52 protein-coding genes and 1 tRNA gene (1 of these 53 running past the window's edge) are annotated in these 57671 nt (G+C 66.1%); 15 read left to right on the top strand and 38 right to left on the bottom strand.

Features of this window, described 5'->3' with window-relative positions; translation table 11 throughout:
- Window positions 1–196 precede the first annotated feature (196 nt).
- From nuoN to QMZ25_RS15720, 18 genes are all read right to left on the bottom strand, one after another.
- Window positions 197–1657, bottom strand: a complete 1461-nt coding sequence (gene nuoN / locus QMZ25_RS15635) for an NADH-quinone oxidoreductase subunit NuoN (RefSeq protein ID WP_053519920.1) — start codon at window positions 1655–1657, stop codon at window positions 197–199.
- 15 nt (window positions 1658–1672) lie between these two features.
- Window positions 1673–3181 (bottom strand): NADH-quinone oxidoreductase subunit M, encoded by a 1509-nt coding sequence (locus tag QMZ25_RS15640; RefSeq protein WP_053519919.1) that lies wholly within the window; start codon window positions 3179–3181, stop codon window positions 1673–1675.
- 23 nt (window positions 3182–3204) lie between these two features.
- Window positions 3205–5367: an NADH-quinone oxidoreductase subunit L gene (gene nuoL, locus QMZ25_RS15645; protein ID WP_053519918.1), complete on the bottom strand. Its 2163-nt coding sequence runs from the start codon at window positions 5365–5367 to the stop codon at window positions 3205–3207.
- Between the two features lie 7 nt (window positions 5368–5374).
- Window positions 5375–5680 carry an NADH-quinone oxidoreductase subunit NuoK gene (nuoK, locus tag QMZ25_RS15650; protein WP_053519917.1) on the bottom strand — a complete coding sequence of 102 codons (306 nt, stop codon included), beginning with the start codon at window positions 5678–5680 and terminating at the stop codon, window positions 5375–5377.
- Window positions 5677–6336, bottom strand: coding sequence for an NADH-quinone oxidoreductase subunit J (locus tag QMZ25_RS15655; protein ID WP_053519916.1), 660 nt, complete (start codon window positions 6334–6336; stop codon window positions 5677–5679). Before QMZ25_RS15655 ends, nuoK begins: the two co-directional genes overlap by 4 nt.
- A gap of 9 nt (window positions 6337–6345) precedes the next feature.
- Window positions 6346–6834 (bottom strand): NADH-quinone oxidoreductase subunit NuoI, encoded by a 489-nt coding sequence (gene nuoI / locus QMZ25_RS15660; RefSeq protein WP_053519915.1) that lies wholly within the window; start codon window positions 6832–6834, stop codon window positions 6346–6348.
- A 4-nt stretch (window positions 6835–6838) separates the two neighbouring features.
- The gene (gene nuoH / locus QMZ25_RS15665) at window positions 6839–7933 is read right to left on the bottom strand and encodes an NADH-quinone oxidoreductase subunit NuoH (protein WP_053519914.1); all 1095 of its coding nucleotides are present in this window, start codon (window positions 7931–7933) and stop codon (window positions 6839–6841) included.
- Window positions 7930–10164: an NADH-quinone oxidoreductase subunit NuoG gene (gene nuoG, locus QMZ25_RS15670; RefSeq protein WP_262100388.1), complete on the bottom strand. Its 2235-nt coding sequence runs from the start codon at window positions 10162–10164 to the stop codon at window positions 7930–7932. The genes nuoH and nuoG overlap by 4 nt, the downstream gene beginning before the upstream one ends.
- Window positions 10161–11501 carry an NADH-quinone oxidoreductase subunit NuoF gene (nuoF, locus tag QMZ25_RS15675; RefSeq protein ID WP_283219916.1) on the bottom strand — a complete coding sequence of 447 codons (1341 nt, stop codon included), beginning with the start codon at window positions 11499–11501 and terminating at the stop codon, window positions 10161–10163. Before nuoF ends, nuoG begins: the two co-directional genes overlap by 4 nt.
- A 4-nt stretch (window positions 11502–11505) precedes the next feature.
- Window positions 11506–12033, bottom strand: a complete 528-nt coding sequence (gene nuoE / locus QMZ25_RS15680) for an NADH-quinone oxidoreductase subunit NuoE (protein ID WP_006381132.1) — start codon at window positions 12031–12033, stop codon at window positions 11506–11508.
- Between the two features lie 97 nt (window positions 12034–12130).
- Entirely contained in the window at window positions 12131–13438 is a 1308-nt protein-coding gene (locus QMZ25_RS15685) for an NADH-quinone oxidoreductase subunit D (protein WP_053519911.1), read from the bottom strand.
- Window positions 13435–14181 carry an NADH-quinone oxidoreductase subunit C gene (locus QMZ25_RS15690; protein ID WP_065181852.1) on the bottom strand — a complete coding sequence of 249 codons (747 nt, stop codon included), beginning with the start codon at window positions 14179–14181 and terminating at the stop codon, window positions 13435–13437. Before QMZ25_RS15690 ends, QMZ25_RS15685 begins: the two co-directional genes overlap by 4 nt.
- Window positions 14182–14214: 33 nt before the next feature.
- Entirely contained in the window at window positions 14215–14769 is a 555-nt protein-coding gene (locus tag QMZ25_RS15695) for an NADH-quinone oxidoreductase subunit B (protein WP_005410463.1), read from the bottom strand.
- Window positions 14760–15116, bottom strand: a complete 357-nt coding sequence (locus tag QMZ25_RS15700; protein WP_053519909.1) for an NADH-quinone oxidoreductase subunit A — start codon at window positions 15114–15116, stop codon at window positions 14760–14762. Before QMZ25_RS15700 ends, QMZ25_RS15695 begins: the two co-directional genes overlap by 10 nt.
- Before the next feature lie 111 nt (window positions 15117–15227).
- Window positions 15228–15312 (bottom strand) — tRNA-Leu (locus tag QMZ25_RS15705).
- Window positions 15313–15363: 51 nt separating this feature from the next.
- Complete coding sequence (gene secG / locus QMZ25_RS15710; RefSeq protein WP_065175541.1) at window positions 15364–15801, bottom strand: preprotein translocase subunit SecG; 438 nt, start codon at window positions 15799–15801, stop codon at window positions 15364–15366.
- 33 nt (window positions 15802–15834) lie between these two features.
- Window positions 15835–16590, bottom strand: coding sequence for a triose-phosphate isomerase (gene tpiA / locus QMZ25_RS15715; protein ID WP_053519907.1), 756 nt, complete (start codon window positions 16588–16590; stop codon window positions 15835–15837).
- Between the two features lie 621 nt (window positions 16591–17211).
- A complete protein-coding gene (locus tag QMZ25_RS15720) occupies window positions 17212–18189 on the bottom strand; it encodes a 2-oxoglutarate and iron-dependent oxygenase domain-containing protein (RefSeq protein ID WP_053520081.1) in 978 nt (325 codons plus the stop codon).
- Between the two features lie 149 nt (window positions 18190–18338).
- On the opposite strand from QMZ25_RS15720, the gene QMZ25_RS15725 reads away from it, so the two are divergent.
- From QMZ25_RS15725 to QMZ25_RS15735, 3 genes are read left to right on the top strand one after another with little or no spacing between them, the layout of a single operon-like run.
- Complete coding sequence (locus tag QMZ25_RS15725; protein WP_283219917.1) at window positions 18339–20222, top strand: DUF3413 domain-containing protein; 1884 nt, start codon at window positions 18339–18341, stop codon at window positions 20220–20222.
- A gap of 19 nt (window positions 20223–20241) precedes the next feature.
- Window positions 20242–21387: a glycosyltransferase family 4 protein gene (locus QMZ25_RS15730; protein WP_283219918.1), complete on the top strand. Its 1146-nt coding sequence runs from the start codon at window positions 20242–20244 to the stop codon at window positions 21385–21387.
- A complete protein-coding gene (locus QMZ25_RS15735) occupies window positions 21380–22237 on the top strand; it encodes a polysaccharide deacetylase family protein (RefSeq protein WP_283219919.1) in 858 nt (285 codons plus the stop codon). Before QMZ25_RS15730 ends, QMZ25_RS15735 begins: the two co-directional genes overlap by 8 nt.
- Before the next feature lie 85 nt (window positions 22238–22322).
- Here QMZ25_RS15735 and glmM read toward each other — a convergent pair whose 3' ends face one another.
- The 5 genes from glmM to trpB all read right to left on the bottom strand — a co-directional run bounded on the left by glmM (window position 22323) and on the right by trpB (window position 27480).
- The gene (glmM, locus tag QMZ25_RS15740; RefSeq protein ID WP_053520077.1) at window positions 22323–23687 is read right to left on the bottom strand and encodes a phosphoglucosamine mutase; all 1365 of its coding nucleotides are present in this window, start codon (window positions 23685–23687) and stop codon (window positions 22323–22325) included.
- Complete coding sequence (gene accD, locus QMZ25_RS15745; protein ID WP_053520076.1) at window positions 23687–24562, bottom strand: acetyl-CoA carboxylase, carboxyltransferase subunit beta; 876 nt, start codon at window positions 24560–24562, stop codon at window positions 23687–23689. Before accD ends, glmM begins: the two co-directional genes overlap by 1 nt.
- Window positions 24563–24765: 203 nt before the next feature.
- On the bottom strand, window positions 24766–25575 hold the full coding sequence (gene trpA / locus QMZ25_RS15750) for a tryptophan synthase subunit alpha (protein WP_065174902.1): 810 nt from the start codon (window positions 25573–25575) through the stop codon (window positions 24766–24768).
- Window position 25576: 1 nt separating this feature from the next.
- Window positions 25577–26266: a hypothetical protein gene (locus QMZ25_RS15755; protein WP_065181848.1), complete on the bottom strand. Its 690-nt coding sequence runs from the start codon at window positions 26264–26266 to the stop codon at window positions 25577–25579.
- The gene (trpB, locus tag QMZ25_RS15760) at window positions 26263–27480 is read right to left on the bottom strand and encodes a tryptophan synthase subunit beta (RefSeq protein WP_053520073.1); all 1218 of its coding nucleotides are present in this window, start codon (window positions 27478–27480) and stop codon (window positions 26263–26265) included. Before trpB ends, QMZ25_RS15755 begins: the two co-directional genes overlap by 4 nt.
- A gap of 96 nt (window positions 27481–27576) precedes the next feature.
- Here trpB and QMZ25_RS15765 point away from each other — a divergent pair, with 96 nt between their 5' ends.
- Window positions 27577–28464: a LysR family transcriptional regulator gene (locus QMZ25_RS15765; RefSeq protein WP_053520072.1), complete on the top strand. Its 888-nt coding sequence runs from the start codon at window positions 27577–27579 to the stop codon at window positions 28462–28464.
- A 23-nt stretch (window positions 28465–28487) separates the two neighbouring features.
- On the opposite strand, the gene QMZ25_RS15770 is transcribed toward QMZ25_RS15765, so the two are convergent.
- The 8 genes from QMZ25_RS15770 to prmB form a co-directional block, all read right to left on the bottom strand.
- Window positions 28488–29144 (bottom strand): phosphoribosylanthranilate isomerase, encoded by a 657-nt coding sequence (locus QMZ25_RS15770; protein WP_053520071.1) that lies wholly within the window; start codon window positions 29142–29144, stop codon window positions 28488–28490.
- Entirely contained in the window at window positions 29141–29911 is a 771-nt protein-coding gene (gene truA, locus QMZ25_RS15775; protein ID WP_283219920.1) for a tRNA pseudouridine(38-40) synthase TruA, read from the bottom strand. The genes QMZ25_RS15770 and truA overlap by 4 nt, the downstream gene beginning before the upstream one ends.
- A gap of 32 nt (window positions 29912–29943) precedes the next feature.
- Window positions 29944–30303, bottom strand: coding sequence for a VOC family protein (locus tag QMZ25_RS15780; protein WP_074900255.1), 360 nt, complete (start codon window positions 30301–30303; stop codon window positions 29944–29946).
- A gap of 26 nt (window positions 30304–30329) precedes the next feature.
- Window positions 30330–32246, bottom strand: a complete 1917-nt coding sequence (locus QMZ25_RS15785; RefSeq protein WP_283219921.1) for a FimV/HubP family polar landmark protein — start codon at window positions 32244–32246, stop codon at window positions 30330–30332.
- 70 nt (window positions 32247–32316) lie between these two features.
- A complete protein-coding gene (locus QMZ25_RS15790) occupies window positions 32317–33345 on the bottom strand; it encodes an aspartate-semialdehyde dehydrogenase (protein ID WP_053516858.1) in 1029 nt (342 codons plus the stop codon).
- Between the two features lie 89 nt (window positions 33346–33434).
- The gene (locus QMZ25_RS15795) at window positions 33435–34472 is read right to left on the bottom strand and encodes a D-glycerate dehydrogenase (RefSeq protein WP_283219922.1); all 1038 of its coding nucleotides are present in this window, start codon (window positions 34470–34472) and stop codon (window positions 33435–33437) included.
- Window positions 34465–35568 (bottom strand): chorismate synthase, encoded by a 1104-nt coding sequence (gene aroC / locus QMZ25_RS15800; protein WP_279942568.1) that lies wholly within the window; start codon window positions 35566–35568, stop codon window positions 34465–34467. The genes QMZ25_RS15795 and aroC overlap by 8 nt, the downstream gene beginning before the upstream one ends.
- Window positions 35565–36494 carry a 50S ribosomal protein L3 N(5)-glutamine methyltransferase gene (gene prmB / locus QMZ25_RS15805; protein ID WP_053516852.1) on the bottom strand — a complete coding sequence of 310 codons (930 nt, stop codon included), beginning with the start codon at window positions 36492–36494 and terminating at the stop codon, window positions 35565–35567. Before prmB ends, aroC begins: the two co-directional genes overlap by 4 nt.
- 122 nt (window positions 36495–36616) lie before the next feature.
- Between prmB and QMZ25_RS15810 the strand changes: the two genes are divergently transcribed.
- Both QMZ25_RS15810 and asd read left to right on the top strand, forming a co-directional pair.
- A complete protein-coding gene (locus QMZ25_RS15810; protein WP_065174897.1) occupies window positions 36617–37267 on the top strand; it encodes an SCO family protein in 651 nt (216 codons plus the stop codon).
- A complete protein-coding gene (gene asd, locus QMZ25_RS15815; protein WP_053516850.1) occupies window positions 37264–38106 on the top strand; it encodes an archaetidylserine decarboxylase in 843 nt (280 codons plus the stop codon). The genes QMZ25_RS15810 and asd overlap by 4 nt, the downstream gene beginning before the upstream one ends.
- A gap of 61 nt (window positions 38107–38167) precedes the next feature.
- Here the strand turns inward: asd and QMZ25_RS15820 are convergent, their stop codons facing one another.
- On the bottom strand, window positions 38168–38515 hold the full coding sequence (locus QMZ25_RS15820) for a ribonuclease E inhibitor RraB (protein ID WP_053516848.1): 348 nt from the start codon (window positions 38513–38515) through the stop codon (window positions 38168–38170).
- Between the two features lie 23 nt (window positions 38516–38538).
- Window positions 38539–40149 (bottom strand): transglycosylase SLT domain-containing protein, encoded by a 1611-nt coding sequence (locus tag QMZ25_RS15825; protein ID WP_065174896.1) that lies wholly within the window; start codon window positions 40147–40149, stop codon window positions 38539–38541.
- 123 nt (window positions 40150–40272) lie between these two features.
- On the opposite strand from QMZ25_RS15825, the gene QMZ25_RS15830 reads away from it, so the two are divergent.
- Both QMZ25_RS15830 and greB read left to right on the top strand, forming a co-directional pair.
- Window positions 40273–41778, top strand: coding sequence for a helicase HerA-like domain-containing protein (locus QMZ25_RS15830; RefSeq protein WP_345782741.1), 1506 nt, complete (start codon window positions 40273–40275; stop codon window positions 41776–41778).
- A gap of 35 nt (window positions 41779–41813) precedes the next feature.
- Window positions 41814–42320: a transcription elongation factor GreB gene (gene greB, locus QMZ25_RS15835; protein WP_053516845.1), complete on the top strand. Its 507-nt coding sequence runs from the start codon at window positions 41814–41816 to the stop codon at window positions 42318–42320.
- A gap of 52 nt (window positions 42321–42372) precedes the next feature.
- On the opposite strand, the gene QMZ25_RS15840 is transcribed toward greB, so the two are convergent.
- The 3 genes from QMZ25_RS15840 to QMZ25_RS15850 all read right to left on the bottom strand — a co-directional run bounded on the left by QMZ25_RS15840 (window position 42373) and on the right by QMZ25_RS15850 (window position 45591).
- Window positions 42373–43200 (bottom strand): DUF3025 domain-containing protein, encoded by an 828-nt coding sequence (locus QMZ25_RS15840; RefSeq protein ID WP_262100408.1) that lies wholly within the window; start codon window positions 43198–43200, stop codon window positions 42373–42375.
- A 2-nt stretch (window positions 43201–43202) separates the two neighbouring features.
- Window positions 43203–44564: a 30S ribosomal protein S12 methylthiotransferase RimO gene (gene rimO / locus QMZ25_RS15845; RefSeq protein ID WP_053516842.1), complete on the bottom strand. Its 1362-nt coding sequence runs from the start codon at window positions 44562–44564 to the stop codon at window positions 43203–43205.
- A gap of 325 nt (window positions 44565–44889) precedes the next feature.
- A complete protein-coding gene (locus QMZ25_RS15850) occupies window positions 44890–45591 on the bottom strand; it encodes a hypothetical protein (protein ID WP_283219923.1) in 702 nt (233 codons plus the stop codon).
- A gap of 345 nt (window positions 45592–45936) precedes the next feature.
- Between QMZ25_RS15850 and QMZ25_RS15855 the strand changes: the two genes are divergently transcribed.
- The 3 genes from QMZ25_RS15855 to QMZ25_RS15865 are packed head-to-tail and all read left to right on the top strand — an operon-like array spanning window position 45937 to window position 47210.
- Complete coding sequence (locus QMZ25_RS15855) at window positions 45937–46608, top strand: dienelactone hydrolase family protein (protein ID WP_283219924.1); 672 nt, start codon at window positions 45937–45939, stop codon at window positions 46606–46608.
- Complete coding sequence (locus QMZ25_RS15860) at window positions 46605–47027, top strand: HIT family protein (RefSeq protein WP_283219925.1); 423 nt, start codon at window positions 46605–46607, stop codon at window positions 47025–47027. The genes QMZ25_RS15855 and QMZ25_RS15860 overlap by 4 nt, the downstream gene beginning before the upstream one ends.
- Before the next feature lie 15 nt (window positions 47028–47042).
- A complete protein-coding gene (locus QMZ25_RS15865) occupies window positions 47043–47210 on the top strand; it encodes a DUF5668 domain-containing protein (protein WP_005410498.1) in 168 nt (55 codons plus the stop codon).
- Between the two features lie 66 nt (window positions 47211–47276).
- Here QMZ25_RS15865 and dcd read toward each other — a convergent pair whose 3' ends face one another.
- Window positions 47277–47849, bottom strand: a complete 573-nt coding sequence (dcd, locus tag QMZ25_RS15870) for a dCTP deaminase (RefSeq protein WP_065174891.1) — start codon at window positions 47847–47849, stop codon at window positions 47277–47279.
- Window positions 47850–47923: 74 nt separating this feature from the next.
- The gene (apbC, locus tag QMZ25_RS15875) at window positions 47924–48778 is read right to left on the bottom strand and encodes an iron-sulfur cluster carrier protein ApbC (protein WP_053516830.1); all 855 of its coding nucleotides are present in this window, start codon (window positions 48776–48778) and stop codon (window positions 47924–47926) included.
- A 241-nt stretch (window positions 48779–49019) separates the two neighbouring features.
- Here apbC and QMZ25_RS15880 point away from each other — a divergent pair, with 241 nt between their 5' ends.
- The 4 genes from QMZ25_RS15880 to QMZ25_RS15895 all read left to right on the top strand — a co-directional run.
- A complete protein-coding gene (locus QMZ25_RS15880) occupies window positions 49020–51056 on the top strand; it encodes a prolyl oligopeptidase family serine peptidase (protein ID WP_283219926.1) in 2037 nt (678 codons plus the stop codon).
- A gap of 186 nt (window positions 51057–51242) precedes the next feature.
- Window positions 51243–54104 carry a TonB-dependent receptor gene (locus QMZ25_RS15885; RefSeq protein WP_283219927.1) on the top strand — a complete coding sequence of 954 codons (2862 nt, stop codon included), beginning with the start codon at window positions 51243–51245 and terminating at the stop codon, window positions 54102–54104.
- Between the two features lie 194 nt (window positions 54105–54298).
- Window positions 54299–56401 (top strand): M13-type metalloendopeptidase, encoded by a 2103-nt coding sequence (locus QMZ25_RS15890; protein ID WP_180876129.1) that lies wholly within the window; start codon window positions 54299–54301, stop codon window positions 56399–56401.
- Window positions 56402–56567: 166 nt separating this feature from the next.
- Window positions 56568–57671 carry the 5' portion of a M13 family metallopeptidase gene (locus tag QMZ25_RS15895; RefSeq protein ID WP_053516862.1) on the top strand. It continues 903 nt past the right edge of the window, so 1104 of the gene's 2007 nt are visible here — the first part of the coding sequence; the start codon lies at window positions 56568–56570; the stop codon falls past the right edge of the window.

The raw sequence follows: 57671 nt of genomic DNA on the forward strand, positions 1-57671 counted from the left end.
GGGGGCAGGATTTGAACCTGCGACCTTCGGGTTATGAGCCCGACGAGCTGCCAGACTGCTCCACCCCGCACCGGAAGTGTTTGAACTGCTGCCCCACCCTGACGACGGGGCCATTGCAACGATGTTCTGGCTGAACCGCTGCAGTGACAACTCAGGCTGCGCATATTACACGAATCGCGCAGCTTTGTGTCAACTTTTATGCAAGATGCGCAAAAGCCTGCTGGCACCAGACCATGATCGGGTTCCAGGCCAGGCCCAGGGCCAGCAGCGCCAGCGCATTCACGCCCAGCACCAGGCCCAGCACGCGGTCGTTGCTGCGCGGAATGGCCTCGCCCACCGGCTCATCGAAGTACATGACCTTGATGACCCGCAGGTAGTAGAAGCAGCCGACCACTGCGCACAGCACGCCGAGGATCGCCAGCCACAGCAGGCCGCCGTTGACGGCCGCACCCAGCACCGCCAGCTTGGTCCAGAAGCCGAGGAACGGCGGAATGCCCGCCAGCGACGCCATGATGCACAGCACCAGGCCGGCCATCCACGGGTTGCGGGCGTTCAGGCCCTTGAAGTCCTCGATGTTCTCGGCCTCGAAGCCGGCACGCGACAGCGCGATGATCGCGCCGAAGGCAGCGGTGGACATGATGGCGTAGGCCAGCGCATAGAACAGCGCGGCAGCGTAGCCCTGCGAGCCACCACCGGCGATGCCCATCAGCAGGAAGCCGATGTGCGAGACGGTGGAGAACGCCAGCATGCGCTTGAGATTGCTCTGCGCGATCGCCATCAGGTTGCCGATCACCAGCGATACGGCGGCCAGGCCGGCGATCAGCAGCTGCAGCTCGGTCGACAGCGGACCCACGCCCATTTCCAGCAGGCGGTAGGCCATGCCGAACGCAGCCAGCTTCGGTGCCGAGCTGATGAACAGCGCGATCGGCGCCGGCGCACCCTGGTAGACGTCCGGCAGCCACATGTGGAACGGTGCCGCACCCAGCTTGAAGGCCACGCCCGCGATCATGAACACCGCGCCGGTGATCAGCAGCACGCGCTCTTCGGAATGCGGGATGGCATCGCGGATCACGTCCAGGTGCAGGCTGCCGGTGGCGCCGTAGATCAGCGACATGCCATACAGCAGCAGGCCGGAGGCAAGCGAACCGAGCACGATGTACTTCATCGCCGCTTCCGAGGCCAGGCCGCTGTCGCGGTTGCTGGCCACCAGCGCATACGAGCACAGCGCCAGCAGTTCCAGGCCCAGGTAGACCATCAGCAGGCTGCCGGCCGAGACCAGGATCATCATGCCGGCCGTGCCGAACAGGATCAGCACCGGGATCTCACCCTGGAACAGGTTGCGGTCGCGCAGGTAGCGCCAGCCGTACACAAGGGTCAGGCCGCTGAGCAGCACGATCCCGGTCTTCATCACGTCCGCGGCGGTATCGCGCACGAACATGCCATGGAAGACCTCTCCCTGCCCGCCCACGCCGGTCGCCAGCATGAACAGCACGACGGCCAGTGCAGCAACCGAGAACAGGTGGGTGACGATCTTGTTCCGCTCGCTGACGAACAGGTCGAGGATCATCAGGGCGAAGGCGCTGCCGATCAGCACCAGCTCGGGGGCGAGCGGAGGCAGGTCAGCAGCGGTCAATGGCAGCAGCGGCGAGGTGGTCATCATCAAATCCTGGAATTACAGCAGCTTGCTGGATGCGATCTGCATCGCCAGCTTCGCGATCGAGGGCTCCATCAGGTCGGTCAGCGGCTTGGGGTAGATGCCCAGGGCAAGCACGCCGATGGCGAACACGCCCAGCACCAGCCATTCGCGGCCGTTGATGTCCTTCAGTTCGGCGACATGGCTGTTGGCCACTTCGCCGAAGAAGATGCGCTTGTACAGCCACAGGGTGTAGGCCGCACCGATGATCAGGGTGGTGGCCGCGCCCAGGGCGATCCACGGGTTACGCTGGAAGGCGGACAGGATGACCATGAACTCGCCGACGAAACCGCTGGTGCCCGGCAGGCCCGCATTGGCCATGAAGAACAGCATGGCGAAGGTGGCGAACCAGGGCATCACATTGACCACGCCGCCGTAATCGGCGATGCGGCGGCTGTGCATGCGGTCGTACAGCACGCCGACACAGGAGAACATCGCACCCGACACGAAGCCGTGCGAGATCATCTGCACCATCGCGCCCTGCAGGCCCAGGCGGGCCGCATCGACGTTGCCGGCTTCACGCACCAGCCACAGGGCAATGAAGGTACCCAGGGTGACGAAACCCATGTGCGCGATCGACGAGTACGCGATCAGCTTCTTCATGTCGTCCTGGACCAGGGCGACCAGGCCAACGTAGATCACCGCGATCAGCGACAGCGCGATCACCAGCCAGGCCCACTCCAGCGAAGCATCCGGCACGATCGGCAGGTTGAAGCGCAGGAAGCCGTAACCACCGATCTTCAGCGCGATGGCGGCCAGGATCACCGAACCGGCGGTCGGCGCTTCCACGTGCGCATCCGGCAGCCAGGTGTGCACCGGGAACATCGGCACCTTGACCGCGAAGGCGATCAGGAAGGCGAAGAAGATCCAGGTCTGCTCCTTGGCCGTCAACGGCAGCGCGTACAGATCGGCCAGCTGGAAGCTGCCGCCCTTCATGTACAGGTAGATCAGCGCCACCAGCATCAGCACGGAGCCGAGGAAGGTGTAGAGGAAGAACTTCAGTGCGGCGTAGATGCGACGCGGGCCACCCCAGACACCGATGATGAGGAACATCGGGATCAGCATCGCTTCGAAGAACACGTAGAACAGCATCGCGTCCGTCGCAGCGAAGATGCCGACGGTGACGCCTTCCAGGATCAGGAAGGCCGCCACGTACTGGTTGACGCGCTTGTCGATCGCGCTCCAGGCACCGATCAGGGCAAGCACGCTGACCAGGGTGGTCAGCAGGATCAGCGCCACGGCGATGCCGTCCACGCCCAGGTTGTAGCCGATCTTGTACGCCGGGATCCACGCATGGGTCTCGACGAACTGCAGGCCATCGATGCCCGGGTTGTAGCCGCCCAGCAGCGAGAGGCTCGCCACGAAGGTCAGCACCGCCACGCCCAGCGACGCCCAGCGGGCGGTCTGCGCATCACGGATCGCAAGGATCAGGGCACCACCGATGATCGGCAGCCAGATGAGGACACTGAGTAGAGGCCAGTTCGACACGTCTTCTTATTCCGTACAGGTCATCAACGCAGGTAATGCATCAGCACGCCCAGCAGGGCAATCAGGCCGATGATCATCGCGAAGGCGTAGTGATAGAGGAAACCGGATTGGGTACGACGCAGCACGCCGGCTGCGACGTCCACAACACGTGCCGAGAGATTGACCACGCCGTCGACGATGTTGCTGTCGATCCAGCGCGAGACCCTGCCGAGCTTGACGCTGCCACCGGCAAAGCCATCGATCCACAGCTTGTCGAAGCCGTACTTGTTTTCCAGCACCGACACCAGCGGGGCAAAGGCCTTGCGTGCCTTGCCCGACAGGTCAGGCTTCCACAGGTAGAACAACGCGGCCAGCAGGAAGCCCGCCAGGGTCAGCCAGAACGGCGGCAGCATCATGCCGTGCAGCGCGAACGCCACCGGGCCATGGAATTCCTCGCCGAGGAAGGCCACGGTGTTCTTGGCCGGATCGTAGAAGTCGACGATGCCGGTGAAGAACGTGGTCGCCTGGCCCTTGATCGCCTCATGGGCGTGGTGGCCGGCCCAGTCGGTGCCGTGCAGCATCGGACCGATGCTGAAGAAGCCGATGGCGATCGACGGGATGGCCAGCAGGATCAGCGGCAGGGTCACCACCCACGGGGTCTCGTGCGGCTCGTGCGCGCCGTGGCCATGACCGTGGTCGTCATGGTGGGCGTCGGCATGGTGCGCATCGGCGGCATGGTGATCGTCATGGCCGTGGCCATGATCGTCATGCGCGTCGCGGAAGCGCTCCTTGCCATGGAAGGTCATGAACAGCAGGCGGAAGCTGTAGAAGCTGGTCACCAGCACGCCGCCCAGCACCGCCCAGTAGCCATAGGTGGCCACCCAGCTGCCCTGGATATGGGCATGGATCTCCGCGGCCTCGATGATGGTGTCCTTCGAGTAGAAGCCGGAGAAGAACGGCGTACCGACCAGGGCCAGGGTACCGATCCACATGGTGATGAAGGTGATCGGCATGTACCTGCGCAGGCCGCCCATCTTGCGCATGTCCTGCTCGTGGTGCATGGCGATGATGACCGAACCGGCGCCGAGGAACAGCAGCGCCTTGAAGAAGGCGTGGGTCATCAAGTGGAACACGGCAGCCGAATAGGCCGAAACACCCAGCGCCACGGTCATGTAGCCCAGCTGCGACAGCGTCGAGTACGCGACCACGCGCTTGATGTCGTTCTGCACGATACCGATCAGGCCGGTGAAGAAGGCCGTGGTGGCACCGATGAACAGGATGAAGTCCAGCGCGGTCTGCGACAGCTCGAACAGCGGCGACATGCGGGTGACCATGAAGATACCGGCGGTCACCATGGTCGCGGCGTGGATCAGCGCCGAGATCGGCGTCGGGCCTTCCATCGAATCCGGCAGCCACACGTGCAGCGGGACCTGGGCCGACTTGCCCATGGCGCCGATGAACAGGCAGATGCAGATCAGGGTGGCGATCGACCAGATCACCGGCTCGTTCAGCAGCTGCATCCCGAACAGGGTGCCGTCCCAGATCTGCAGCTGGGCGCGCGGGTCGGCCAGCATGCTGGCCTGCGAGAACACCTCGGAGTAGTCCAGGGTGCCGAACACCCACAGCACGCCGGCGATACCCAGCAGGAAGCCGAAGTCACCGACGCGGTTGACCAGGAACGCCTTCATGTTGGCGAAGATCGCGGTCGGGCGCTTGAACCAGAAGCCGATCAGCAGGTACGACACCAGGCCCACCGCTTCCCAGCCGAAGAACAGCTGCAGGAAGTTGTTGCTCATCACCAGGGTGAGCATCGAGAAGGTGAACAGCGAGATGTAGCTGAAGAAGCGCTGGTAGCCCGGATCGTCCTGCATGTAGCCGATCGTGTAGATGTGGACCAGCAGCGACACGAAGGTCACCACCACCATCATCATCGCGGTCAGCTTGTCGACCATGAAACCGACGTGGGCCGAGTACTGGCCGACTTCGAAGAAGGTGTAGACGTTCTGGTTGAACGGCTGCGCCCCGCCCCACAGCAGCTGGTAGAGCGTGTACATCGACAGGCCGCACGCAACCGCAACGCCGAGGATGGTGATGGTCTGCGCGCCGAAGCGCTTGACCTGGCGACCGAACAGGCCGGCGATGATGCTGCCGAACAGCGGTGCAAGCACCACTGCGATCAACAGACTCTTGGAGAGAGTGATTTCCATCTGTGGATCAGCCCTTCAGCGAATCGACTTCGCCGACATTGATCGTGCGGCGGGTACGGAACAGGGTCACCAGGATCGCCAGGCCGATGGCGGCCTCGGCAGCGGCGACGGTCAGGATGAAGAACACGAACAGCTGGCCGGATGGATCGCCCAGCTGGCGCGAGAATCCGACGAAGTTGATGTTCACCGACAGCAGCATCAACTCGATGGACATCAGCAGCACGATGATGTTCTTGCGGTTGAGGAAGATGCCGGCAAGGCTGATGCAGAACAGCACCGCGCCCAGCGCCAGGATATGGCCCAGAGTGATCATGCCTTGGTCTCCTCTTCGCCCGCCGCAGGCGTGCTGTTGCTGTGCACCACCGGCTGCTCGGCACTCATCTTGACCACGCGCAGGCGATCATGCGCCTTGACCATGGTCTGCTGCGTCGGGTTCTGGGTCTTCAGGCCTTCGCGGCGACGCAGGGTCAGCATCACCGCGGCCACCACGGCCACGGTCAGGATGACGGCGGCGAACTCGAACGGCAGCAGGTACTCGGTGAACAGGCTGCGGGCCAGCCAGGTGACGTTGGACGTGTCAGCGGCCAGAGCGGCGGCATTGTCGGCCGGGAACGGGTTGACCGCCCTGCCCTTGACGCCGATCAGCATCAGCATCTGCACCAGCATCGCCACGGCCACGACCAGGCCGACCGGCAGGTAACGCACCCAGCCCTCACGCAGGTTCGACGGATCGATGTCGAGCATCATCACCACGAACAGGAACAGCACCATCACCGCGCCGACGTAGACCAGCACCAGCGCCACACCGAGGAACTCGGCGCCCACCAGCAGCCACACGCAGGCAACGGAGAAGAAGGTCAGCACCAGGCACAGAACGGCGTGCACGGGGTTGCGCACGCTGATCACCGCCGCGGCGGAGATGCCGGCCACGATGGCGAAGACCCAGAAAGCGATATTTACCCAATCCATCTCTCGACCTCAGCGGTAAGCGGCATCGGCGGCGCGACGCTCGGCGATCTCGGACTCGAGACGGTCGCCCAGGGCCAGCAGCTGCGGCTTGGTAACGATGTTTTCGCCACGATTCTCGAAGTGGTACTCGAGGATGTGGGTTTCGACGATCGAGTCCACCGGGCAGCTTTCCTCACAGAAGCCGCAGAAGATGCACTTGAAGAGGTCGATGTCGTAGCGGGTGGTGCGGCGGGTGCCGTCCTCGCGCTTGGCCGAATCGATGGTGATGGCCAGCGCCGGGCAGACCGCCTCGCACAGCTTGCAGGCGATGCAGCGCTCTTCACCGTTGGGATAGCGGCGCAGCGCATGCAGGCCACGGAAGCGCGGCGACTGCGGGAACTTCTCCATCGGGTACATCATCGTGTACTTCGGCCTGACGCTGTACTTCAGCGTCAGCCAAAGGCCGGCCAGCAGTTCGAGCAGCAGCAGGCTCTTGAAGTAATGGGTAATCCTGTTCATCACTTTAGACGCCCTTTTGAATCACGCCGAAGAACACCATGACGGCGGTGACCGCGATCCAGAAAATGGTCAGCGGAATGAAGACCTTCCAGCCCAGGCGCATGATCTGGTCGTAGCGGAAGCGCGGGAAGCTGGCACGGAACCAGATGTAGGCACTGGCGAAGAAGAACACCTTGACGAACAGCCACGGCGCGCCACCCTTCCAGATCCAGTCGACCAGCGGCGACACAGTGCCCGGATCGACCCAGCCCTGGATCGGGCTCAGCCAGCCACCGAGGAAGAAGATCGAGATCAGGAAACTGATCAGTATCATGTTCGCGTACTCGGCCAGGAAGAACAGCGCGAACGCGCCGCCCGAGTACTCGACCATGTGGCCAGCGACGATTTCCGACTCGCCTTCCACCACGTCGAACGGCGCACGGTTGGTCTCGGCCACGCCGGACACCCAGTACACGACGAACAGCGGGAACAGCGGAATCAGGAACCAGTCGAAGAAGCCGGAACTGCCGGCCTGGGCCATCACGATGTTGCTCAGGTTCAGGCTGCCCGAAGCGATCATGACGCCGACCAGGGCGAAGCCCATCGCGATTTCGTAGCTGATCATCTGCGCCGAGGCACGCATCGCACCCAGGAACGCATACTTCGAGTTGGACGCCCAGCCGGCCAGGATGATGCCGTAGATGCCCAGCGAGGTCATCGCCAGCAGGTACAGCAGGCCGGCATTGGCGTTGGACAGCACGATCTGCGAATCGAACGGAATCACCGCCCAGGCCGCGAACGCCGGGGCCAGGGTGATCAGCGGTGCCAGCAGGTAGATCGCCTTGTTGGCGTTGCTCGGCTGGACCACTTCCTTGAACAGCAGCTTGAAGACGTCGGCGAAGGCCTGGAAGATGCCCATGCCCACGTACATCGGGCCATGGCGGACGTGCATCCAGCCGATCAGCTTGCGTTCCCAGACCACGTAGAAGGCCACCGAGACGATCACCGGTACGGTGATCACCAGGATCTTCAGGATGATCCAGAGCAGCGCGCCGATGTCACCGAGGCCGAGCAGCCACTGGTGCAGCGGATCGACCGCGTTCAACAGCAATTCGTTCATGCAGCCACCACCGTTACGCGAGCGGCACCCAGCGGCGCGGTCGCGCCGTGGCCCGATTCAATCCAGACCGAACCCGCAGCGACGCGGGCGTCGACCACCACCGGCAGGGTGGCGCGACCGGCATCGGTGCCGACCTTGGCCATCTGCCCTTCCTGCAGCTGCAGGCGTGCGGCATCTTCCGTGTTGAGGACGATGCGCGGGGCGTTGTTCAGCGGATGCGACTGCAGCGCCGGAGCGCGGCGGACCACGGCATCGGTGCGGTAGATCGCCGCCGTCGAGGCCACTTCCAGGCCTTCGCCTGCAACGGCCGGCTGGGCCGACGCAGCCACGGTGACCGATACCGGTGCCAGGCTGGCACGCAGGCCCGCCAGATCGATGAAGTCGAAACCGGCCACCGCCAGCTCACCGCCCAGCGCACGCAGGACGCGCCAGCCTTCACGGGCCTCGCCCGGCAGCTTGCCGCCGGCACGGGCCGACTGTTCGCGGCCATCGAGGTTGGTCAGGGTGGCGTCGATTTCCGGCAGCGCACCGATCGGCAGGATCACATCGGCGACGTCGCGGGTCGAGGCGCAGGCGAAGTGGCTGAACGCCACGACCTGGGCACCGGCCAGTGCCTTGCGCGCGGCAGGCGCATCGGCGAAGTCCAGGCCCGGCTCCAGGCCGTACACCACGTAAGCCTGGCGCGGCTGCGCCAGCATCGCGGCGACGTCCCTGCCGGCCGGCAGCACGCCCGCACGGGTCAGGCCGACGGCGTTGGCGCCCTGCGGAATGCGGCACAGGCGGGCACCGGTGGCGGTGGCGAAATCACGCGCGGCGGCGCGGATCGCGGCAGCCTGCGGGTGGTTCTCGGCGATGGCACCGACGATCAGCACGGTGTTGCTGCCACCCTGCACCGCCGAACGCAGCTCGGCGTTGGCCAGGGCATCGACGAACTGCGACGGTGCGACGATCTGCTTGCCGGCGATGCTGAAGGCGAAGTCGAAGTCGACCGGGTTGACGACGTGGATCTTCGCGCCGTTCTGGGTCTGCGCCTTGCGCAGGCGGGCATGCAGCAGCGGCAGTTCATGGCGGATGTTGCTGCCCAGAACCACGATGCGGTCAGCGCCTTCGATCTCCGCCAGCGGCAGGCCGAACACTTCGGCGGTGGCGGCGTCGGAGAAATCGCGGTTGTTGATGCGGTGATCGATGTTGCCCGAACCCAGGCCCTTGGCCAGGCGCGCCAGCAGAGTGCCTTCCTCGTTGGAGGTCGACGGGTGCACCAGCACGCCCAGGGTGTCGCCCTGGTTCGCCTTGAGGATGTCGGCGGCAGCGGCCAGGCCTTCGGCCCAGCTCACTTCCTTCCACTCGCCGTTGACCTTGCGCAGCGGCTTGACCGCACGGTCTTCGCTGTACAGGCCCTGGTGCGAGTAGCGGTCGCGGTCGGACAGCCAGCATTCGTTGACCGCTTCGTTGTCGCGCGGCACCGAACGCAGCACTTCACCGCGGCGCACATGCAGGAACAGGTTCGACCCCATCGCGTCGTGGTAACCCAGCGACTCGCGCGCGGTCAGCTCCCACGGACGGGCACGGAACTGGAACACCTTGTTGGTCAGCGCGCCGACCGGGCAGACGTCGACGACGTTGCCGGACAGTTCGGTGGTCAGGGGCTTGCCGTCGTAGGTACCGATCTGCAGGTTCTCGCCGCGGTACATGCCACCCAGTTCATAGGTGCCCGCCACTTCGGCGGTGAAGCGGACGCAGCGGGTGCACTGGATGCAGCGGGTCATCTCGGTGGCGACCAGCGGACCCATGTCCTCGTCCGGGACCACGCGCTTGCGCTCGTTGAAGCGGCTGACCGAACGGCCATAGCCCAGCGACACGTCCTGCAGCTCGCACTCGCCGCCCTGATCGCAGATCGGGCAGTCCAGCGGATGGTTGATGAGCAGGAACTCCATCACCGAGCGCTGGAACTTCAGCGCCTTCTCGCTGCGGGTGGCGACCTTCATGCCGTCCATCACCGGCGTGGCGCAGGCCGGCGCCGGCTTCGGCGACTTCTCCACGTCCACCAGGCACATGCGGCAGTTGGCGGCGATCGGCAGCTTCTCGTGGTAGCAGAAGCGCGGAATCGGAATGCCGGCCTTGTCGGCGGCCTGGATGATCATCGAACCCTTGGGCACGACCAGGGACTTGCCATCGATCTCGATGGTCACATGGTCCGGTGGCACGTTCGGGTTTACGGGTTGCGCGCTCATGCGGCGGCTGCCTCCACCTTCTTGCCGTCAACCATCGAATGACCGTTGACGATGTAGTACTCGAATTCGTCCCAGAACTGGCGCAGGAAGCCCTGGATGGGCCATGCCGCCGCTTCGCCGAACGCACAGATGGTGTGGCCTTCGATCTGGCCGGCCACCACCTTCAGCTGGTGCAGGTCTTCCATCGTGGCCTTGCCGGCGACGATGCGCTCGAGCACGCGGTGCATCCAGCCGGTGCCTTCACGGCACGGCGTGCACTGGCCGCAGGATTCCTTGTGGAAGAACTGGCTGATGCGGCAGGCGAACTTGACGCAGCACACGCTGTCATCCAGCACCACGACCGCCCCGGAACCCAGGCCGGAGCCCAGCGCACGGATGGTGTCGTAGTCCATCGGCAGGTCCTTCAGCTCCGCCGCGGTGAGCACCGGCATGGAGACGCCGCCCGGAATCGCGCCCTTCAGGGTACGGCCCGGGCGCAGGCCACCGGCCATTTCCAGCAGCTCGTCGAAGGTGGTGCCGAGCGGCACTTCAAAATTGCCGCCGTTCTGCACGCAGCCGGAGACCGAGAAGCACTTCGGGCCGCCATTGGCGGTCCGGCTCAGGCCCTTGAACCACTCCGGACCGTTGCGGATGATCGCCGGCACCGAGCCGTAGGTCTCGGTGTTGTTGATCGTCGACGGCTTGCCGTACAGGCCGAAGTTGGCCGGGAACGGCGGCTTGTAGCGCGGCTGTCCCTTCTTGCCTTCCAGCGATTCCATCAGCGCGGTTTCTTCGCCGCAGATGTAGGCACCGGCACCGAGAGCACCGTAGATGTCGATGTCCACGCCTGAGCCCAGCACGTTCTTGCCCAGCCAGCCGTTCGCGTAGGCGTCGGCCAGGGCCTGCTCGAAGTGCTCGAAGGGCTCGTGGTGGAACTCGCCGCGCAGGTAGTTGTAGCCCACGGTCGAACCGGTGGCGTAGCAGGCGATCGCCATGCCTTCCACCACCGAATGCGGGTTGTAACGCAGGATGTCGCGATCCTTGCAGGTGCCCGGCTCGGATTCATCCGAATTGCAGAGGATGTACTTCTGCATGTTGCCCTTGGGCATGAAGGACCACTTCAGGCCGGTCGGGAAGCCTGCGCCACCGCGGCCGCGCAGGCCGGAGGCCTTGACCATCTCGATGACCTGCTCCGGCGGGATCTTCTCTTCGAGGATCTTGCGCAGGGCAGCGTAGCCACCGGTCTTGAGGTAGCTTTCGTACGACCACGGAGTGTCGTAATGCAGGGTGGTGTAGACCACCTGGTGCGGCAGCGGCGCGGGACCGACCGGGCCCTTGGATTCGTGGTGATGTGCCATGCCCTTACTCCAGCCCGTCCAGCAGCTCGTCGACCTTTTCCAGGGTCAGACGCTCATGGTAGTGACCGTTGATGACCATCATCGGCGCACCGCCGCAGCCGGCCAGGCACTCTTCCTCGCGCTTGAGGTAGACGCGGCCGTCCGGGGTCGATTCGCCGTGCTTGATGCCCAGCTTCTTCTCGCAGTGGCGCACGATGTCCTCGGCGCCATTGAGCCAGCAGCTGATGTTGGTGCAGATGGCCACGTTGTTGCGGCCCACCTTCTCGGTCTCGAACATCGAGTAGAAGCTGGCGACCTCGTAGGCCCACACCGGCGGCAGGTCCAGGTACTTGGCCACGCCGGCGATCAGCTCGTCGGTCAGCCAGCCCTCATTCTGCTCCTGGGCCGCATGCAGGCCCTGCAGCACGGCAGAGCGCTTGCGGTCCGGCGGGAACTTGGACAGCCAGTGATCGATGTGAGCGCGGGTCTTGTCGCTCAGCACCACCATCGGGTCGACGTCGCGCGCCGCCTCGAAATTACCTGTCGCCTTCATCGGCCGACCTCAGCGAAATGCATAACGTGAAATTCCAGGAACTGCGGCGCCGGCTTGCGCCGGCTGCCTGCAGCAGGCGTTGGCGTGGCAGACGGCATTACCGGTCAACCTCGCCGAACACCAGATCGTAGGTACCGATCATCGCCACCACGTCGGCCAGCATGTGGCCGCGCACGACCGAGTCGATCGAGGACAGGTGGGCGAAGCCCGGCGCACGCAGGTGCACGCGGAAGGGCTTGTTGGCGCCGTCGGAAACCAGGTAGCAGCCGAACTCACCCTTCGGGGCCTCCACCGCCGAGTAGGTCTCGCCGGCCGGCACGCAGTAGCCTTCGCTGAACAGCTTGAAGTGGTGGATCAGCGCTTCCATGTCGTCCTTCATGTCCTCGCGGCTGGGCGGAGCGACCTTGAAGTTCTTGACCATGACCGGGCCGGGGTTGGCCTTCAGCCATGCCACGCACTGCTTGATGATGCGGTTGGACTCACGCATCTCGGCGACGCGGACCAGATAACGGTCGTAGCAGTCGCCTTCCTTGCCCAGCGGAATGTCGAAATCAACGGCATCGTACTTGGCATACGGACGCTTCTTGCGCAGATCCCAGGCGATGCCCGAGCCGCGCAGCATGACGCCGGTCATGCCCCACTGGTGCGCCAGTTCCGGGGTGACCACGCCGATGCCGACGGTGCGCTGCTTCCAGATGCGGTTGTCGGTCAGCAGGGTTTCGTACTCGTCGACGCGACCCGGGAACTCATTGGTGAAGTTCTCCAGGAAATCCAGCAGCGAGCCCTCGCGCGAAGCATTGAGCTGCTTCAGCGCCTTGCCCTTGTGCCAACGGGATTCCTTGTACTTCGGCATGTGGTCCGGCAGGTCGCGGTAGACACCGCCCGGACGGTAGTACGCCGCGTGCATGCGCGCGCCGGAAACCGCTTCGTAGCAGTCCATCAGCTCTTCGCGCTCGCGGAAGGCATACAGCATCACCGCCATCGCGCCGAGGTCGAGCGCGTTGGAACCCAGCCACATCAGGTGGTTGAGGATGCGGGTGATCTCGTCGTACATGGTACGGATGTACTGCGCACGCTCCGGCGCTTCGATGCCCATCAGGGTCTCGATCGCGCGCACGTAGGCGTGCTCGTTGCACATCATCGACACGTAATCCAGGCGATCCATGTAACCGATCGACTGGTTGAACGGCTTGGACTCGGCCAGCTTCTCGGTACCACGATGCAGCAGGCCGACGTGCGGGTCGGCGCGCATGATGGTCTCGCCGTCCATCTCCAGGATCAGGCGCAGCACGCCATGCGCGGCCGGATGCTGCGGGCCGAAGTTCATGGTGTAGTTGCGGATTTCCTGCCGGCTTTCGGCGGCATTGCTGGCGAACGCTTCGCCGGCCTGGTGTACGTGGCTCACTTCACTGCCTCCTGCGCGCGCTCGCCGGCTGCGGTCTGCAGACGGGCGTCGTCGCGGATCACGCGCGGCACGCCGACACGCGGCTCAACCGAGGTGACCGGTTCGTAGATCACGCGCTTCTTTTCTTCGTCGTAGCGCACTTCGACATTGCCGATCAACGGGAAGTCCTTGCGGAACGGATGGCCGACGAAACCGTAGTCGGTCAGGATCCGGCGCAGGTCCGGGTGGCCTTCGAAGATCACGCCATACAGATCGAACGCTTCACGCTCGAACCAGTTCAGGCCCGGCCAGATGCCGGTCAGCGAGGACACCACCGGCAGTGCTTCGTCAGGTGCGAAGCAGCGCAGGTGCATCATCAGGTTGTGCTGGTACGAGCGCAGCTGCGCCACCACGGCAAAGCGCTGGGTCGGCATGTGCTGCGGGCGGGCGCCTTCGGCACTCTCCTCGCTGGGGAACTCGCCCCACGCGAAGCGGCCCTGCGCCTTGCCCTCGACGCCGCGGCTGAAGCCGTGCGAGGACACGTCGGCGGTGTCCCATTCGTCGGAGCCATAGCCCAGGTAGTCCACGCCGCAGAGGTCCACGGCCTGCTCGAAACCAAACTCGTCACGCAGCGCCAGGGCGGTGGCGTGCCACTCGGCGGCAGGCACTTCCAGCGTCACTTCGCCGCGGGGTTCGACCACGATGACCTTCGCACCAGCGAAACGTGCGGAGAGTCGGTCGATGAAGGATGCTTGCTCTGCCATGGGGGCTTGGCGCGCTCTTGTCAGGTGAAGGGGTCAGCGGGCGATGGTCTGTGTACGCCAGATCTTCTTCTGCAGCTGCAGGATCCCGTACACCAGCGCCTCGGCGGTCGGCGGGCAGCCCGGGACGTAGACGTCCACCGGCACCACGCGATCACAGCCGCGCACGACAGAATAGGAATAGTGGTAATAACCACCGCCATTGGCACAGCTGCCCATGGAGATCACCCACTTGGGGTCGGGCATCTGGTCGTAGACCTTGCGCAGTGCCGGGGCCATCTTGTTGACCAGCGTACCGGCGACGATCATCACGTCGGACTGGCGCGGCGACGGGCGGAACACCACGCCGTAACGGTCCAGGTCCAGGCGCGCGGCGCCGGCGTGCATCATCTCCACGGCACAGCAGGCCAGGCCGAAGGTCATCGGCCACATCGAGCCGGTACGCGCCCAGTTCAGCAGGGCGTCGACGCTGGTGGTGACGAAGCCTTTTTCCAGCAGGGGATTGTCGCCTTCCGGCCGCAGGATGTCATCAACCCGCCCTTCCGGGGTCGGATTGTTCATCAGGCCATCGAGCGTCTGAATCACTCCCATTCCAGCGCTCCCTTCTTCCAGACGTAAATGAAACCGAGGAACAGCATGCCGACGAACAGGCCCATGGTGACCAGCGAACGGGCACCCAGCTCCATGAAGACCTGGGTCCACGGCACGATGAAGATGATTTCCAGGTCGAAGACGATGAACTGGATCGCGATCAGGTAATAGCGCACATCGAACTTCATGCGCGCGTCTTCGAACGCCTCGAAGCCGCACTCGTACGGCGAGAGCTTTTCCAGATCAGGGCGACGGGGACCGAGGAGTCGGCCGACCAGCATCAGCACGACGCCGATACCGGTGGCAACGATCAGAAACAGCAGAGACGGCAAATATTCGGCCAGCACAGCGATTCTCTCTTGCCTCTGCCGCTGCGCCTGCAGGCGCTTTGGCATGGGGGAGTGGACGGGAATCGCCCTGGCGCATTGCGCGCCAGGTGAACCCGCTTTACTTACAAATGGTGCCCAAGAGGGGACTCGAACCCCTACGACTTGCGTCGCTACCACCTCAAGGTAGTGCGTCTACCAATTCCGCCACCTGGGCAAACGATCACATCAGACTATCTTCCCGATGCGCCGCGTATTGTAACCGGCTTCAGTCTTTCTGGGAGCCTTCCGACGGCTTTTCTTCACCAGAAACCGAAGATTCCGCCTGAGCCGGCACAGTCGCCGCCGGAACCGGGGCTGCCGGGACCTCATCGGCCTTCGGAACGGCCGGCAGTTCGCCTGCAGGGGCGGCCGGAGCGCTGGCCGCCGGGGCGGACATCAGACCCAGGTCCTGCTCGGCGGCAGGACGGCTGCCGTGGCCGGCATACCAGGCCATGAAGAGACTGATGCCGAAGAACACCACGGCCAGCCACTTGGTCGACTTGGACAGGAAGTTCGAGGCGCCACGCGCACCGAACACCGTTCCCGAGGCACCGGCACCAAAGCCCGAACCAGCCGCTGCGCCCGAGCCACGCTGCATCAGGATCAGCGCGATCATGGCTACGGCAACCAGCACGTAGACGACATTGAGGATCAACATCAGCATTGGAAATCCGCCCTCGGACAATACTTCTAGGATTTAGTTCGCGGCCGCCGCCTTCGCGATGGCCAGGAAGTCCGCGGCCACCAGGGAGGCGCCACCGACCAGCCCACCATCGACATCCGGCTGCGCGAACAGTTCCCCGGCATTGTCGGGCTTCACGCTGCCGCCGTAAAGAATGGGCAGTGAATCAGCAATTCTAGCATCGATGCGCGCGACTTCGCCACGGATGAACGCGTGCACCTGCTGCGCCTGCTCCTTGCTCGCGGTGCGGCCGGTGCCGATCGCCCAGACCGGCTCGTAGGCGACCACGGCGCTGGCGAAGCCGTCGGCACCGACGAGATCCAGCACCGGCGCCAGCTGGCTGGCGATGACCGATTCGGTCTGTCCGGCCTCGCGCTGCTCCAGGGTCTCACCCACGCACAGTACCGGCACCAGGCCGGCATGCAGGGCAGCGGCGAACTTGCGGGCAACCAGTTCGCTGCTCTCGTGGTGGTACTGGCGACGCTCGGAATGTCCAACCAGGCCGTAACGGGCACCGACCTCGTGCAGCATGGCCGCGCACACTTCGCCGGTGTAGGCCCCCTTCTCGTTGCTGCTCACGTCCTGGGCACCGAAGGTCATGCCGGTCGCGCCGAACTCCTCGACCAGCTCGCCCAGGTACGGCAGCGGCGGCAGGATGACGACATCGACCCCGTCCAGCGGCAGCCCCGCAGCCACCTGCCCCAGCAGTTCATTGGCGAATTGACGGCTGCCATGCAGCTTCCAGTTTCCGGCGACGATCTTGCGGCGCATGAGCGGGTGGCTCCTGTGTGAAGTCAGCCGGTCATGATACCCGTTACGGCAAAAATCCGTTTCCGTGTAAGCGGTTACATGGATTTCCAGCCAACGGCGCGGCCCCTCGTGGCGGGGTGGGGTTGGTCGCGAGGAGCCCCGGGTAGTTGATCGGCCTGGCCGGGCGGGCGGGACTGCGCAGGGGACGCTGCAAGTACGTCCCTGTAAGCTCGATCGCCGCATCCATGCGGCTCACGCCCCTGCGCAGCCCCACCCGCCCGGCTTCTGACACATTCCGGCGGTTCCGCCCGCCACGGAAAGAGAAAAGAAGATCAAAGGCAAAAGCGGCATTGCGGGTGACTGCCGGGGTCAGATCCGGATCTGACCCCTGCCCCACCCCGGTGTGACAGATCTCATCCATCCGTCACCGGGAAACTGTCGAAGGCGGGGGGGTGTCGGATGGCGGGGTGTCCGCGGCATGGATGCCGCGGCCAAGCCCCCAGGGATGGGTTTACGGCGTCCCCGCCATCCGACGCCTCCCCGCCTCCCCACTGAACATCCCAGAGCCGCTTTGGCTTTGGCTCGCCGGGCACGGCCCGGCGCTACCCGTAATGGAAAGGCCGCCTCGCGGCGGCCTTTTCATTACTTCAGCTTGATCTCGCGCAGGCGTTCCTCGAGGAAGCCGTGGGCGGTGATCGGCTCCGGATACCGGCTCGGGTTCTCCGGGGTGATGCAGGACGGCAGCACGTCGATCAGGAAGTCCGGGTTCGGGTGCAGGAAGAACGGCACCGAGTAGCGCGGCTGGCGGGCCAGCTCGCCCGGGGGATTGACCACGCGATGGATGGTGGAGGGATACACGTGATTGGTCAGGCGCTGCAGCATGTCGCCGATGTTGACCACGATGGTGTCCGCATCCGAGGTGAAAGGCACCCACTTGCCATCGTGCGACTGCACCTCCAGGCCCGCCGCACTGGCACCGACCAGCAGGGTGATGAAGTTGATGTCGCCATGCGCACCGGCACGCACGTTGGGAATGTCGTCGGTGGTGATCGGCGGGTAATGGATCGGGCGCAGGATCGAGTTGCCGAAATTGGTCTTGTCGGCGAAGAAATCCTCCGGCAGGCCGATGTGCAGCGCCAGCGCCGACAGCACGCGCGACCCGAGGTTGTCCAGCGCCTGATACAGGCCGTAGCCCCGCTCACGGAAGCCCTCGACCTCGGTCGGCCACAGGTTCGGCGGCATCACGTCGCGGTACCTGGAGTCGTCGCCGATCTCCCGGCCGATGTGCCAGAACTCCTTCAGATCGAAGTGCTTGGACCCCTTCGCGGTTTCCACGCCGAACGGGGTATAGCCACGTGCACCGCCCCCGCCGGCCACGTGGTACTTCCGCTTGATCTCCTCCGGCAGGGCGAAGAAGGCCTTGAAGACATCGTAGGCCGCGTCGATGTCGGCCTGCGGAATGCCGTGGTTGCGGATGCCCGCGAATCCCCATTGGCGATAGGCCGCCCCCAGCTCGGCCACGAAGGCCTCGCGGTCGCTGTCAAAACGGGTGATGTCGAGGGTCGGGATCTGGCTCACAGCGGTTCCTGGCTTGTCATTGGGTCTGGAGGGCCGCCGCATTCAGGGCCCACCTGAACATTGTGACAGATCGCCCGCAGGTCGACACCGATACGTTGAAACAAACCGATACAATGCGCGACCCGCGCGCGGATCCGCCGGCCGCGGCGGCGCCGCCCCCTTGTCCCGCTCCTGCTGAACACGTACCGACGATGCCCTCCGCTCCACCCGCCGCCGATCCAGCTTCCCGACCCGGTTGTACCCAGCACTGGCGCCGGCTGGCCTGGTGGTCCTTGTTCGTGGCGGCAAACGCCGTACTGGCAGCCGTCATCACCCTGGGCAACGTGCCGCTGCGGGACAACCCCGGCGGCCCCGTCGGCCTGGCGTATCTGGCCGTTGCCCTGCCCGGCCACCTGCTGGCGTTCGGCGCGCTGGCCGGCCTGCTGCCGCTGCTGCTCGGTCTGTGGGCCCGCAGCGCGCGTCCTCTGAGCATCGGCGCGGTGGTGCTGCAGGGCCTGTGGCTGTGCCTGCTGCTGGTCGATGCCAAGGTGTTCGCGCTGTACCGCTTCCACCTCAATGCCATGGTGGCGAACATGGTGTTCGGCGGCGCGCTGCACGATCAGGTCGCGCTGTCGTGGAAGACCTGGCTGCAGGCTATCGCCCTGGTATCGGCCATCTTCGCCGCCGAAGCCCTGCTGGCGTGGGCCTGCTGGAAGCTGCTGCCCGCCCTGCCCCGACGGCGCCACGTCCTGCAGGCATGGACACTGGTCATCCTGCTGATGGCAGGTGGCCAGGTGGCGACCGCCTATTACGATGCACGCGGCGAGCGTGACGTGATCAGCCAGTGGAACTACCTGCCCTGGGCGCAGCCGATCACCGCCAAGAGCTTCATGCGTCGCCTGGGCGTGGTCAGCCAGCAGCAGGCGGGCCTGCCCGACCCCCGCCATGCCCAGCTGCACTACCCGCTGCATCCGCTGCGCTGCCAGAGCCACCAGCGGCCGAACGTGCTGATGGTGGTACTCGAATCACTCCGCCACGATGTGCTGACGCCACAGATCATGCCGAACACCACGGCATTGGCGCAGTCCTCCCGCGTCTACGAGCATCACTTCAGCACCGGCAACGCCACCCGCTACGGCCTGTTCGGCCTGCTCTACGGCCTTCCCGGTGGCTACTGGGCAAGCATGCTTGACGAGCAGCGTGGCTCGCAGCTGTTCCAGGTCCTGGGACAGCAGGGCTATGACCTGCACCTGTACGGCAGCGCGCCGATGTACAGCCCTGAATTCGACCGCACCGTGTTCGCCGATGTCCGTGACCAGCTGCACCAGGGGCCGTCGGCACTGAAGCCCGATGGCCGCGACCGTGCCATCGTCGCGTCGCTGCAGCAGGACATCCGTAGCAGCCAGGCCGCGCAGCGCCCGTGGTTCGGTTTCGTGTTCCTCGACTCCACCCACGCGCCCTACCACCTGCCGGCCGACTATCCGCCCCTGGCCACGCCGATGGCCGCGGACATCGACTTCCTCAAGTTCGGGCCGGACCACGATCCGACGCCGGAACTGAACCGCTATCACACCTCCGTCCACTACGCCGACAGCCTGGTCGGATCGCTGCTCGATACCCTGCGTGCGCAGGGCCTGGAGCAGGACACCATCGTGCTGGTCACTGGCGATCACGCAGAGGAGTTCAACGACCTCGCGCTGAACTACTGGGGCCACAACGGCAACTTCTCCGACTACCAGTTGCAGGTGCCGTTCGTGCTGCACTGGCCGGGCGAGGCCAGCGGCCGTGATGCGCGCACCAGCTCGCATGAGGACTGGGTGCCCACGCTGATGCGGCACGCACTGGGCTGTGAGAACCCGCTGGCCGACTACAGCACCGGCCAGGATCTGCTGGCGGCCCCGGAAGGGCTCCGTGCCCTGGTGGTGGAGAGCTGGTCGCAGCGCGCCGTCCGCCACGGCGATGCCCTCTACGTGTTCGACAAGTTCGGCAATGCCACCGCGCTGGATCGGCACTATCGCCCACTGCCACAACAGGCGCCGGACGCAGCCGCGATCCGTTCCGCCTGGGAGGCGCTGACGCGCTTCCGCAATCGTTGATATCAAGGATCGAGTCCGCATGAAACGTTCGCTGCGCATCCTGCACACCGAAGCCGCCAAGGGAATGGGCGGGCAGGAGATCTACATCTTCCGCCACATGCAGGCCATGCGCGCGCGCGGCCACGACGTCTCGCTGCTGTGCCAGCCCGAGGCACGGCTGGCGCAGGTGGCGCGCGATGACGGCTTCACCGTGCATACGCTGCGCATGGGAGGGCTGGCGCGCCTGCTGCGCGGCATCTGGTCGGTTTCGCGCCTGGTACGCCGCGAACGCTATGACGTGGTGAACACCACCAGCCGTCGCGACGCCTTGATTGCCGCCGCCGGCGCCCGCCTCGGCGGTGCGCCGCTGGTGGTGCGCTCGCGCCACCTGATGAGTCCGGTCAACTCGCTGCTGACCTATACCGGCCTGCCGCACCGGGTGCTGACCGTCAGCAGCTTCGTCAAGCAGCTGCTGGCCGACCGTGGCATTCCCGCTGAGCGCATCGGCATCGTGCCGCCGATCGCGGTTCCACCGCGCTGGACCGATATCCGCAAGGAAGATCCGTGGCAGTGCCTGCAGGACGTGCGTGCCGAAGTCCGTGCCGAGCTCGGCTTCGGTGAACAGGACATCGTGGTCGGCTGCGTGGCGGTGCTGCGCGAGCCCAAGGGCCATGCCGATCTGCTGCAGGCAATGGTGCCGCTGTGCAAGGCCAATCCGAACCTGCACCTGGTGGTGATCGGCGACGGGCAGCCAGTGATGGAGCGCCTGCAGGCGATGTGCGCCGAGCACGGCCTGCAGTCGCAGGTCCACCTGCTCGGCTACCGCGACGGCGCCTGCCGGCTGATGGCCGGCTTCGATATCTTCGCCCTCGCCTCGCACAAGGAAGCCGCCGGCACCGTGTTCCTGGAAGCGGCGTACGTCGGCGTGCCGATCGTGGCGACGCGGGTTGGTGGCGTGCCGGAGATGGTCGTGGACGGCAGCAATGCGATCCTCACCCGGCTGGGCGACAATGCTGCCCTGGCGGGCGCTCTGCGCCTGCTGGTGGACGATCCGGAACGGCGCCGGCAGATGGGCCGTGCCGGCTGGGAATGGATGCGCGCTGCGCACCGCTTCACACCCACCGGCCACGGCGAGACCACCGAACACTACTACCGCCAGTGGCTGAAGGAGCTGGGACATGGCTGATGCCCGAACCGTACCGGTGCTGATGCACCATCACGTCAGTCCGTCGCCCGGCATGATCACGGTGTCGCCGGAGAATTTCGAAAGCCAGATTGCCTGGCTGGCCAACAGTGGCTGGACCTCACTGACACTGGAGCAGTACGCCGGGTTCCTGGCCGGCAGGCCGGTGCCGCGCCGGTCGATCGTCATCACCTTCGACGATGGCTACCTGGACAACTGGGTCTACGCGCATCCGATCCTGCAGAAGTACGGCATGCACGCGGTGGTGTTCGTGGTCACCGGATGGATGGGCGAAGGCCCGGTGCGGCCGCATGCAGGCCTGCCCGGCGCGGTACTGCCGGCAACGCCGGACCATAGCGGCTGCGAGGCCGCCATCTACGAGCAGGGGCGCAGCGACGATGTGATGATGCGCTGGAGCGAAGCGCGCGCGGCGATCGACGCGGGCACCTTCGAGGTGCATTGCCATACCCACACCCATACACGCTGGTTGCGCCGCGAAGACCTGGACCGCGCGCAGCGCCGGGCCGGCATCAGCAACGACCTGGCCCTCTCGCGCCAGGTCCTGCAGGACAAGCTGGGCGCAGTTTCGGACACATTGTGCTGGCCGTACGGTGACTTCGACGATGACCATGTCGAAGTCGCGCGCGAGCAGGGGTTCCGTTACCTGCATACCACCCACCCGTTCGGCCGCAACGTGATCGGCGGCGATCCCGAACGCATCTACCGCTTCGCGATCCGCAACCGGCCGGCCAGCTGGTTGCGCAAGCGCATCGCGCAGAGCTACAACCCGTTGATCGCGCCGCTGTTCAACGGCTTCAAGGCCCGCCAGAAGAAGATGGTGCCGGGCCCCTGAGTCCGCCTCGGCCCAGCAGCGGCCCTCTGAACAGACAACGCCCCGGTCGTCCGGGGCGTTGTCCGTTGCGGAACCACCTGCGGGCTCAGGCCGCGGCGGCGGCCTTCACTGCGGCCGACAGGCGATCCAGCGTGTCCTGCATCAGTGTTGCGTCATCGGCCTCGACCGTCACCCGCACCACCGGCTCGGTGCCGGACGGGCGCAGGAATGCGCGCCCACGGCCGGCCACGGCCTGCTGCGCCTCCAGCAGTGCCGACTGCACGCTTTCGGCCTGCACGGTGGTCTTGGCCGAGACATTGCCCAAGCGCACGTTCACCGTCTTCTGCGGGACCTTCACCAGCGGCTGCAACGCCTGCCGCAGTGTCTGTCCGCTGCTGCGCAGCGCAAGCAGGACCTGCAGCGCACTGACGATGCCGTCACCGGTCGTGGCCCGGTCCAGGCACAGCAGATGGCCCGAGGCTTCGCCACCGAGCACGCCGTCACCTTCGATCAGCGCCTGGTGCACGTAGCGGTCGCCGACGTTGCTGCGCTGGAACGGGATCTGCAGGTCGGCCAGCGCCTTCTCCAGTCCATAGTTGCTCATCAGCGTGCCGACCACCGGCCCACGCAGGCGACCTTCCGCCTGCCAGGTGCGTGCCAGGATGTACAGCAGGTCATCGCCGTCGACCGGATTGCCCTGGTCGTCAGCCATCAGCACGCGATCGCCGTCACCGTCGAAGGCGATGCCGAGATCGGCACGGGTCTCGCGGACCTTGGCGGCGAGGTTGTCGATATGGGTCGAACCGACGCCGGCATTGATGTTCACCCCGTTCGGCTCGGCACCGATGCCGATGACCTCGGCACCCAGCTCGCGGAACAGCAGCGGGGCGATCTGGTAGGTGGCACCATGCGCGCAGTCCAGCACCAGACGTACGCCACGCAGATCGAACGCACGCGGCACGCTGGCCTTGCAGAACTCGATGTAGCGGCCTACCGCCTCGCGCGCGCGCGACGCCTTGCCCAGCCGCTCCGATTCGGCCGTGGTGAACGGCACGTCCAGTGCGGCTTCCAGCGCCAGTTCGGTGGCGTCGTCCAGTTTCTCGCCCTGTGCGGAGAAGAACTTGATGCCGTTGTCGTAATGCGGATTGTGCGAAGCACTGATGACGATGCCTGCATCAACGCCCAAGGTGCGGGTCAGGAACGCCACCGCCGGGGTGGGCATCGGGCCCAGCAGCTGCACATCGGTGCCGGCAGCGACCAGGCCCGCCTCCAGCGCCGCCTCGAACATGTAGCCGGAAATGCGGGTGTCCTTGCCGATCACCACGATCGGGCGGCGCCCGTCCTGGCCGTGCCGGGCCACCAGCACGCGGCCCAGCGCATTGCCCAGGCGCAGCACGAAGTCGGCCGAGATCGCTCCCTCACCGACACGTCCGCGGATGCCATCAGTACCGAAGTACTTGCGGCCTCCCATCAAGCCACCTCCGGCGCCGGCTGGCGGCCCAGCATCGCCAGCAGGTCGGACAGGCGGTCACGCATTTCGCGGCGGTCGCAGATCTGGTCGATGGCACCATGCTCCAGCAGGAATTCCGAACGCTGGAAACCTTCCGGCAGTTTCTCGCGCACGGTCTGTTCGATCACGCGCGGACCGGCGAATCCGATCAGCGCCTGCGGCTCGGCGATGTTGATGTCACCCAGCATCGCGAACGAGGCCGACACGCCACCGGTGGTGGGATGGGTCAGCACCGAGATGTACGGCAGGCCGGCTTCACGCAGCTTGCCCAGCGCAGCCGAGGTCTTGGCCATCTGCATCAGCGAGAACAGGCCTTCCTGCATGCGCGCGCCGCCACTGGCGGAGAAGCAGACGTAAGGCGCGCCGATCTCCACGGCAGCCTCGGCCGCCAGCGAGAAGCGCTCGCCGACCACCGAACCCATCGAACCGCCCATGAAGGCGAAATCGAACGAGGACGCGACCAGCGGACGGCCCTTGAGCAGGCCGCGCATGGCGATCAGCGCGTCGTACTCGCCGGTGTTCTTCTGCGCGATCTTGATGCGCTCGCTGTACTTCTTCTGGTCCTTGAACTTCAGCAGGTCGGTCGGCCCCAGGCGCGCGCCGATCTCGGTGGTGCTGTCCGCATCGAACAGCGCGGCCAGGCGCGCGCGCGCGCGGATCGCCATGTGGTGGCCGCACTTCGGGCAGACCTCCAGGTTCTCTTCCAGTTCCGGCCGGTACAGCGCGCTGCCGCAGTTGCTGCACTTTTCCCACAGGCCCTCGGGGACGCTGCGCTTCTTGCTGGGGGTGTTGTCGGTGCGGATGCCGGACGGCATCAACTTGCTGAGCCAACTCATGCGGGAGGACACTTCCGTTCAGGGCGGCCCGGGGGCCGCAAAGGCGGACAGTCTAGCTCCGCTTTCCCCGCCCGTGCACCCCTTGCCGGCCTGTGGGCGGCGGCGGAAAAACCATGCTGGGACGTACGTTTAGCGCAGGCAGCGCCGGGCCACGCCCGGCGGATACGCCGCAGCGCACCGTCGGGCATGGCCGGGCGCTGCCGTCAGGCGTCCAGGGCCTGGCGCAGGGGCGCCAGGAATGCGTGCGCCCGCTGGGCCGCCTCTTCGGCCGAGGTCGCTTCGGCCAGTGCCGCGACCAGGGCGCTGCCCACCACCACACCGTCTGCCTCGCGCGCCATGGCCGCCGCACTGGCGGCATCGCGGATGCCGAAGCCGGCCACCACCGGGACCGTGGCCCGTTCACGCAGCGCCTGCAGGCGTACGCTGGCGGCCTCGCTGTCGAGGCGGTCGGACGCACCGGTGACACCGGCAAAACTGACGTAGTACAGGTAGCCCCGCGCCAGCGCGAGCAGCTTGTCCGCGCGTGCCGGGCTGGTGGTCGGGGAGGCAAGCAGGACCAGGGCCAGGCCTTCCGCATCAAAGGCCTGCTGGGCTTCGCCGGCTTCCTCCGGCGGCAGGTCGACCAGCAGCACGCCATCCACGCCGGCGCTCACCGCGGCCTTGGCGAATGCCGCGTAGCCATGGATCTCCACAGGATTGAGATAGCCCATCAGCACCACCGGCGTCTGCGCATCGCGCTGGCGGAACTGCGCTACCGCCTGCAGGACGTAACGGCTGCCTGCACCGCGCGCCAGCGCACGTTCGGAACTGCGCTGGATGGTCGGGCCGTCGGCCATCGGATCGGAGAACGGCACCCCCAGTTCGATCACATCGGCGCCCGCCTCAACCAGTGCATGCATGACCGGCACGGTTGCTTCCAGCAGAGGATCGCCAGCGGTGACGAAGGGAATCAGTGCCTTGCGCTGCTGTTCGCGCAGGCGCTGGAAACAGGCGTCGAGTCGGGATACGGGCATGTCAGATACATCCTTCGATCAGGTCAACGGCGCCGCTGGCGCCCCAATGCATTCTGGATACGGTGCCATCCACGATCTCCACGCGGATCGCCAGATCGGAACCGGGGTCCTGCCAGAGCAGGGATTCGCCGGCGTCGGCATCAACGCCCAGCGCAGCTGCGATGACGCCCCGCGGCATCTGCTGCAGCACCTGCGCACGCGGCATGTCCAGGCGCAGTCCGAACGGCCCGGGCTGGGTCACCACCAGGCCCGAATCGTCGATCGGAGCCAGGTCGAAACGCACCACGTTGCCGTCCTGCACCAGCATCGCCACGCCCTCGGGCAGCGTGCCGCGCTCGTAATAGTCGCAGCGCCCGGCCGTCGCCTCGGCGAGGCCAGCCGAGTGCCACTGCGCCTCGGCCTGCAGTTCGCTGAAAGGCTGGCCGATCAGCACCTCGCCGGCATGGTCCAGCGCGACCGAAGCCACCGTCGGCGCGGGCCCGTCATCCGTGACCTCCCCTGCTGCAGGCAACGGTGCATCCTCGATCGGGTGATGGGCGGCATCGTCGTCGTTGCTGGCCACCTGGCGGGCCGGGGCGATGGCCGCCGGAGACGTCGCCGCGGGCGCCAGCACCGGCGGATCGGGCGGCGTGCAGCCGCCCAGCCCCACTGCCAGTACCAGCGCGCCACCATGGCGCAGCATGGGACTCACAGCACCAGCCCTTCGCGTGCGGCGATGGTATGCACGTCCTTGTCGCCACGCCCGGACAGATTGCACAGCACGATCTGGTCGCGCGGACGCTCGCGCGCCAGCTTGATCGCCTGCGCCAGCGCGTGGCTGGACTCCAGCGCCGGCAGGATGCCCTCGGTGTGTGCCAGCAGATGGAACGCCTGCAGCGCTTCTTCGTCGGTGATGCCGAGATAGCGCGCGCGCCCGCTGTCGGCCAGGAACGCGTGCTCCGGGCCGACCCCCGGATAGTCCAGGCCGGCCGACACCGAGTGGGTCTCGATGATCTGGCCGTCGTCGTCGCACAGCACGTAGGTGCGGTTGCCATGCAGCACGCCGGGACGCCCTGCTGCGATCGAGGCGGCATGGCGGCCTGTGTTGATACCGTCACCGGCCGCTTCGGCGCCGACGATCTCGACCTGGCGGTCGTTGAGGAAGGCATGGAACAGGCCGATCGCGTTGCTGCCGCCCCCCACGCATGCCGTGATCGCATCCGGCAGCCGGCCATACTCGGCCAGCATCTGTTCGCGTGCTTCGCGGCCGACGATGGCATTGAAATCGCGCACCATGCGCGGATACGGGTCCGGGCCGGCCACGGTACCGATGATGTAGAAGGTGTCCTGCACGTTGGTCACCCAGTCGCGCATCGCTTCATTGAGCGCATCCTTCAGGGTCGCCGAACCGGAGGTGACCGGCACCACCGTCGCGCCGAGCAGCTTCATCCGGTAGACATTGATCTTCTGCCGCTCGATGTCGGTGGCGCCCATGTACACCACGCACTCCAGGCCCAGGCGTGCGGCAACGGTGGCGCTGGCGACGCCATGCTGGCCGGCGCCGGTCTCGGCGATGATGCGCGTCTTGCCCATCCGCGCCGCCAGCAGCGCCTGGCCGATGGTGTTGTTGATCTTGTGCGCACCGGTGTGGTTCAGGTCCTCGCGCTTGAGCAGGATCTGTGCGCCGCCGACGTGGTCGCTCAGGCGCTGGGCGTGATAGATCGGGCTCGGCCGGCCCACGTAATGAGCCAGATCGCGGTCGTAGGCCGCCTGGAACGCGGGGTCCTGGCGGGCCTGGTCATAGGCCTGGGCCAGCTCCTGCAGCGGACCGACCAGGGTTTCGGCGACAAAGCTGCCGCCATAGCGGCCGAAGTGGCCCTGGGCATCCGGGAAGGCGTGGTAGTCGGCAATGGGGGAGGCAGACATGGCAGGGACCGGTGATTCAGACAGGTGGATACTCTAGCGCACGGGTCATGACCGGAAAATGGATATTATCTGGCACCTATCGTCAGGAAATCTCACATGAGCCGATCCCTGCTGCCGCCACTCAATGCCCTGCGCGCGTTCGAGGCCACCGCCCGTCTGGGCGGTGTGGGCCGCGCCGCGCAGGACCTGCATGTCACCCACGGTGCAGTCAGCCGGCAGCTGAAGCTGCTGGAGGATCATCTGGGCCTGGCCCTGTTCCAGCGCGCCGGGCGTGGCCTGCGCCTGACCGCATCGGGAACACTGTTGCAGGCGGCCTGCAGCGAAGCCTTCGCCGGCATCGAAGACTGCGTGCGCGAGCTGCGGCGGCCCGCGGCGTCGCCAGCGCTGGTACTGGGCTGCAGCGGCAGCGTGCTGGCGCGCTGGATGATTCCGCGCCTCCCCGCCCTGCAGGCCGCACTGCCCGGTGTGCGCCTGCAGTGGTCGGCACTGGACGGTAGCTTCACCGAGGCGCAGGCGGCACTGGATGCGGTCCTGCTGCTGGCGCAGGGGCCGTGGCCACGGGGCTGGCAGGTGCGCGAGCTGGCGCCCGAGCGGGTGGGCGTGGTGGTGGCACCGTCACATCCGGCGGCGCAGCGCCTGCGCCATGTGCCGCCCTCGGCACTGCTGCAGGAGACGCTGCTGCACACCAGCTCACGGCCACAGGCGTGGCCGACGTGGGCGCAGGCGCACGATCTCGACCCCGCCCGGCTGCGGCTGGGCACGGGTTTCGAACACCTTTACTACCTGCTGGAAGCGGCGGTGGCCGGGCTGGGTCCAGCGATCGCGCCGGAGCCGCTGGTCGCTGAGGATCTCGCGGCAGGCCGGCTGCTGGCCCCATGGGGTTTCGCCGCCACGGGCGGCTTCTGGGTCCTGGCGCGGCCGGAGGGCCAGGCCGACGCACGCGTCGACGCCCTGGCGGACTGGGTCGCGGCCCAGCTGAGGTAACGTGACGCCGCAGCCTCCCGGTCCTACTCCAGCACGGTGCAGTCGGCGCGGCGCACTTCCTCGACGAAGGTGCGCATCCTGTAGCCGTCCTTGATGCCCGGCTCCAGTTCAATGCCGCTGGAGACGTCGACGCCCCACGGAAGGGTCGCCAGCACCGCGTCGTACACATTGTCCGGGGTCAGACCGCCGGCCAGCAGGAATGGCCGATGCAACCCGGTCGGAATGCGGGTCCAGTCGAATGCAACACCGGTACCGCCACCGCCCCCCGGTGCATGGCTGTCGAACAGGAAGCCGGCCGCGCTCGGATAGCGCAGTTGCAGGGTACGCGCGTTGACTTCCTCACGTCCCCCCATCGCGACCGCCTTCAGGTAAGGCATGTTGAAGCTGCGGCAGAAGCTCTCGTCCTCCTCGCCATGGAACTGCAGCAGGGTGGGCCGCACGGTGCGCAGCACTTCGCGCACCTCTTCCTTGCTGTTGTTGCGGAACAGCGCCACCACGTCGACCATCGGCGCGATCGCCTGGCGCATCGCGCGCGCTTCGGCGGGCGCAACCCGACGGCTGCTCTCGCGGGCGAAGATGAAACCCACCGCATCCACGCCGAGCTCGCCGGCCAGGCGCACGTCGCCGGCACGGGTCATTCCACAGAACTTGATGCGTGTACGGTAGTAGGAGCGGCTCATAGCGTGACCTCGGCGGGCAGATGCCAGTTGTCGGGGTACAGCGGTCCAAGAAACACCAGGCCCTGCGGCGGTGCAGTGGGACCGGCTACGGTGCGATCCCTTCCGGCCAGCAGCTCGGCGATCCACTCCACCGGTTTCTCGCCGCTGCCGACCAGGATCAGCGAACCGACGATATTGCGAACCATGTGATGAAGGAATGCATTGCCTTGTACCGCCACCTCGATCACCTCGCCGTGGCGGCTGACCTGCAGTGACTGCAGCTCGCGCTGCGCATGCAGGGCCTGGCACTGGACCGAGCGGAACGCGCTGAAGTCGTTCTCACCCAGCAGCGCCTGCCCGGCCGTGTGCATCAGCGTCGCGTCCAGTGCGCGACGCTCCCAGCTCAGCGTCTGCCGGTCCAGCGCCGGCCGTACTTCGCGATTGAGCAGCCGGTAACGGTAGCGGCGCGCCCGCGCTGAGAACCGCGCATGGAAATCCTCCGCCACCGGTACGCACCAGCGCACCGCGATCGAGCGCGGCAGGCGGGTGGTGGTACCCAGCATCCAGGCGCGCGGGTCGCGCACTACGTCGGTATCGAAATGCACGACCTGGCACTGGCCGTGCACGCCGGCGTCGGTTCGGCCAGCGCAGACCACCTGCAGCGGCGCGTCGGCCACCGAAGACAGGGCCTGCTCAAGACTGGCCTGGACGCTGGGACCGCCCTCTCCCAGGTTCTGCCAGCCTCTGAAATCGCTGCCGTCGTACTCGACGCCAAGCGCATAACGCATGTGCTACCTCGATGTTGCGGAGTGGACGACGCTCAGGCCGGATCGCGTTCCGACCAGACCGCCAGTTCATTGCCACCGGGTTCGACGAACTGGAAGCGGCTGCCGCCCGGGAAGGAGAACACCGGCCGCACCACCTCACCACCCGCCTGGCGCACGGCCATTTCGGCGGGGGCCAGCTGATCGGCGTACAGCACCAGCAGCGGGGCACCTTCAGTAGCGCGTTGCGGCTGGCCGCGGAAGAAGCCCCCCTGCAGGCGACCATCGTCGAAGGCGGTGTAGTCGCTGCCGTAATCGACGAACGACCAGCCGAACACCTTCTCGAAGAAGGCACGGCTGGCGGCCGGGTCGCGGGACGCGAACTCAACATAGTCGATGCGACGCTCGCGGGTCATGGCAGGGTCCTTGTCGAAGGTATCGGTCACGGCAGCCGGGCCAGCAGCTCGCGCGCCTGCGCCTGGCAGTCCGGGTCGCCCTCTTCGGCAACCTCCAGCAGCAGGGTACGCGCGGTCTGTGCGTCGCCCAGATCCAGGTAGGCGATCGCCAGCTCCAGGCGTTCCTGCCCGGCGCGGGGCGACCAGGTGTCGCCGGCATCCTCCACCGACGGGGCGTCGTTGTCCTGCAGATCGGCGGGCAGGTCGAACACGCCGCGGAACTGCGGCTGCTGCTCGGCATGGAGCGCGTAGTCCGGGACCGAAACCCCGGAATCGGCTTCCTGGGCCGTCGGCCGGCCAACACCCCTCTCGTCCACCGGTTCGTCCCAGCGCGGCAGGTCGGTCACGGGTTCCGGCAACGGTGCCTCGTCCTTGCCATCGCCCGACGGCTGCTCGTCCGTGCCGCCCGATCCGTCTTCGGATCGGGCGTCGGCGATCGTCGCCCAGGCCGGCATCGCCGGCTCCTGGCGCCCGCTGTCGGCATCGGCGGTAGACCACGCAGACTGCTCGGCCAGCGTATCGAGCGCGGCACCGGCCGGCACGGCCGCCGCCAGAGCTGTGGCATCGTCTTCCTCGCGCAGCGGCGGCAGCGGCGATGGCTTGCGACGGCGCAGCAACCATGCGGCGCCTGCCAGCACCAGCAGCACCGGCAGTCCCAGCCAGTACCACGGCGTTCCGGCGTCACGCGCGCCCGGCGCCTGTGCCAGCCGTTGCTGGGCCGCCGCCAGGTCGTTGTCCTTCATCGCGATCAGCGACTGCTGTTGTGCCTTCAGCGTTTCCAGTTCGGCCACACGCTGTTTCAGCTCGCCGATCTCGGCATCGCGGGTGGCGATGTCCTCGCGCGCCTGGCGAAGTTGTTCGTTGCCCAGCATGTCACCCTCGCTGCCGGCTCCGGTGCCGGTGGTTGTGCCCGCGTGCGCGGCGTCGGACGCCAGCGCCGGGGCGATCTCAAGTCGTGCCCCGGCCGCGGCGGCCGGAGAAGTGGCCCGCGCAGCGACCGCAGGTGCAGGAACGCCTGCCGGCTGCGGCACGGTACGCGCCTGCCGCCACTGCGCGGCGTGTTCGCGGACCAGGGCACCGGCTTCGGCCGCATCCACCGCCGCCAGCGCGTCACTGCCGGGCATGCGCAGTACCGCACCCTGTTTGAGCAGGTTGATGTTGCCCCGGATGAAGGCCTCGGGATTGGCACGCAGCAGCGCAATCATCGCCCGGTCGCGGCTGACCTGGTTGCCGCGGGCGACCGCGCTGGCGATCTGCGACAAGGTCTGCCCGCGCTGCACGGTGATGCTGCCATCGGCAGCCGGCGGCAACGACGGTGCAGCGGCAGCGCGCGGACGCACCGGTGCAGCCGCCGTGGTCGCACTGGCCGGCGTCCCGCCCTGTGCAGGCGCCGGTACCGCCGCCTCGGCGGGCGGATCGCGGGCGATGGTATTGGAGAGCGTGCCCGCCGGTGCGACGATTTCCGGTTCCGCCACGGCCAGCGCGCTGGAGGGCGCATCGATCAGGGCCGAATACTCGCGCACCAACCGTCCCTGCCCCCAGTCGGCCTCGACCAGGAAGCTCAGCGACGGCGTCTCCACCGGCATCTGCGAGGTGACCCGCACCACGGCCCGCCCCTGCGCATTGCGGGTCAGCTCGAACTGGAGCTCGCCCACCAGGCCGGTCGGCTGTTGCAGGCCGACACGTTCGAACGTGGCTGGCGATGCCAGCGCCACGCGCAGATTCTCCAGCTCCGAAGGATCGGCGGACACCACCGGAATCTCCGCCAGCAGCGGCTGACCGGGTCTGGACAGGACGCGGATGTCGCCCAGCCCCAGCGCGAACACCGGACTGCTGGCCAGAGCCAGCAGTGCGGCAGACAGATAGGTGAGCGGGCGCGATGCGCCCTTGGCCCGTTTATTCATGGGCGACACTATAAAGCGTGCGGACCGGGGTCCGCACGCACAGAGCAGCCCAGGGCGCCCGGGCTGTCGATCAACGCTGCTCGGCAGCGACCAGCTCTGCCAGCTGCACCGCGTTCAGGGCTGCACCCTTGCGCACGTTGTCCGACACGATCCACAGATTGAGGCCACGCGGATGCGACAGATCCTCGCGGATGCGGCCGACGTACACCGCATCGGTTCCCGATGCGTGGGTGACCGGCGTCGGATAGCCGCCGGCTTCATGGCGGTCGACCACCTCGATGCCGGGCGACTGTTCAAGCAGCGCACGGGCCTCGGCCACGGTGACCTTGTCGCGGGTCTCGATCGCCACCGACTCGGAATGGCCGTAGAACACCGGCACGCGCACCGCGGTCGGGTTCACCAGGATGCTGTCGTCGCCCAGGATCTTGCGGGTCTCCCACACCAGCTTCATTTCTTCCTTGGTGAAGCCGTTGTCCTGGAAGTCGTCGATGTGCGGGATCAGGTTGAAGGCGATCTGCACCGGGAAACGCTGCGGATCGATCTCCTGGAAACTCAGCAGCTGGCCGGTCTGCTTGCCCAGCTCCTCCAGTGCGGAGCGTCCACCGCCGGACACCGACTGATAGGTGGAGACGTTGATGCGCTCGATGCCATAGCGACGATGCAGCGGCGCCAGCGCGACCAGCATCTGCATGGTCGAGCAGTTGGGGTTGGCGATGATGCCGCGCGGACGATTGCCGATCTGGTCCGGATTGACCTCCGATACCACCAGCGGCACGTCATCGTCGTAACGGAAGGCCGAGGAGTTGTCGATCACCACCGCACCGGCGGCGGCGAACTTCGGTGCGTACTCCTTGGAGACGCTGCCACCTGCGGAGAACAGGGCGATCTCCACACCCTTCGGATCGAAGCTCGCCAGGTCCTGGATCCTGACCTTCTCGCCGTTGAACTCGACCTCACCACCGGCCGAACGCTCGGAGGCAAGCAGGCTCAGGGTTCCGACCGGGAAACCGCGCTCGGCCAAGATGGCCAGCATGGTCTCGCCGACGGCGCCGGTGGCACCGACGATGGCGACATGGAAGCGGCGTTGTGCATTGCTCATGGGGGAACTCTCAAGAAAACGGATGGGAAAAATTCACGCACGACAGCTGGGTTCGGGGAACCTCCTCGGACGGAACGCGCGGAGGCTCCCTATCGTTTCCCGTTTTTTTTGCCCAGGGCGGCACGTGCGGCCAGCGCTGCGTCGGCATTGATCGCGCTCGGCATGTGCGCCGGCCCGCCGGCCAGGCCGAGCGCGGCCAGCAGGTTGTCCACGGCCCGCTGCACCATCGCCGTACGCGTGGCCAGCGAAGCGCTGCCGATGTGCGGGGTCAGCACGACGTTGCGCAGCGCCAGCAGTTCCGGGCGTACGGCCGGCTCGCCTTCGTAGACGTCCAGCCCGGCAGCGGCCAGGCGCCCCTGGGCCAGTGCATCGGCCAGCGCTGTTTCGTCGACCAGGCCTCCGCGCGCGATGTTCACCAGCGTGGTCGTCGGTTTCATCTTCGCCAGCGCAGCGGCGTCGATCAGGTGGTGCGAGGCCGGGGTGTAAGGCAGCACGAGCACCAGATGGTCGGACTGCGCCAGCAGCGTATCCAGATCGACATAAGCGGCACCGACTGCTGCTTCGGCATCTGCTGGCAGTCGCGAGCGGTTGTGGTACAGCACCTTCATGCCGAAACCATGCGCGCCGCGACGGGCGATGCCTTGGCCGATCCGCCCCATGCCGAGAATGCCCAGGGTGCTGCCGTGGATGTCGGCACCGAGCATGGTCTGGAACGACCATTGCTGCCAGTGCCCTTCACGCAGCCAGCGCTCGGATTCGGTGATCCGGCGCGCGGCGGCCATCAGCAGTGCGAAGCCCAGATCGGCGGTGGTCTCGGTAAGCACGTCGGGGGTATTGCTGGCCAGGATGCCCGCCGCGCTGAGCGCGGTCACATCCAGGTTGTTGTAGCCCACGCCGACGTTGGCAACGACCTGCAGCCGCGAGGCATTGGCCAGCTCGGCCGCGCCGATACGCTCGTTGAGGGTGATGATCGCGCCATCGGCGCTGGCCAGTTGTGCGGCGATCTGCTCAGGCGACCACACGGTGACGGCGTCGGTGGTGCGCAGCTGCACGCGATCACGCAGCGGCGCGATGACCGCCTCGATCAGCGGCTGGCTCACCCACACCGTCGGCCGCGTTTCAGCCATCGACCTGCCCGGGAATGCGGGGCGTGATGGTGCCGACATCGCCGCATTGCGCGCGGTGACGCAATGCCTGGTCCATCAGCACCAGCGCCACCATCGCTTCGGCGATCGGCGTGGCGCGGATGCCGACGCAGGGATCATGGCGGCCAGTGGTGACCACTTCGACCACGTTGCCGGCGGTGTCCAGCGATGGGCCCGGCAGGCGCAGGCTGGAGGTCGGCTTCAACACCATCGACGCAACCACCGGCTGGCCGGTGGAAATGCCGCCCAGGATGCCGCCCGCGTGATTGCTGGCGAAACCCTGCGGGGTCAGCAGGTCACGGTGTTCGGTGCCCTTCTGGGCCGCGCTGGCGAACCCGTCGCCGATCTCCACGCCCTTGACCGCGTTGATGCTCATCAGCGCCGCCGCAAGCTCGCCATCGAGCTTGCCGTAGATCGGCTCGCCCCAGCCCGGGGGCACGTTGTCGGCAACCACGTCCACGCGCGCGCCGACCGAATCGCCGGACTTGCGCAGCGCATCCATGTACGCCTCCAGCTCCGGCACCTGCGCGGCGTGCGGCCAGAAGAACGGATTGTCTTCCACCGCCGACCAGTCGAAACCTGCAGGAGTGATCCCGCCCAGCTGCGACAGATACCCGCGCACGGTGACGCCGAAGCGCTCGGACAGCCACTTCTTGGCGACCACGCCCGCGGCCACGCGCATGGTGGTCTCGCGCGCCGAGGAACGGCCACCGCCCCGCGGATCGCGGATGCCGTACTTGTGCCAGTAGCTGTAGTCGGCATGGCCCGGCCGGAACTGCTGGCCGATGTTCGCGTAGTCCTTGCTGCGCTGATCGGTGTTGCGGATCAGCAGCGCGATCGGCGTGCCGGTGGTCAGGCCCTCGTACACGCCGGACAGGATCTCGACCTCATCGGCCTCGCGCCGCGCCGACGTGTGCCGGCTCTTGCCGGTGGCACGGCGCTGCAGATCGTGGGCAAATTCGGCCGCGTCCAGCGCCAGCCCGGGCGGACAGCCATCGATCACGCAGCCGATGGCCGGCCCGTGCGACTCGCCGAACGTGGTGACGGTGAACAGCTTGCCGAACGAATTGGAGCTCACGGCCGTTGCGCCGCCAGTTCGGTGATGCGGGCGCTGTGGGCGATCAGCTCGCGGCATTCGACCGCGAAAATGCCCATCTGCCCGACCTTGAACTCGATCCAGGCGAAGTCCACTTCCGGCAGCAGCTTGACCAGGTGCTGCTCGGACTCGCCCACTTCGCAGATCAGCAGGCCGTCCTCGCTCAGGTGCAGCGGCGCATCGCGCAGGATCTTCAGCACCAGGTCCAGGCCGTCATCGCCGGCACGCAGGCCCATTTCCGGCTCGTAGGAATATTCCTGCGGCAGGGCATCGGTCTCGTCGTTGGTGACGTACGGCGGGTTGGTGACGATCAGGTCGTAATGGCGGCCGGTCAGGCCACTGAACAGGTCGGACTTGATCAGCGTGACGTTGTGCGCCTGCAGGCGCTCCTTGTTCTCTTCGGCCAGCGACAGTGCGTCGTCGCTCAGGTCCACGCCGTCCACCTCCCAGTTCGGGTAATAGTGGCCCATTGCGATGGCGATGCAGCCCGAACCCGTGCACAGATCCAGCGCGCGGCTGACGTCGCGGCCGGCCAGCCATGGTTCGAAACCACACTCGATCAGCTCGGCGATCGGCGAACGCGGCACCAGGGCGCGCGCGTCGCTCTTGAAGCTCAGGCCGGCGAACCACGCCTCGCCGGTCAGGTAGGCGGCCGGGATACGTTCGTCGATGCGGCGCTGGAACAGCTCCAGCACCCGCACCTTCTCCTCCTGCAGCAACCGCGCCTGGCCATACGCCGGGCCCAGGTCATGCGGCAGGTGCAGGCTGTGCAACACCAGTTGGGTCGCCTCGTCCAGGGCGTTGTCGTAGCTGTGCCCGAAGGTCAGCCCGGCGGCGTTGAAACGGCTGGTGCCGTAGCGGATCAGGTCGATGATCGTGTGGAGTTCGGCGGCCGTTTCAGCGGTCATGGCGGTACTGCGGGCAAAGTGGCCCCCGATTATAGGGGCTGGCGCCTGCGCCGGCATCCGTTGCGACGGAAACGATCAGGCCGCAGCCGGTATGATGGGGACCACTTCGCGCGGGGGCTCCCATGTTCAATCGCAACGTCGGCATCATCCTGCTGATCGCCCTGGCGGCGGGCCTGGGCCTGCTCGCCGCGCAGCAGGTCTTTGCTCCGAAGCCCCCGGCCGGCCAGCCGGCCACCGAAGCGATCACCCTGTACCCGCAGCCGCGCGAGCTGCCCGACTTCAACCTGGCCCAGTCCGATGGCACGCGGCTCATTCCGGGCGAGTTGAAGGGCCATTGGACCCTGGTGTTCCTGGGGTTCACCTTCTGCCCCGACGTGTGCCCGACCACCCTGGCCGAACTGGCCGGTGCGCAGCAGCAGTGGGAAGCACTGCCCGACGGGCTGCGTCCGCGGGTGCTGTTCGTCTCCGTCGATCCCGAGCGCGACAGCGCCACCCGCCTTGGCGAGTACGCGCACGGCTTCCACAAGGACACCCTGGCGGCCACCGCCGACGTCCCTTCGCTGGAACGCTTCGCCACCGCACTGGGCTTCGTGTTCCAGAAGGTGCCGGGCAAGCATTTCGATGAGAATCCCGAGGATTACACCGTCGAGCACTCGGCCAGCCTGGCCGTGCTCGATCCGCAGGGCCGGCTCGCCGGCCTGGTGCGCCCCCCGTTCAACGCGCCGGCGATCGCCCGCGACCTGCAGAAGCTGACCGAGAAAACCGCCCCATGAGCCTCACCACCGCCCTGACATACGCCCTGCCCCATCGCCTGTTGTCCTCGATGGCGCGCTCGCTGGCGTACTCGGACAACCCGCGCGTGTCGCGCTGGCTGATCGACACCGTCAGCCGCAGGTTCAACGTCAATCTGGACGAAGCCGCCAACCCCGACCCGCGCAGTTACGCCACCTTCAACCAGTTCTTCACCCGTGCGCTGAAACCGGGTGCACGCGTGGCCGATGCCGATCCGCGCACCCTGGTGATGCCGGCCGACGGCCGTGTCAGCCAGCTCGGCAACATCGAGGCCGGCCGCATCTTCCAGGCCAAGGGCCAGTCGTTCACCGCCGCCGAGCTGCTGGGCAGCGCCGAGGACGCCAAGCCGTTCAACGACGGCCTGTACGCGACCGTCTACCTGTCCCCGCGCGACTACCACCGTGTGCACATGCCCTGGACCGGCACCCTGCGCGAGACCGTGCATGTGCCAGGCCGCCTTTTCAGCGTGGGTCCGGCCGCCGTGGCAGGCGTGCCACGCCTGTTCGCACGCAACGAGCGCCTGGTCTGCCATTTCGATACCAGCTTCGGCCCGATGGTGAGCGTGATGGTCGGCGCGCTGCTGGTCTCCGGCGTGGAGACAGTGTGGAGCGGCGAGGAGATCCCTCAGTACGGTGACCGCATCACCCGCAAGGACTATCGCGGCCAGGGCATCCGCCTGGAGCGCTTCGCGGAGATGGCACGCTTCAACTATGGCTCGACCGTGGTCGTGCTGCTGCCGCCGGGCGTGGCGGAGTTCGCTCCACACCTGGCTGCGGAGTCACCGGTGCAGCTGGGCCAGGCCCTGGCCACGCTGCGCTGACAATCCCGCCACCGGGTTGCTGCGCAGCGCCGGGCACGCGCCCGGCACTACGCACAGGCCCCTACTGCAGGGTGGGGGCCGGGCCGACGTCCATGCCGTCGTAGTCTTCCACACCCATCTGCGCTGCCAGCGCTGCCAGCTCCTGGTTGCGGCGATCCAGCGACGCTTCGTCGTGGACCTCCACGCGCTCCACATGCAGCACGTGGAACGGCGCGTCCCCCTCGTCCGGCTCCTGCTCGAACACCTCCACCAGGGTGTAGCCCTGCGCCTGCAGATGCGCGGCCAGTGCCTGCAGCGGCTCGGCAGTGGAATGCACGAAGAAATAGCCCCACAGCAGCGGGCCGCTGATGTCCCAGTCGGTGTTTTCGCGCAGATTGGCGAACAGGTTGCGGGTTGCTTCAAGGTCCATGGCAGTTCCAGAGGTCGTGGAGATTACTTTTCGCAGCCCTGCAGCTTCAGCACCTGGCCGTGGCGCAGGCTGTAGGCCGGTGCCTTCAGACCGTTGGCGCGTGCCAGCGTCGGCACGTCGCACTGGAACTTGGCCGCGATGCGGCCCAGCGTCTCGCCGCGGCCGACCTTGTAGCTGCGTGCCGGCTTCGGTCGCGCGGCCGGTGCCGGCCGAGGCGCGGCCACTGCCGCCACCGGTGCGGTCGGTACGCTGGTCGAACTGGCCGCATCGGCCACCGGCACCACGCCGCCCACCGCCACGCTGCCGGTGTAGCTGGCAGCGCTTGGCCGCACGATGGCGGCATTGAGGTCGGCCGTGATCAGGGTGCGCGCCAGGTCGGCACGCGGTCCGCTCACGCAGTTGCGCTGATACAGGCTCGCGATGCGGGTGGTTGCGTTGATCAGGGTGCCGGCCGGAATCCAGCCATCGGCCTCATAACGCGGATTGAGGTTGCGCAGCGCACGCATGTAGCCATCACGGGTACCGTGGCTGCCCAGGCAGATGGTCAGCTCGTAGATGGTGGTCGAGCGCGCCAGGCGCAGGGTGGCCGGCTGCGCGCTGATCTTCGGGAACTCCACGCCGTACTGCTGGGGGTGCAGGAAGATCCATGCCGCAGCGATCACCATCGGCACGTAATCCTTGGTTTCACCGGGGAACTGGTTGTAGACACGGTCGACCCAGAAGCTCTGCCCCGGATTCTCGCGCGCCACGCGCAGGGCGCGCCCTTCACCCCCGTTGTACCCGGCCAGCGACAACTCGATGTTGTTGTTGAGCTCGCGCATGCGCTCGTTGAGATAGGTCGCACTGGCTTCAGCAGCGCTGTGGGCATCAAAGCGGGTATCGAACCCGGTGCCGTCCGGACCGAGGCCGAAACGCCGCCCGGTGGCCGGCATGAACTGCATCAGGCCGGCGGCGCCAGCGCGCGAGGACGCATGCACGCGCCCATTGGATTCCTTGGCCATGATGCCGAACAGGAGCGCTTCGGGCAGGCCGCGCTTCTCCCACTCCGGCCACATCACGGCACGCAGGTTCTGGTAGTTCTCGTAGCTGGTCAGCAGCGCCGGACGCATGTCGGTCAGCCAGCGGCGGATGCCGGCCTGGACGGCCGGGTTGTACTCGACCATGTTGTCGAAGGCGTGCCGCTTGTCGTTGAGCAGTGCCGCTGCGCGTGCGGCTTCCGGCACGTCGGCGGTCAACGGACCGATATGGTCGGGGTCGGCTTCCAGCCGCTCGGCGGGCAGTTCACCGCCCTCGTCTTCGGCGGCCGCATCGGCATCGCGCTTGAGCAGGCGCTTGTAGGTGGCCAGCATGTTGCTCATCTGGCAACCCTTCTGCTTCACGCACTCACTGATGACATCCTCCATGTCCTCCAGCGCCGCGTCGGCCTCGTTGCTGCCCTTGGGGTCGGCGTTGGCCACCAGCAGCAGCGCATCGCTGTAACGCTTCTCGGCAGCCGTCATGCGCTGCTGCAGGGCATCTACCTTCACTTTGTCCCGGGCGGAAACCCGCTGGGCGTGGGCATCGGGGGCCAGGGAAACCAGGCCAGCCAGGGCCAGCAACGGCCAGGTGCGGGAAATCAGGACAGGAACGGGCATTTTTGGCACTGTGTGCGAAACAGGCAGGCAGAGTAGCGGCGCCGCCAAGGTCGGGGCAAGCCGACCTTCGGGCCGTCATCGCTGCCGGTTAACATTGGGCGCATTCACCACAAGGGCTGGACCATGGATCCGATTCTGCTCGGCAAAGGCATCACCGACGATGTGGCCGTCACCCTGCTGCCGAAACTCGGCAACCGCCACGGGCTGGTGGCGGGCGCCACCGGCACCGGCAAGACCGTGACCCTGATGACCCTGGCAGAAGGATTCTCGCGGCTCGGGGTTCCGGTGTTCCTCGCTGATGTGAAGGGCGATGTGTCCGGCCTGGCCGTGCCCGGCACGGGCAGCGAAGCGCTGCTGAAGCGCGCCGCGGACATCGGCGTGGCCGACTATGCGCCGGCGGGCAGCCCGGCCATCTTCTGGGACCTGTACGGAAAACTCGGCCACCCGGTGCGCACCACCGTCAGCGAGATGGGGCCGACCCTGCTCGCGCGCATCCTCGAATTGAATGACACCCAGGCCGGCGTGCTGGACATCGTGTTCAAGCTGGCCGACGACCGCGGCCTGCTGTTGCTGGACATGGATGATCTGCGGGCCCTGCTCGGCCTGGTCGCCGAAGAGCGCAAGGACATTTCCACCGAGTACGGACTGGTCAGCGCGCAGTCGATCGCAGCGATCCAGCGTGCCGTGCTGCGGCTGGCGCAGGACGGCGGTGAGAATTTCTTCGGCGAGCCGGCACTGGAACTGGCCGACATCATGCGGGTCAATCACGACGGCCGCGGTGTGATCGGCATCCTCGCCGCCGACCAGCTGGTGCTCAAGCCCAAGCTGTACTCGACCTTCCTGCTCTGGCTGCTGTCGGAACTGTTCGAACAGCTGCCGGAAGTGGGCGACCTCGACAAGCCCAAGCTGGTGTTCATCTTCGACGAGGCCCACCTGCTGTTCGACGATGCGCCTTCCTCGCTGGTGCAGCGCATCGAGCAGGTGGTGCGACTGATCCGCTCCAAGGGCGTGGGCGTGTACTTCTGCTCGCAGTTCCCCGACGACGTGCCCTCCAACATCCTGGGCCAGCTCGGCAACCGCGTGCAGCACGCGCTGCGGGCCTTCACGCCGCGCGACCAGAAGGCGGTCAGGACCGCTGCCGAAACCTTCGTGCCGAACCCGAAGCTGGATGTCGCCAAGGTGCTGAGCCAGCTCGGCACCGGTGAAGCACTGGTTTCCACGTTGCAGGACAAGGGCGTGCCGATGCCGGTCCAGCAGACGATGATCGCGCCGCCCCGCTGCCGGATGGGGCCGGTCACCGAGGCCGAGCGCGCGCAGGTGCGTGCCGGCAGCCCGGTCGGCAGCCGCTACGACACGGCGGTCAACCGTGAATCGGCCGCCGAGCTGCTGGCCCAGCGGGCGCAGAAGAGCGTGGAGCAGGCCCAGACCCCGGCCTCGCGCAGCCGCGAGCAGGACGAGGCACAGGAAGGTGGATTCGGCCAGGCGATCAAGGATGCGATCTTCGGCACCAAGCGTCGCCAGGGCATGATTGAAACCATGGCCAAGCAGACCACGCGCACGGTCGGGACCAAGCTGGGCAACCAGATCGTGCGCGGCATCCTGGGCGGCATCTTCGGCGGCAAGCGCTGAGGCCCTTTCGTATTCCTGAGAAGAAGCTGTATTACATGTCCCGTTGGCGTCCGCCCGCAGAGAAAAGCACCGCCCTGATCACCGCCGCCGGCCACGCCCGGCTGAAAGCCGAGCTGGACGACCTGTGGCGGGTACGCCGGCCCGAGGTGGTGAAGGCGCTGGCCGCTGCCGCCGCCGAGGGCGACCGCTCGGAGAACGCTGAGTACACCTACCGCAAGAAGCAGTTGGGTGAAATCGACCGCCGCGTGCGCTACCTGACCAAGCGGCTCGAATCGCTGCGTGTGGTCGATACCACGCCGACCGATCCACAAGCGGTGTTCTTCGGTGCATGGATCGAACTGGAGAACATCGACAGTGGTGAGACCAGCCGTTACCGCATCGTTGGGCCGGATGAAACCGACGCCGGCCTGGGCTGGATCAGCATCGACTCGCCGCTGGCGCGGGCCGTGCTGAAGAAGCGCCTGGACGATGAATTCTCGGTGGAACTGCCGGGCGGCCGGTTCACCTTCGCGGTGATCAGCGTCGAGTACCCGTCTTCGTAACACCGAGCCCTCCCGGCGTTGCTGTCAATCCAGCGCCGGGCATGGCCCGGCGCTACCGGGGCAAGAGCGGCGGCGGGTACAGGCGGCCCTGCCGCAGCGGGCGGAAGTAGTCGGCGTTGCCATGGAAGGCGGCGTCCTGCTGCGGGTGCCAGCCGGGGATTCCGGCCAGTGGCAGCGGGCGCAGCTGCAGCGGATCGGTCACCGTCGCGCCCTGCTCGATCGCCCGGGCCACGGTCTCGATGCAGGCACCCTCTTCATCGCCGCGCACCACCACGCACTTGCCGACCAGCAGGCGCCCCGGCAGCAACGCCTGTTCCATCAGTGCATGGCCGAACACCGCGGCGATGGTGATGCGACCGGCCTGCCAGTGCGGCGGCGCGAACAGCATCGGCCAGTCGTGGGCGTCCCACGCAGCGATCAGCGCATCGTCCTGGACGCACACGATCACGCCGGTCTCGTCGAACTGGGTCAGCGCCGCCTGCGCGCGATTGCGTTGACCGGTTGGCATCGTGGCGACGTGCAGGCATTGCCGCCTGTTGAGCGCGTGCTTCAGCTGCGGGTGACACGCCCACACCAGTGCGTTGAACAGATCGTGCCAGCTCGCCGCACGGGTGGCGATACGCCCCTGCGCGATGCGCGTTTCATAGTGCAGGCCATCGGCCAGCAACGCCGCATCCTGCTCGACCAGTCGCCGCCCGCGCAACGCCAGCCGCGCATCCAGCTCGGCAACGGTCGGCCAGCGGTCGCCGGACAGAAGATCGCGGAAGGCACGCACCCGGGCAAACAGCGGATGATCGAACACCGCCGGGTCCACCGCCGCGCGCGGCGGCGGCACGAATCGCCGAGGGCTGCCAGCGTGGCCGGCAGCACCCTCGGCCATGATCAGAGCACCTTCAGGTCGAAGGCCGGGCGCGTGGTCGGCGGCAGCGCGTCGCCATACAGATCGTGTTCGTCGCTCTCGGTGATTTCCACGTTGATGAATTCGCCTACGCGCAGCGGCACCTGGTCGGCATTCTGGATATGCACCAGTCCATCGATTTCCGGTGCATCGGCCCTGGAACGGGCCACGGCGATGTCACCTTCGATGGCATCGACCAGGCACTGCTGCACCGTGCCGATCTTGGCCTCCAGACGTGCGGCCGAGATCTGTGCCTGCTTTTCCATGAAGCGCGCCAGGCGCTCCTGCTTCACCTCTTCCGGGACAGGGTCCGGAAGAGCGTTGGCGGTAGCACCCTCGACCGGCGAATACGCGAACGCACCCACGCGGTCCAGCTGCGCCTCATCGAGGAACGACAGCAGCTCCTCGAACTCCGCTTCGGTCTCGCCCGGGAAACCGACGATGAAGGTCGAACGCACGGTGATGTCCGGCGCGATGCGGCGCCAGTTCTGCACGCGCTCCAGCGTCTTTTCCACCGCACCGGGGCGCTTCATCAGTCGCAGGATACGCGGGCTGGCGTGCTGGAACGGAATGTCCAGGTACGGCAGGATGCGGTTCTCGGCCATCAACGGCACCACGTCATCCACGTGCGGGTACGGGTACACGTAGTGCATGCGCACCCACGCGTCCAGTTCGGACAGGCCCTCGCACAGCGCCTTCAGGCGGGTCTGGTAGGCCTTGTCGCGCCACATCTTCTCGGCGTACTTCACGTCCACGCCGTAGGCGGAGGTGTCCTGCGATACCACCAGCAGCTCACGCACACCGCCCCGGACCAGGCGCTCGGCTTCGCGCAGCACTTCATCGACCGGGCGCGAGACCAGCTTGCCGCGCATCGACGGAATGATGCAGAAACTGCACGCGTGGTTGCAGCCTTCGGAAATCTTCAGATAGGCGTAGTGGCGCGGGGTCAGCTTGATGCCGTAGTCGGGCACCAGGTCCACGAACGGATCATGCCGGGGCGGTAGCGCCTCATGCACCGCCTCCATCACGCTCTGGTAGTCCTGCGGGCCGGACACCGCCAGCACGTTCGGGTACGCCTCACGGATCTGTTCGGGGCGCTTGCCCAGGCAGCCGGTGACGATGACCTTGCCGTTCTGGTTCATCGCCTCGCCGATGGCGTCCAGCGACTCCGTCACCGCCGAGTCGATGAAGCCGCAGGTGTTGACCACCACCACGTCGGCCGAGTCATAGGACGGGACGATGTCGTATCCCTCCGACCGCAGTTGGGTCAGGATGCGCTCGGAATCGACAAGGGCCTTCGGGCAGCCAAGGCTGACGAAGCCGACTTTGGGGTTCAGCTGGGACATGGAATCGCGGGACTCTGGGGGCCTGGGCCCCTGCCGGAGTGGCAGGGGTTCCTGGGGGCCGGGGCCTGAAAGGGCGCCAGTATACCGGGGTTGAGGGCCGCGCTCTGAACGGCCCCGGGGTGTACTGAGGGGAGCGCCCAGGATTCTGCCCCACGTGCCATCTCCATCAGCGGGGTACCCGTGAACGCGTCAAGGCCCCCGGCGGCTTGAGCTGGAGCTCCGGCTCGACCCGGCGGAACGCGCTGCGAAGGCTCGACGCTCACGGAGAGGCAATCGTCTCACGGTCCACCATCGCCACGGCCGCACCGGAGCGTTGATTGCGACATCAATAGACGTTGATTGATCCGTTGTTTGTTGAGCAAACCCGCGGAATGCATGCTGACGTAGCCGTTGGGATAACGCCTCGCCTCACACCAATACACACCACCTGAAGGGTGTAAGAACCCGTGAATGGGCCCGCGTATTCATCGCTCGCGGAGGTCATGCAGCGCCCATTATCAAGCGAGAGAGTTCCTGTGGATTTCCCTGCCAATGAACTCTGGAAACGAGCAGTACCCACCGAATTGAAATTGACTCCGATTGGCGCACTCCCACTGGGCGCCAATGCAAATACGTAGTACCCCGCCCTGGGCTGCGTCATGTCGCTGGAGGCTGAATTCGAATCCTCCGCCGGATCTGAATCACCCTCACAGGACCAACCAACGACGGCCGACTCGCCAGATATCACGGTTTCGCCACGCCGCACCTTGGAGTTCATGACTTCGCAGGCGGCCTGGTGATAGAGCTTTGTGGTTTCATTCTGATCATCATAACGATATACAAAACCGCCCTTTCCATCCTTGAAAAGGCGTACCTGGACAGCCACGTCGCCGCCTTCGAAATCAGAGAGGCGCACCGTCCGCTCAACCCACTGCCTGCCATCCGATGACGCCATCTGGCGGTCCTGGTACGACGATTGGTTGGCCATAGCCACCGTGTGCATTGTTGCCATCCCCAATGCACACAGAAGGCGAAATTCCTTTTTCATTTCATGAAACTCCATTTATCGGGCGCCTGCGCCTTCACGCCGCGCCCCGGAAACATGCCGAGATATGATCAGCCCCACATCGCCCCTCCAGACTGGAGTTCCGCGAACGAAACGCTATCTGCTCGCCCTCTTGGCTTCAGCAGGTGCTTTACTGAATCTACTGTCAGAGCCAGGCCGAATCAGATGCCAGAATCCCTGGCAGGATCGTCCGCGACGCATTTGATCGAGTCGCGATCCGACGTCGCTTGATGCATCAGCCGCCCGATCACGCACAGCCGCAGACGCCGCGCTAACCCGCCCAGCGCCGACAATGCAGGCCTGTCCACTGCTACGAGGAAACCGACGATGTCCGAATGGATCACCCTGGATACACATCATGGCCCGGTCCGGGCCTGGCAGGCCCTGCCGGCGGGCACGCCGCGTGGCGGCCTGGTGGTCGTGCAGGAGATCTTCGGCGCCAATCCGCACATCCGTGGCGTGGCCGAGCGCTTCGCCGCCGAAGGCTATGCCGTGCTGGCGCCGTCGTTCTTCGACCTGGTCGATGGCCCGGACGCCGACCCCGATGCCCTGCCCTATGACCCTGAAGGGGTGAAACAGGGCCTGGAACGGGTAAGTGCGCTGGGCATTGAACGGGCACTGGAAGTGGTGCGCGCCGCAGCAACCCGGCTTGCCCCCTTCGGCAAGGTCGGCACGGTCGGCTACTGCTGGGGCGGAACGGTGGCGATGCTGTCCGCGCTGCGCCTCGGCCTGCCCTCGGTGAGCTATTACGGCGCACGCAATGTGCACTATCTGGACGAGACACCGAAGGCGCCGGTGATCTTCCACTTCGGCGCGCAGGACCGCAGCATCCCGCCTGAGGCCGTGGAGGCGCATCGCCAGAAGCTGCCGCGGATGGCGACCTATGTCTACCCGGCCGACCATGCCTTCAACCGCGAGGTCGGACATGCGTATGATCCAGACAGCGCCACCCTGGCGCTGCAACGCACCCTGGACTTCTTCACGGAGCATCTTGGATGAGCGATTTCGAACTTGATTCCCGCCTGGCCACCGACAGCGTTCTGGTGGCGCATGGCCCGCTGTCGCAAGTGCGGTTGATGAACGACGAACGGTTTCCCTGGCTGATCCTGGTGCCGCGTCTGGCCGGGGTAACGGAGTGGATCGAACTGGACGGCGACCAGCAGGACAAGCTGCGCACCGAACTCAACCGCGCCTGCAAGGCCCTGAAGGGCTCCGACGGGGTGGAGAAGATCAACATCGGCGCATTGGGCAACATCGTGCGCCAGCTGCATTTCCACGTGATCGGCCGCCACGACGGCGATCCGGCGTGGCCGGGACCGGTGTGGGGCAGCGGCCCTGCGCACCGCTACGAACCGGACGCCCTGCAGCAGCATGTCGCCTACTGGAAGGAACGGCTAGGATATCCGGCCCACTCCTGAGACCGTGCCGACACGATGCGATTCAACCTCGTCGCCGCCATCCTGCTGATCCTGATCGGGCTGTTCATGCTTGCCAGCAACCTGGGCTGGACGCACCTGAACCTGTCCAAGCTGCTGCTGACCTGGTGGCCGGTGGCCCTGGTCGGCGTCGGCATCGCCATGCTGTTCGGCCGCGGCAAATAAGCGAAGGCGGCGCAAGCGCCGCCTTCGATCGAGCGACGCCGGGCATGGCCCGGCGCTACCGGTCCGTCAGGTGCGCGGCAGGGTGACGCCGGTCTGGCCCTGGTACTTGCCACCACGGTCCTTGTAGGACGTTTCGCAGATATCATCGGCCGCCGCCTGGAAGAACAGCATCTGGGCCACGCCTTCGTTGGCGTAGATGCGCGCCGGCAGCGGCGTGGTGTTGCTGAACTCCAGGGTCACATGGCCTTCCCACTCCGGCTCGAGCGGAGTGACGTTGACGATGATGCCGCAACGCGCGTAGGTGCTCTTGCCCAGGCACACCACGAGGGTGTCGCGCGGAATGCGGAAATACTCCACGGTACGCGCCAGCGCGAAGCTGTTGGGCGGGATGATGCATTCGTCGGCGGTGATGTCGACGAAGCTGCCCGAATCGAAGTGCTTCGGGTCCACGATGGTCGAGTTGATGTTGGTGAACACCTTGAACTCGCGCGAGCAACGCACGTCGTAGCCGTAGCTGGAGGTACCGTAGCTGACGATGCGCTGGCCGTTGACCTGCTTCACCTGCCCGGCCTCGAACGGCTCGATCATGCCGTGCTGTTCGGACATGCGGCGGATCCAACGGTCACTCTTGATGCTCATGCTCTGTCCTGGGTGCGAGGGGGCGCGAGGATTCTAGCAGGGGGCCGGGCGCCACCGCCCTCCCCGCCCGGTCCCTACAGCAGCGACGACAGGATCGGGATCGAGGCACGCGGGCGCTTGCCCACTTCCTCGATGAGCCGCTGCGCGGCGTGGCGATAGGCCTGGGCCGGCAGGGAATCCGGCTGCGCGGCGGTGATCGGTGTGCCTGCGTCACCCTGCTCACGGATGCCGATCTGCAACGGCAGCGATCCCAGCAGCGGCACGCCGTACTGCGCCGCCATGCGCTCCCCGCCCCCCTCGCCGAACAGGTGCTCGACGTGGCCGCACTGGCTGCAGGTATGTACCGCCATGTTCTCGACGATGCCCAGCACCGGCACTTCGACCTTCTCGAACATCTTCAGTGCCTTCTTCGCATCCAGCGTGGCGATGTCCTGCGGCGTGGTGACGATCACCGCACCGGCCAGCGGAATCTTCTGGGTCAGCGTCAGCTGGATGTCACCGGTGCCGGGCGGCAGGTCGATCAACAGGAAGTCGAGGTCGTCCCACAGGGTGTCGTTGAACAGCTGGGTCATTGCCGAGGTCGCCATCGGCCCACGCCAGATCATCGGCGTGTCTTCCTCGATCAGGTAACCGATCGACATGGTGTCCACGCCGAAGGCACGCAGCGGTTCGATGCTCTTGTTGTCCGGGCTTTCCGGGCGGCCGGACAGGCCCAGCATGGCGGGAACGCTGGGGCCATAGATGTCCGCATCGAGCACGCCCACCCGCGCGCCCAGCTGCTGCAGCGCCACCGCCAGGTTGACGGCCGTGGTGGACTTGCCGACACCGCCCTTGCCCGAGCCGACCGCGATCACGTTGCGGATGCGCGCGTGCGGTGCCAGCCCCTTCTGCACCTGGCTTGCATGGGGACGACGGGTCGGACTGTTCACTGCGGGCTCCGGCGGAAAGTCAGGAAGGAGAACCCGACATCATACAAGCTGGGCGCAAGCTGACCTGATTCAGGATTGCCCAGATCCGCGCATGGATTCTCAAGTCGGCGCCCCACGGCGGCGTTGCCTCTCTGCCCCGCTGGGTGCACAGGTGGAAACTTTCACGTGCAGTTGACGGAAGGGCAGCACTCGTTCATCTTCCGGTCATCTTGATGCGAATCGCCACAAGGAACTGTCGATCATGGAAACCCGCCTCACGCGTGCCCGCCTGGGTGCCACCACCGCACTGCTGCTTGGCCTGCACGTCATCCACGCCTCCGCCACACCGTTGCCGGTCGAGGATTTCGCCAAGATCCCGGCCATCCAGTCTGTCAGCATGAGCCCTGACGGCAAGCAGCTGGTTGCAATCATTGCTGCGCCGGGCAGCAACAATGGCGATACCGCATTGGCCAACTGGAACCTGGACGTGCCCGGTTCGGCGCCCGTGGCGATCACGCCTTCCGGTGATCGCATGAAGTTCATTGCCGCCAGCGCGCTCAAGGCGGGTCGCAGCCTGGTGATCGGCCGACAGGAGCTGACCGCGCAGTTGTCCGGCTGCGGTGAAGGCAACTCGGTCGGCTCAACCAAGACGTTCCTGTCCAAGGCATTCCTCACCGACAGCAGCCAGACAAAGTTCGACGAGGCTTTCGCGGACAACACCCGCAAGCTCGGCATCAGCGAACAGACCCAGCGCTGCCTGGAGCTGGCCGGCACCGCGTCCCTGGTGCATTCGCTTCCGCTGGATCCGGACAAGGTGATCATCTCGCAGATCAACCAGACCAATTTTTCGGCCAGCTATTACCTGTTCAACCTCAAGACCGGGCAGACCGAGCTGCTGTTCCGTGGCGACGCCCGCTCCACCCCGGGCCTGTTCCACCCGCGCAACGGCGAGCTGCTGACGCGTACGCAGATCGAGCCGGCCGGCTCGAACGACTACGAGCAGCAGATCCTGGTCAAGAACAAGGCCAGCGGCCAGTTCGAGAAGCACGACACGCTGACCACCCGCCTGTCCGATCGCTACACGATGGAGGTGGTCGGCATCGATGACCAGAACGGCAAGCTGTACATCCTCACCGACAAGTTCTCCGACCAGGTACAGGCCCGACTGTACGACCCAGCCAGCAGAACGTTTGACAACGAACCGCTGGCGGCTCATCCCGAGTATCCGATCGGCGGCCTGATCCTGGGCACCAAGCCCAGCAACTTCAACCAGGTGCTGGGCTTCTATGTCGACGGCCCGCGCCGTGAGGCGGTCTATGTCGATCCGCAGATGAAGGCCCTGTACGACGGCCTCAAGCAGGCGTATCCGGGCAAGTACATCGCCATTACCGGTTACAACGATGATCTGTCCCGCGTGCTGTTCACCACCAACAGCGCCAGCTCGCCCACCAGCTACCAGATCCTGGTGGATCGCAAGCAGGTCACGACGCTTGGCAGCGAACGCCCCTGGGTGGATGGCAAGCAGATCGGCGAGCAGCGCTGGGTGACGTACACCGCCCGCGATGGCCGCAAGATTCCTGCCATCGTCGATCTGCCCGCAGGTTGGAAGAACGGCGACGCGGCGTTGCCGGCGCTGGTCCATCCGCACGGCGGCCCTTGGGCCCGTGATTACACCGGTTGGGATGCGTCCGGCTGGGTACCGTTCTTCACCTCGCGCGGGTACGCGGTGATCCGGCCGCAGTACCGCGGCTCAACCGGGTTCGGGCGTGAGCACTGGATCGCCGGCGACAAACAATGGGGCCTGACGATGCAGGACGACAACGATGATGCGGCGGCCTGGCTTGTGCAGCAGGGGATAGCGGCCAAGGACCGCATCGCGATCTTCGGTTATTCCTACGGCGGCTTCGCCTCGGCCGCTGCGGTCGTGCGCAGTCCGTCACCCTATCAATGCGCCATTGCCGGCGCCCCCGTAACCGATCTCGCCCGCCTGGGTGTTTCCTGGAGCGAGAACCGTCTGCAGCGCATCCTGCAGGGACAGACCGTGAAGGGCATGGACCCGATGCAGAACACCGCCAAGGCCGCCATCCCCCTGCTGACCTTCGTGGGAGACCGCGATGTGCGCACCCCCGCGTCCCACGCGAGGAATTTCTATAACGGCGTCAAGGACAAGGTGCCCGCACGCTTCGAGTTGATTGCGGACATGCCGCACAGCATGCCGTGGTACCCGAGCCACTACCGCGCGACGCTGCCGCTGATGGCGGACTTCCTCAGCAAGGACTGCGGACCGGGCGGCCTGTAAGCAACCGGACGCTGGCCCGTTCATGGACCCCGCTGGCTTGAACCCGGCGGGGTTTTTTCATGCGCCGTTCACTGAATTTTCCCTTAGCAACAACGGGTTACAGCAATTCTCCATTCATGTTGCATTTACTTTACGCGGCACATACACTCCATTAACCGAAGCATAACAAGTGGGGATCACATCGAAATGCGCAACGCCAACCGCCACATCAAGCCAAGCCGCGTCCCGCTCACTCTTGCTGTGCTGGCCTGCCTGCAGGCCGCACCGGCCCTGGCCCAGGAGACCACCCAGCAGGAAGCCGCGGCGTCAAGCACTTCCTCCCACAACCAGCGCGCCACCGACCTTGACAAGATCACCGTCACCGGATCGCTGATCCGTCGTGCGGATTACGAAACGTCGTCGCCGGTGTTCACCATCGACACCGAGCACAACGCTGCCCAAGGCCAGGTGTCGGTGGGCGAGTTCCTGCAGAAGTCCGCTATCGGTGCTGCTGAAACCCAGATCACCCACCAGTTCGGTGGCTTCGTCGTTGACGGTGGTACCGGCGTGCAGACGTTCTCGCTGCGCGGCCTGGGTGCCAACCGCACCCTGGTGCTGCTGGACGGCCAGCGTCCGGGCCCGGCCGGTACCCGCGGCGCGGTCGGCGCATTCGACCTGAACGTCATTCCCACCGCCATCCTGCAGCGTGCGGAAATCGTGAAGGACGGTTCCTCGTCCATCTACGGTTCCGACGCCGTGGCCGGCGTGGTCAACCTGATCACCAAGAAGAATTTCGAGCGCCCGGAGCTGACGGTCACCGGCCGTATCCCGACCGAAGGTGGCGGTGAAGTCTTCCAGGGCTCGCTTGCCAATGGCTGGAACTTCGAGAAGGGCAGCATCGTCGCTGCCGTCGAATGGTACCGCCACAACGAGCTGACCCGCGGCGACCGCGACTTCCTGAACTGCGGCAATGATCTGATCAAGGACGCCAACGGCAACCGCATCGACCGGCAGGATCATTCGATCACCGCCGGGACCAATCTTGCGAACTGCAACAACCTGCTCATCAACGTCATCGATGAGTACGACTCGCCGATCCGTTACATTCCCTCGCCGGACGGCAGCACCGTGGGGCCGTTCCCGGGCTATCGCCCGCGCGCCAACCGCACCTACGCCAACGGCAGCCCGGTCGCCTACTACGAAGAACCGTTGAACTTCGATGCGTGGGGTCAGTCTCACATCATCAACCGCCAGGAGCGCAAGTCGGCCTACTTCGCTTCGGACTTCGGTTTTGATGGGTTCAACTGGAAGACCCAGTTCCTCTACAACAACCGCAAGACCAACAACTTCCAGTGGCGCCAGTTCTTCCCCGTCGTGGAAGCCCCGGGCACCACCAATGGCTACGCGCAGCCCGTGCTTCCATTCAAGTCGTCCTCGCAGACCGAGGTCGATTACTACTACCTGGCGAACAAATTCGATGGCCTGTTCACGGGTAGCTGGGGCTGGGAAGTCAATGCCAATGCCAGCCGCTCCAGCGGCAAGTACAGCTCGCTGGGCATCCGCAACTCGATCACCGGCGACCTGACCCGTCCGGGTGCTGGCGAAACGCCGGCAGCGAACTACTTCGACCCGGGTTACCTGAGCGGCGCCAAGGTTGACGAACTGGTCGACATCCTGGGCATCACCGCCACCGGCAAGACCACCTATGACACCGTGACGGTCAATGCGATCTTCTCCGGTGAGCTGTTCGACCTTCCCGCAGGTGCGCTGGGTGCTGCGTTCGGTGTGGAGTACCGCTACTACTCCATCGAAGATACGCCGGACGAGAACTACAAGGATCTCTGGGGCGCCTCGACGGCCGACGTGACCAAGGGTAACGACAAGGTGAAGGAAGCCTTCGTCGAGTTCGACATCCCGCTGATCAAGGGCGTCACCGGCATCGAATCGCTCACCGCCAATGCTTCGGGCCGCATCTTCAAGTACGACTCGGTCAGCGGCAGCGACAAGGTCTGGAAGGCCGGCCTGAACTGGCAGATCATTCCGTCGCTGCGTCTGCGCGGCACCGTCGGCACCTCCTATCGTGCACCGGGCCTGTACGAGCTGTACCTGGGCAACCAGACCGGCTTCCAGTCCCAGACCGCGATCGATCCCTGCATCCGCTGGGAAGAGAGCGACAACACCAATATCCGTGCCAACTGCGGTGCCGCCGGCATCCCGGGCGATTACGTCGGCGCAGGCTCCAGTGCCACCGTGTTCACCAGCGGCGGCGCCGGCAACCTGGTTCCGGAAACCTCCCGCGCCAAGAGCGCCGGTATCGTGTTCACTCCGTCGTTCGCCGACCTGAGCGTGGCGATCGACTACTTCGACTACGATATCCGCGGCCAGATCACCTCGCTGGGTGCACTGGACATCACCACCGGCTGCTACGGTTCGAGCACCTTCCCGAACCGTTACTGCGACCTGCTGGAGCGCAACCCGACCACCGGCCCGGACGCGAATTCGATCCGCAACATCTACGCCCAGTACCTGAACATCAACCAGCAGCGCACCCGCGGCTGGGACATGACCCTGAACTGGGAACATGAGTTCGGCTTCGGCAAGTTCGCCCTGGATTCGCAGGTCACCTACACCGTGGAAGACGTGGCACAGCTGTTCGACAGCGCCGAGGCCAGCGGCCTGGCCTCCTCGGATCAGCTTGGCCTGATCGGCCGTCCGGACCTGGTTGCCAACCTGGGCCTGACCCTGACCCGCGGCGACTGGGAATACAACTGGCTGACCCAGTACATCGGCAAGACCGAGAACACGACCCTCAACTCGCGCTTCACCTACCAGGGCCGTCCGGACTCGTACCGCGATCTGGTCGCCGACGCTCGCGTGTATCACACCGCTTCGTTGAGCTACAAGCAGGCCGACTGGGAAATCCTGGTGGGCGTGGCCAACGTGTTCAACACCAAGCCGGCACTGATCTCCACCGGCGCCGGCACCCGCTACGGCAACACCGCAGCCTTTGCCACCCAGTACGACCTGTACGGTCGCACCCCGTTCGTGCGTCTGAAGTACAAGTTCTGATAGGGCCGTAGTCCGCAGCACCCCGACAGACCCGGCTTTTGCCGGGTCTGTCTTTTGCAGGGCCCGATGCAGCCCCTTGCACCCGCCCATGACCTTCGACACCCTTGCGGGGTAGGCTGGCGGCGTATCGTTCGGCCCACGGCCGTCCCCGCGGCTCTTCCCTGACTCACTCGGCCTGGAGGCCAAACATAGTGATCACGCGTACTCCCAAGATCGTGCTGCTCAGCCTGGCCGTGTCGGCCGTGCTGGCCGGCTGTGGCAAGAACGAAACCCCGGCCAAGGAGGCCGCTGCGCCTGCCCCGGCCGCCGCCGAAGCCACCACCTACACCCTGGATGAGAGCAAGCTGCCGGCCTATAACGCCTTCCAGCCCAGCGATCTGGACACCAACCTGGACGCCTGCACCGCATTCGGCGACTACGTCAACAGCAAGTGGCTGGCCGCCAACGAGATTCCCGGCGACCGCACCAGCTGGGGCGCGTTCACCATCCTCGACGAGCGTTCGGTGGCAGTGCAGCACCAGCTGGCCGAGCAGGTCGCGCAGGTCAAGAACCCGAGCCACATCGAGAAGATCGTCGGCGACCTGTGGGCCACCGGCATGGATGAGGCCAAGATCAACGCCCAGGGCATCGAGCCGCTGAAGGCCGACCTGGCCGCCATCGACGGCCTGCAGGACAAGGCCGCCATCGCCGACTACCTGCGCACCAGCGCAGCCAAGGGCGAGAACGTGCTGTTCGGCTTCGGCGCCGAGGCCGACTTCAAGAACTCGACCATGAACCTGGCCTACGCCAGCCAGGGCGGCCTGGGCCTGCCTGACAGCACGTACTACACCGACGCCAAGAACGCCGACAAGCTCAAGGCCTACCAGGCGCACGTCGCCAAGGTGCTGGAACTGTCCGGCGTCCCGGCAGCCGACGCCGCCAAGCAGGCTGAGGACGTGGTCAAGTTCGAGACCCGCCTGGCCAAGGCGTCCAAGTCGCGCGTCGAACTGTCGCGCAATGTGGAGCTGTACTACAACCCGGTCACCCTGGCTGACGCCGACAAGCTGACCCCGAACTTCAGCTGGACCGAGTTCTTCAAGTCGCAGGGCGTTGCTGCGCCGGAGAAGTTCTCGCTGGCGATGCCGGCCTTCCATGAGGAAGTGAGCAAGGCGCTGGGCGACACCGACCCGTCGGTCTGGCGCGCCTACCTGCGCTTCCACACCGTCGATGGCGCCTCGCCGTACCTGGCCGATGCCTTCGTCCAGGAGAACTACGCGTTCTACGGCAAGACCCTCAACGGCCAGAAGGAACAGAAGCCGCGTTGGAAGCGCGTGCTGGGCACCATCGAGAACGATGCCGGCGAAGCGTTCGGCCAGCTGTACGTGAAGGTTGCCTTCTCGCCGGAAGCCAAGGCGAAGATGGAAGAACTGGTGAAGAACCTGGCTGCCTCGCTGAAGGAACGCATCCAGGGCCTGAGCTGGATGAGCGAGGAAACCAAGGCCAAGGCCATTGCGAAGTGGGAAACCTTCACTCCGAAGATCGGCTACCCGGACAAGTGGCGTGACTGGTCGGGCCTGCAGACCCAGCGCGACAGCTACCTGGCCAACGTGCGTGCGGCCAACGAGTTCAACTACAAATTCAATCTGTCCAAGATCGGCAAGCCGGTGGACAAGACCGAGTGGGGCATGACCCCGCAGACGGTCAACGCCTACTACAACCCGCTGCAGAACGAGATCGTGTTCCCGGCCGCCATCCTGCAGCCGCCGTTCTTCGATCCGAAGGCAGACGATGCGCTGAACTACGGTGGCATCGGTGCGGTGATCGGCCATGAGATGACCCATGGCTACGACGATCAGGGCGCGCGCTTCGGGCCGACCGGCAACATGGAAGACTGGTGGACGCCGGCCGACAAGAAGAACTTCGAAGGCCTGACCGGCAAGCTGGTCAAGCAGTTCGACCAGTACAAGGTTGACGGCCAGGCCGTGAACGGCCACCTGACCCTGGGCGAGAACATCGCCGACCTGGGTGGCTTGGCCACGGCCTACGATGCGCTGCAGAAGGCCTCGGCCGGCAAGGAAGATCCGAAGGTCGACGGCTTCACCCGCGATCAGCGCTTCTTCTTCAACTGGGCCACCGTGTGGCGTACCAAGTACACCCCGGAAAACGCCAAGGTCCGCCTGGCCACCGATCCGCACGCCCCGGCGCAGTTCCGCGCGATGGGCGCGCCCTCGAACCTGCCGACCTTCGCGGCCGCGTTCCAGTGCAAGGCCGGTGCACCGATGGCGCGCAGCGGCGAGCAGCAGGTGGTGATCTGGTAAGCCACGGCTGACGCCAAGGCAGACCTGCAAGGGCCCGGGATCTCCCGGGCCCTTGTTTTTGCGCGACCCGCCACGGCCGCCAGGCATACCGTGATACGTGCATGCTGCGCCCATGCGCGGCTTGCTATAGTGCGCCCGCCCTCAATCCATCATGGATTCGTTCTACATGCCCAATTTCCGTCCGCTTGCCATCGCCCTGGGCATCAGCCTGGCGACCCTGGTCCCGAGCCATGATGCGTTCGCCGCAAAGAAAAAGGCCGCCCGCGCCCCGGCCGTCAGTGCCCAGTGCAGCGACTTCTACGGCGCCACCAACGCTGGCTGGCTGAAGGCCAACCCGGTACCGCAGACCGGAGCCACCACCGCGCTGGGCCAGCTGGTCGAGCGCAGCAGGCAGCAACAGCGCGAACTGCTCGATGCGGCCATGACGTCGCCGCAGGGCAACGTGCAGAAGCTGCTGGGCGACTTCTGGGCCAGCGGCCTGGACGAGGCGGCGGTGGAAGCCGATGGCTCCAATCCGATCGCGCCGCTGCTGACACGCATCAATGCGATCAAGAAATCCAAGGATGTGCCGGCGTCGATCGCTGCACTCCATCAGGTCGGCATCCCGGTCGCCTTCAACTTCGGTCCGGACGTCGACCTGAAGGCACTGGACCGTCATATCGGCTACTTCATGCAGGGCGGCATGGGCCTGCCGGATCCGGCGTTCTATACCCGCACCGATGCCGATACCGTGGCGCTGATGGGCCGCTACCGCACCTACGTCAAGCAGATCCTGGCACTGACCGGTACGCCGGCAGCCAAGCTCGATGCGGAGTCGCAGGCGGTGATCGCGCTGGAAACCGAGCTGGCGCGCAATGCACAGTCGCTGGCCGGCATCAACAACCCGTTCAACAACTACGCGCCGATCTCCACCAAGGAACTCAACAGCCGCTACCGCAACCTGCAGCTGGAGGCCTTCCTGAAAGTACAGGGTGTGAACGACGATCTGGTATCGCTGGCCGACCCGGGCCTGTTCCAGCAGCTGGATGGCATGGTCACCAAGCTCAAGCCGGACCAGTGGAAGGCCTACCTGCGCTGGCGCGTGGGCGACTCGATGGCGCCGTACCTGTCCAAGGCCTACCGGGACGCCGAGTTTGAGTTCCGCGGCCGCGTACTGCGCGGGCAGACGCTGCCGCCGCAGCGCTGGGAAGCGGTGCTCGATGCCATCAATGTGGCGGCCGGTCCGATGGTCGGCCGCGAGTACGCTGCCCGCCATCTCTCGGCCGAAGAC

Source organism: Stenotrophomonas sp. RS-48, from assembly GCF_030053245.1.
GTDB lineage: Bacteria > Pseudomonadota > Gammaproteobacteria > Xanthomonadales > Xanthomonadaceae > Stenotrophomonas > Stenotrophomonas maltophilia_P.

Bases quoted from the DNA above. Each gene is read 5' to 3' on its own strand.
- QMZ25_RS15825 (WP_065174896.1), bottom strand. From the start codon at position 40,149: ATGCCCGTTCCTGTCCTGATTTCCCGCACCTGGCCGTTGCTGGCCCTG.
- QMZ25_RS15790 (WP_053516858.1), bottom strand. From the start codon at position 33,345: ATGAGCAATGCACAACGCCGCTTCCATGTCGCCATCGTCGGTGCCACC.
- QMZ25_RS15855 (WP_283219924.1), top strand. From the start codon at position 45,937: ATGTCCGAATGGATCACCCTGGATACACATCATGGCCCGGTCCGGGCC.
- asd (WP_053516850.1), top strand. From the start codon at position 37,264: ATGAGCCTCACCACCGCCCTGACATACGCCCTGCCCCATCGCCTGTTG.
- QMZ25_RS15795 (WP_283219922.1), bottom strand. From the start codon at position 34,472: ATGGCTGAAACGCGGCCGACGGTGTGGGTGAGCCAGCCGCTGATCGAG.
- trpB (WP_053520073.1), bottom strand. From the start codon at position 27,480: ATGTCTGCCTCCCCCATTGCCGACTACCACGCCTTCCCGGATGCCCAG.
- nuoF (WP_283219916.1), bottom strand. From the start codon at position 11,501: ATGGCACATCACCACGAATCCAAGGGCCCGGTCGGTCCCGCGCCGCTG.
- QMZ25_RS15785 (WP_283219921.1), bottom strand. From the start codon at position 32,246: ATGAATAAACGGGCCAAGGGCGCATCGCGCCCGCTCACCTATCTGTCT.
- nuoI (WP_053519915.1), bottom strand. From the start codon at position 6,834: ATGAACAGGATTACCCATTACTTCAAGAGCCTGCTGCTGCTCGAACTG.
- QMZ25_RS15810 (WP_065174897.1), top strand. From the start codon at position 36,617: ATGTTCAATCGCAACGTCGGCATCATCCTGCTGATCGCCCTGGCGGCG.
- glmM (WP_053520077.1), bottom strand. From the start codon at position 23,687: ATGGGAGGCCGCAAGTACTTCGGTACTGATGGCATCCGCGGACGTGTC.
- nuoN (WP_053519920.1), bottom strand. From the start codon at position 1,657: ATGACCACCTCGCCGCTGCTGCCATTGACCGCTGCTGACCTGCCTCCG.
- accD (WP_053520076.1), bottom strand. From the start codon at position 24,562: ATGAGTTGGCTCAGCAAGTTGATGCCGTCCGGCATCCGCACCGACAAC.
- QMZ25_RS15865 (WP_005410498.1), top strand. From the start codon at position 47,043: ATGCGATTCAACCTCGTCGCCGCCATCCTGCTGATCCTGATCGGGCTG.
- QMZ25_RS15695 (WP_005410463.1), bottom strand. From the start codon at position 14,769: ATGGGAGTGATTCAGACGCTCGATGGCCTGATGAACAATCCGACCCCG.
- rimO (WP_053516842.1), bottom strand. From the start codon at position 44,564: ATGTCCCAGCTGAACCCCAAAGTCGGCTTCGTCAGCCTTGGCTGCCCG.
- QMZ25_RS15880 (WP_283219926.1), top strand. From the start codon at position 49,020: ATGGAAACCCGCCTCACGCGTGCCCGCCTGGGTGCCACCACCGCACTG.
- secG (WP_065175541.1), bottom strand. From the start codon at position 15,801: ATGCTGATGTTGATCCTCAATGTCGTCTACGTGCTGGTTGCCGTAGCC.
- QMZ25_RS15830 (WP_345782741.1), top strand. From the start codon at position 40,273: ATGGATCCGATTCTGCTCGGCAAAGGCATCACCGACGATGTGGCCGTC.
- nuoK (WP_053519917.1), bottom strand. From the start codon at position 5,680: ATGATCACTCTGGGCCATATCCTGGCGCTGGGCGCGGTGCTGTTCTGC.
- prmB (WP_053516852.1), bottom strand. From the start codon at position 36,494: ATGACCGCTGAAACGGCCGCCGAACTCCACACGATCATCGACCTGATC.
- QMZ25_RS15840 (WP_262100408.1), bottom strand. From the start codon at position 43,200: ATGGCCGAGGGTGCTGCCGGCCACGCTGGCAGCCCTCGGCGATTCGTG.
- truA (WP_283219920.1), bottom strand. From the start codon at position 29,911: ATGCGTTATGCGCTTGGCGTCGAGTACGACGGCAGCGATTTCAGAGGC.
- QMZ25_RS15765 (WP_053520072.1), top strand. From the start codon at position 27,577: ATGAGCCGATCCCTGCTGCCGCCACTCAATGCCCTGCGCGCGTTCGAG.
- QMZ25_RS15780 (WP_074900255.1), bottom strand. From the start codon at position 30,303: ATGACCCGCGAGCGTCGCATCGACTATGTTGAGTTCGCGTCCCGCGAC.
- trpA (WP_065174902.1), bottom strand. From the start codon at position 25,575: ATGCCCGTATCCCGACTCGACGCCTGTTTCCAGCGCCTGCGCGAACAG.
- QMZ25_RS15770 (WP_053520071.1), bottom strand. From the start codon at position 29,144: ATGAGCCGCTCCTACTACCGTACACGCATCAAGTTCTGTGGAATGACC.
- QMZ25_RS15860 (WP_283219925.1), top strand. From the start codon at position 46,605: ATGAGCGATTTCGAACTTGATTCCCGCCTGGCCACCGACAGCGTTCTG.
- tpiA (WP_053519907.1), bottom strand. From the start codon at position 16,590: ATGCGCCGCAAGATCGTCGCCGGAAACTGGAAGCTGCATGGCAGCCGT.
- QMZ25_RS15730 (WP_283219918.1), top strand. From the start codon at position 20,242: ATGAAACGTTCGCTGCGCATCCTGCACACCGAAGCCGCCAAGGGAATG.
- QMZ25_RS15690 (WP_065181852.1), bottom strand. From the start codon at position 14,181: ATGGCAGAGCAAGCATCCTTCATCGACCGACTCTCCGCACGTTTCGCT.
- nuoE (WP_006381132.1), bottom strand. From the start codon at position 12,033: ATGAAGGCGACAGGTAATTTCGAGGCGGCGCGCGACGTCGACCCGATG.
- QMZ25_RS15820 (WP_053516848.1), bottom strand. From the start codon at position 38,515: ATGGACCTTGAAGCAACCCGCAACCTGTTCGCCAATCTGCGCGAAAAC.
- dcd (WP_065174891.1), bottom strand. From the start codon at position 47,849: ATGAGCATCAAGAGTGACCGTTGGATCCGCCGCATGTCCGAACAGCAC.
- QMZ25_RS15720 (WP_053520081.1), bottom strand. From the start codon at position 18,189: ATGCGGCGGCCCTCCAGACCCAATGACAAGCCAGGAACCGCTGTGAGC.
- QMZ25_RS15725 (WP_283219917.1), top strand. From the start codon at position 18,339: ATGCCCTCCGCTCCACCCGCCGCCGATCCAGCTTCCCGACCCGGTTGT.
- greB (WP_053516845.1), top strand. From the start codon at position 41,814: ATGTCCCGTTGGCGTCCGCCCGCAGAGAAAAGCACCGCCCTGATCACC.
- QMZ25_RS15735 (WP_283219919.1), top strand. From the start codon at position 21,380: ATGGCTGATGCCCGAACCGTACCGGTGCTGATGCACCATCACGTCAGT.
- nuoH (WP_053519914.1), bottom strand. From the start codon at position 7,933: ATGAACGAATTGCTGTTGAACGCGGTCGATCCGCTGCACCAGTGGCTG.
- QMZ25_RS15850 (WP_283219923.1), bottom strand. From the start codon at position 45,591: ATGAAAAAGGAATTTCGCCTTCTGTGTGCATTGGGGATGGCAACAATG.
- nuoL (WP_053519918.1), bottom strand. From the start codon at position 5,367: ATGGAAATCACTCTCTCCAAGAGTCTGTTGATCGCAGTGGTGCTTGCA.
- nuoG (WP_262100388.1), bottom strand. From the start codon at position 10,164: ATGAGCGCGCAACCCGTAAACCCGAACGTGCCACCGGACCATGTGACC.
- QMZ25_RS15655 (WP_053519916.1), bottom strand. From the start codon at position 6,336: ATGGATTGGGTAAATATCGCTTTCTGGGTCTTCGCCATCGTGGCCGGC.
- QMZ25_RS15885 (WP_283219927.1), top strand. From the start codon at position 51,243: ATGCGCAACGCCAACCGCCACATCAAGCCAAGCCGCGTCCCGCTCACT.